Here is a 54,656-nt window from a genome sequence, read left to right on the forward strand (position 1 = left end):
TGGCGCTTGACCACATGCTCGGTCTGGCCGGCTTCGCGTTCGGCCAGGGTCTCGCCCACGCACACGATGGGCGTGATGCCGTGGGCCAGCGCCGCCTTGGCCTTGTCAGCCACCAGCTGGTCGCTTTCCTGGTGATAGGCGCGGCGCTCGGAGTGCCCGACGATGGCGTAGCGGCAGCCGATGTCCGCCAGCATGGCCGAGGACACCTCGCCCGTGTAGGCCCCCTGCTCATGCGCCGAGCAGTCCTGCGAACCGTAGGCGATCTGGGTGCCCGTCAGGGCCAGGGCCGTCTCGGTGATGTAGGGGAATGGCACGCACACGGCCACATCGGCCGTCCAGGGGCCGGCTTCCTTCAGACCGCTCAGCAACAGGGCGTTCGAGGCCCGGTTGCCATGCATCTTCCAGTTGCCAACGACCAGCTTCTTGCGCATGAATAACCTCGTGAAACTCACCAGACCAGGACGATCTTGCCCACATGCTCGCCCGATTCCATCAGGGCGTGGGCTTGCGCCGCCTGGTCGGCAGGCAGTTGTTGATAGATGACCGGCGCAATCGTGCGCGAGGCCAGCAGCGGCCACACCCGCTCCTTCAAGGCACGGGCGATGCCCGCCTTGAAGGCCAGGGAGCGCGGACGCAGGGTCGAGCCGCTGATCGTCAGGCGGCGGCGCAAGACCTGACCCGCATCGAACTCAGCCTTGACCCCGCCCTGCACCGCGATGATGACCATGCGGCCGTCATCGGCCAGGCACTGCACGCCGCGGGCCACGTAATCACCCGCGACCATGTCCAGAATGACATCCACCCCCCGCCCCTGCGTGGCCGCCTTCACCTCCGCGACGAAGTCCTGCTCGCGGTAGTTGATGGCGACGTCCGCGCCCAGCTGCAGGCAGGCCTGGGCCTTGGCCGCACTGCCCACGGTCACGAGGACGCGGGCTCCGAAGGCCTTGGCCAGCTGGATGGCGGTGACGCCGATGCCGCTGCTGCCGCCATGGACGAGGATGCTTTCGCCGGCCTTCAGCGAGGCCCGCCCGAAGACATTGCTCCACACGGTGAAGAAGGTCTCCGGCAGGCTGGCCGCCTCGGCCATGCTCCAGCCCTCTGGCACCGGCAGGCATTGCTCGACGGGCGCCACACAGCGCTCGGCATAGCCGCCACCGGCCACCAGCGCACAGACGGCATCGCCCACGCGCAGGCCCGCAGCGGCCAGCGCCGCCTCGTCACCCGAGACGATGCGGCCCGCCACCTCCAGCCCCGGCAAGGGGCTGGCACCCGCCGGGGGCGGATAAGCGCCCTTGCGCTGCAGCACGTCAGGGCGGTTGATGCCATAGGCTTCGACCGCAATGAGGCACTCCCCTGCCCCGGCCTGAGGCTCGGGCAGGGTCTGCAGCTGCAGGACCTCGGGTCCGCCGGGCTGGCTGATGGCGATGGCGCGCATGCCGCTGGGCTCGATCAATGCAGGAGGACGTCGTCCGGCTGGCAATTACTCGCCAGCGGGCTCGGCGGCCGGAGCGGCGTCACGGTCGATCAGGGCCTTCATCGACAGCTTGATGCGGCCCTTTTCGTCGGTTTCCAGGACCTTGACCTTGACCACTTGGCCTTCCTTCAGGAAGTCCGTGACCTTCTCGACGCGCTGGTGGGCGATCTGGCTGATGTGCAGCAGACCGTCCTTGCCGGGCAGCAGGTTCACCAGGGCACCGAAGTCCAGGATCTTGGTGATGGGGCCTTCGTAGACCTTGCCCACTTCCACTTCGGCGGTGATTTCCTCGATGCGCTTCTTGGCAGCGGCAGCGCGGTCGGCGTCGGTGGAGGCGATGGTGATGGTGCCGTCTTCGCCGATGTCGATCTGGGTGCCGGTCTCTTCGGTCAGCGCACGGATGGTGGCACCGCCCTTGCCGATCACATCACGGATCTTCTCGGGGTTGATCTTCATGGTGTACAGGCGCGGAGCGAACTGCGACACCTCGGTCTTGGCGCCACCAACGGCGTCGACCATGGCACCCAGGATGTGCAGGCGGGCTTCCTTGGCCTGGGCCAGCGCAACCTGCATGATTTCCTTGGTGATGCCCTGGATCTTGATGTCCATCTGCAGGGCGGTGATGCCACCGGTCGTGCCGGCCACCTTGAAGTCCATGTCGCCCAGGTGATCTTCGTCACCCAGGATGTCGGTCAGCACGGCGAAGCGGTTGCCGTCCTTGATCAGGCCCATGGCGATGCCGGCCACGTGGGCCTTCAGGGGCACGCCGGCGTCCATCAGCGACAGGCAGCCGCCGCAGACCGAAGCCATGGAGGACGAGCCGTTGGACTCGGTGATCTCGGAGACCACGCGGATGGAGTACGGGAACTCTTCCTTGGTCGGCAGCACGGCCACCAGGGCGCGCTTGGCCAGACGGCCGTGGCCGATTTCGCGGCGCTTGGGGCTGCCCACGCGGCCGGTCTCGCCGGTGGCGAACGGGGGCATGTTGTAGTGCAGCATGAAGCGCTCGCTGTACTCGCCGGCCAGCGCGTCGATGGTCTGGGAATCACGCTCGGTGCCCAGGGTGGCGGCGACCAGGGCCTGCGTCTCACCACGGGTGAAAAGCGAGGAGCCGTGAGCGCGCGGCAGCACGCCGGAGCGGATCTCGATGGGGCGCACGGTGCGGGTGTCGCGACCGTCGATGCGGGGCTCGCCGGCCAGGATCTGGCTGCGCACGATGCGGGCTTCGATCTCGAACAGCAGGCCGTCCACTTCGACGCTGTCGAAGGCCACGCCTTCAGCGGTCAGGGCTTCCTTGACCTTGGCATAGGCCTCGCGGCAGGCCTGGGTGCGAGCCTGCTTGGAACGGATCTGGTAGGCGGCGCGCAGGGCCTCTTCAGCCAGGCCGGTGACCTTGGCGATGAAGGGCTCGTCCTTGGCGGGCGGGGTCCAGTTCCACACGGGCTTGCCGGCTTCCTTCACCAGCTCGTGGATCGCGTTGATGGCGATCTGGCCTTGCTGGTGGCCATAGACCACGGCGCCCAGCATGATGTCTTCGCTGAGCTGGTCAGCTTCGGACTCGACCATCAGCACGGCGGCTTCGGTGCCAGCCACGACCAGGTCCATCTTGGACTCGGTCAGTTGGGTCTTGCCCGGGTTCAGCACGTACTCGCCGTTGATGTAGCCCACGCGGGCGGCACCGATGGGGCCGTTGAAGGGGATGCCGGAGACGGCCAGCGCAGCGCTGGTGGCGATCATGGCGGCGATGTCGGCCTGGACTTCGGGGTTCAGGGACACCACGTGCACCACGACCTGCACTTCATTGAAGAAGCCTTCGGGGAACAGCGGGCGGATGGGGCGGTCGATCAGGCGGCTGGTCAGGGTCTCCAGCTCGCTGGGGCGGCCTTCACGCTTGAAGAAGCTGCCGGGAATCTTGCCGGCGGCGTAGGTCTTCTCGATGTAGTCGACGGTCAGGGGGAAGAAGTCCTGGCCGGGCTTGGGTTCGTTCTTGGCGACGACAGTGGCCAGCACCACGGTGTCATCGATGTTCACCAGCACGGCACCGGTGGATTGGCGGGCGATCTCGCCGGTCTCCATGGTGACGGTGTGGGGACCCCATTGGAAGGTCTTGGTGACCTTGTTGAACATGCTCATGTGCATCTCCTGGATTACAGAACAGTGCTTGCGGCGCACTGCGAAACCGGGAGTGGGGCTGAGTCTGGCGCGATGCCATTCCAGGGCGATTTGCTCAGGGCTTCAGCCCTGCAAACCGCCTTGGAATGACACATCCGCCACGTCAGCTCGACTCCAACAGCGAACAACAAAAAACAAAGAGCCTGTGCTGGCTTGAAAGTCCAGACAGGCTCTTTGGTGTCATGGGCGAATTACTTGCGCAGGCCCAGCTTCTGGATCAGGGCGGTGTAGCGAGCCGCGTCCTTGTTCTTCAGGTAGGCCAGCAGGCTCTTGCGCTGGTTGACCATCTTCAGCAGACCGCGGCGGCCGTGGTGGTCCTTGGCGTGGGTCTTGAAGTGGGGGGTCAGCTCGTTGATGCGAGCGGTCAGCAGGGCCACTTGGACTTCGGGGGAGCCCGTGTCGTTGGCGCTGCGTGCGTTGGCCTTGACGATTTCGGCCTTGTTCAGATCGGCGACTGCCATGATGCGTTCCTTCAAAGGGGAAGCCGCTGGCAGGACAGACCCACGCAGACGGTTTCCGGTACTGGACTTGCGGACACAGGTGAAACCTACCCATGCCGTGCTGAGATTCCGCCCCTCCTCTTCCGCAAAAAGGCAAAGGGAAGACGCGAAACCGCCGGAGTATAGCGCACTTGAGCAACGGCAAGCCAGCCGCCCGCCAGCGGACAGGACCGTGCCGCGCGGAGTCCACCAACCCTGCCCACTGTGGCACCCTGCCGTAGCAGTCAGCGCCCCGCGCGAAGAGCGCGCGAAGGGCGAGCCCCAGAGGGCTTTCTAAAGCGCCGGTGAAACGGGCCGGCGCTGCGGGCCTGCAGGCGCCCTGCCCTGGTCCCGTGAGGCGACGCTCGTGGCGGCACTGCGGGCCTGCTCCAGCTCGCTCAGAACCGCCGCACAGGCGGCCGCAGTCGCATAGCCCTGGATCCGGACCCTCGACGAGCCGCATTCGAGGCGCAGGCCGCGCGCATCCACCTGCATCCGCAAGCAGGCCAGCGGCAGGTTGACGACGCTCAGCCGCGACCCGCGTCTCTTGGCCACCTCCAGCCAGCCATGCCGCAGCGTCAGCACGGCACGATCCGCCCCATGGCGCGCATGCAGCGCAAAGGCCAGGGCCATCGCTAGCGTCTGCAGCAGGGCAAAGACCAGGGGCCAAGGGCTGCCGTAGGCCGCGAAGCCGAGGCCGGCCACCAGACCGAGGGCGCAAGGCAGCGCACAGCCCGCGAGCAGCTGGAGGGGCCGCAGGGAGCCGTTGCGCCCCAGTTCCCAGCGCCGTAGCGGCTCAGGCGCCGCGCGCGAAGTCGGCCAGGCCGGGGCGGGCGCGCTCGGCATCATTGCTCCGATCGGACGGGAAGCCCGCCTCAGGAAACTCGATCGCCTGCAGCGCCTCGACGGCATCCAGGTCGATGACGTGCTGTTCGAGCGAGAGGTCCGCGGCTTCAAAGCGCCGGGGCTTTGTCATGAAGCGCAAGAGTGCCTTTGGCGCATGCAATCGCAGACTGGAAAGAAGCCGCAGGCCGCCAAGTGCGGGGCTGCGGCCTGTGCGGGATCAGCGCTGGCGATTGGCATCGTCGCGCGTCACGCCCTTGTCACGGCTGGGGCTTTCCTGGCGACGGCTGCTCTCCTCGTCACGGCTGGCTTGCTGGTCGCGCTGGCCTTCCTGCTTGCGCTGCGGGTCCTGGCCTCGCGAAGAGCCCGCTTCCTTGCGCTGGCTCGAGGGGTTCGTGGCTTGCGTGGGCATGGTCGTACTCCTGTGAAGTTGAGGGAATCGGCGACTGCCGACACCCTCCTCGGGCAATGCCTATGCCTGCGTCCCCACGCAGCTCGAAGCGCCGTGCGTGTCTCTTGTTGCCGCAAGCACTGCTCCATCTGGCAAGGCTTGCAGCTTCAAGAAATCAGAAGTCGCCGCGAGGCCACGAACGCGTGTCCATGCACCCTGGCGGGCATTGGCGGCCCTTGAATGCTGCCGCTTTCATCATGAGCAAGCCTGCGCATGTGAGCGCCATTCCTGACTTTTCAAGGGCTTCGCCAGCCTTTGCTGCCGCAACTCAAAAAATCGTTGCGCGCAACGTGCCAGGCCCTTGAAAGCACGGCCGGGACTCATAAGTTGGCTGCATGGGGACAGCCCCCGAACCTTGAACCCAGCCATCAGGAGGCCCTATGTTTCTCGTGCCCACTTCCCGCCAAGCCCATGACCTGTCCCGCAGCCTGGAACGCCTGTTCGACGACAGCTTCGGCAATGTCTTCGGCCCGGACGCTCGTGAACTGAGCCAGGCGCTGCGCAGCCCCGCGCTGGACGTCAGTGAAACCGACAGCGCCTACACCGTGAAGCTCGAGATGCCCGGTGTGCCCAAGGAAGCGGTGAAGATCACCGTGGATGGTCGTCGCATCAGTGTCGAGGCCGAGCAGAACAAGGACGAGGAGAAGAAGGACGGCGAGCGCGTGCTGTACCGTGAGCGTTCGGTGTCCCGCTTCTCGCGCAGCTTCAGCCTGCCGCAGGAGATCAGCGAGTCCGACTCCAGCGCCCGCATGGAGCATGGCGTGCTGACGCTGACCCTGGCCAAGCGCCAGGCCAAGGGCGGTGCCCGCCTGACGGTCAGCTGATGCGGGGATGAGCGCGGCTGCCGAGCGACAGGCTCAGGCAGCCGACAAGTCCCAGCGTGGCCGCACGCCGAAGCCGCCGTCCTCGCGCAAGCGGGCCATACCGCGCTGCAGACGCATGGCGGCGGCCATGGCGATCATGGCGCCGTTGTCGGTGCACAGGCTCAGCTCCGGGTAGTGCACCCGCACGCCACGCTTCATGCAGGCCGCGTTCAGCTCGGCCCGCAACAAGGCGTTGGCACCCACGCCGCCCGCCACCACCAGGCGCTTGAGGCCGGTGCTCTTGAGCGCCAGCAGCGACTTCTTCACCAGCACCTCGACGATGGCGGCCTGCGTGCTGGCCGCCAGGTCGGCGCGCTGCTGCTCGCTGGGGGCGTCGCCCAGCTTCTTCACCTGTGTCAGCACGGCGGTCTTGAGGCCGGCGAAGCTGAAGTCCGGCTTGCCGCTGTGCAGCAGGGGGCGCGGCAGCTCAAAGGCATCCGCCCTGCCTTGCTCCGCCAGCTTCGAGAGATGCGGACCGCCGGGATAGGGCAGCCCGAGCAGCTTCGCGCTCTTGTCGAAGGCTTCCCCCGCGGCGTCGTCGATCGTCTCGCCCAGGATCTCGTACTGGCCGACTTCGTCCACCCGCATCAGCTGGGTATGCCCGCCCGAGACCAGCAGCGCGACGAAAGGGAACTCCGGTGGATCGGCCGAGAGAAAGGGCGACAGCAGGTGGCCCTCCAGGTGATGCACGCCCACGGCCGGCTTGCCCAGCGCCGCGGCCAGCGACACGGCCACGCCCGCCCCCACCAACAGAGCCCCGGCAAGACCTGGCCCCTCGGTGTACGCGATCACGTCCACGTCGTGCAGGCCCAGCTGAGCCTGCGCCAGCACCTCGCGGCTCAGCGGCAGCACGCGGCGGATGTGGTCCCGCGAGGCCAGCTCAGGCACCACGCCACCATAGGCCTGATGCATGGCGATCTGGCTGTGCAGGGCCTGGGCCAGCAGCTTCGGCATGCCAGGCTGCCCAGCCGGAGGGAGCTCGACCAGGGCCACCCCGGTCTCGTCGCAGGAGGATTCGAAGCCCAGGACCCGCATGCTCAGTGCTTTTCCTTGGCGTGGTTGATGGAGTACTTGGGAATCTCGACCGACACATCCTTCTGGCCCAGGATGGCCTGGCAGGACAGGCGCGAATTGGGTTCCAGACCCCAGGCGCGGTCCAGCATGTCCTCCTCGCCCTCCTCCATCTCGGACAGCGAGGCAAAGCCCTCACGCACGATCACATGGCAGGTGGTGCAGGCGCAGACCTGGTCGCAGGCATGTTCGATCTCGATGCCGTTGTCCAGCAGGGCCTCGCAGATGGACGTGCCCGCAGGCGCGCTCAGCTCGGCGCCCTCGGGGCAGTACTCGGCATGGGGCAGGATCTTGATGATGGGCATGACGGTCTCTCGATGTTCTGTTCAGTGGACAGGCGCAGCACTCACATCTGCTCGATGCTGCGGCCGGCCAGGGCCTGCTGGATGCCACGGTTCATGCGGGCGGCCGCAAAGGCCTCGGTGCCCTTGGCGAGGCGCTCCACGCCCTCGGTGATGGCCGCGGCATCGTCACCGGCGGCCAGGGTCTGGAGGGCCGCGAGCAAGGCCTCGATCTCGGCACGCTCGCCCGCGTGGAGCAGGTCACCGTCAGCTGCCAGCGCGGACAGCGTCGCCAGGTGCATGCGTTCGGCCTCCACCTGGGCCTCGCGCAGGCTGCGGGCCTGCATGTCGGCCTCGGCGCTGGCGAAGCCGTCCTTGAGCATCTGGGCAATCTGCTCGTCTGCCAGGCCGTAGCTGGGCTTGACCTGCACGGCCGCCTCCACGCCCGAGCCCAGCTCCTTGGCCGAGACGCTCAGCAGGCCATCGGCATCCACCTGGAAGCTGACGCGGATGCGCGCCGCACCGGCCGCCATCGGCGGGATGCCGCGCAGCTCGAAGCGCGCCAGCGAGCGGCACTCGCTCACCAGCTCGCGCTCACCCTGCAGCACATGGATGGCCATGGCGGTCTGGCCGTCCTTGAAGGTCGTGAAGTCCTGGGCCTTGGCGATGGGGATGGTCGCGTTGCGCTCGATCACGCGCTCCACCAGACCGCCCATGGTCTCGAGACCCAGGGAGAGGGGAATCACGTCCAGCAGCAGAATCTCGCCATCGGCAGAGTTGCCGGCCAGCTGGTTGGCCTGCACAGCCGCGCCGAGCGCCACGACCTCGTCCGGGTTCAGGTTGGTCAGCACCTCGCGGCCGAAGAGCTGGCTCACCGCGGCACGCACCGCCGGCATGCGGGTGGAACCACCCACCATCACCGTGCCCTGCACTTCATCCGGCTTGACGCGGGCGTCGCGCAGCACGCGGCGCACGGAGGCCAGGGTGCGATCAACCAGAGGCTTGGTGAGGGACTGGAACTGCTCGCGGCTCACCGCCACGTCCAGTTGGCCCGCGTCCAGGGTGGCCTGCAGCTGCACCTGGGTCTCGGCAGAAAGCTGTTCCTTGGCCGCCCGCGCGGCCACCAGCACGGCACGCTTGTCATGGGCGGTGCTGAGCTTGAAGCCGGCCTGGGCCAGGGCCCAGTCAGCCAGGGCATGGTCGAAGTCGTCGCCGCCCAGGGCTGCATCGCCGCCCGTGGCCACCACCTCGAAGACACCACGGGTCAGGCGCAGCAGGGAAATGTCGAAGGTGCCGCCGCCCAGGTCGTAGACCGCATAGAGACCCTCGGCGCCGTTGTCCAGGCCGTAGGCGATGGCGGCCGCGGTGGGCTCGTTGATCAGGCGCAGCACCTTGAGGCCGGCCAGCTGTGCGGCGTCCTTGGTGGCCTGACGCTGGGCGTCGTCGAAATAGGCGGGGACGGTGATCACGGCGCCGAAGAGGTCGTCCGCAAAGGTGTCCTCGGCCCGGTAGCGCAAGGTGGCCAGGATCTCGGCGGACACCTCCACCGGCGTCTTGGGACCTTCGAGGGTGAGCAGGCTCAGCATGCCCGGCGTGTCCTCGAACTGGTAGGGCAGCTTCTCGCGGCCCTGGACGTCCTGGACGCCGCGGCCCATGAAACGCTTCACCGAGACGATGGTGTTGAGCGGATCCTCCGCCTGTGCCGCCAGGGCCGCTGCACCGATCTGGCGGCGGCCGCCTTCGAGGTAGCGCACGGCCGAGGGCAGGATCACGCGCCCTTCGTCGTCGGGCAGGCATTCGGCCACGCCGTGGCGCACGGCGGCCACCAGGGAATGCGTGGTACCGAGGTCGATGCCCACGGCGATGCGACGCTCGTGCGGATTGGGCGAGGCGCCGGGTTCGGAGATCTGCAGCAGGGCCATGGAGGTCAGGGAATCAGGTTTGTTCTTGTTGTGGACAGCAATGCACGTGAGGCGCGGGGCGAGGGCCGACTCAGTATTGTTCCAGGGCTTCGAGCCGGCGGTCGATATCGGAGCGGAAGCGGGCGACGAACATCAGGGCACGCACGCAGTGGGCGGCGGCCTCGGCATCGCCCTGCTCATCCAGCAGGCGGCCCGCCTCGCGCAGCAGCTCGGTCTCGCGATCGGCCACCTCGGCATCCAGGGCCTGCACGGCCTCCAGCGTCTGGGCTTCATCGAGAGCCTCGCGCCAGGCCATCTGCTCCATCAGGAAGCTGGCCGGCATGCGGGTGTTCTCATGTTCCTTCAGGGCGGCGCCGCGCAGCTCGCAGAGGTAGGCGGCACGCTTGAGAGGATCACGCAGGCGCTGATGGGCCTCGTTGACCCTCAACGCCCACTGCATGGCGCGGCGCTGGGCGGCCGCGCCTTCGCTGGCATAGCGGTCCGGGTGGACCTGGGCGGCCAAGGCCTTCCAGCGCGACTCGATCTCATCGCGGGACTGCGCAAAGCGCGGCACAAGGCCGAACAGCGCGAAGTCGTCGTCAGCGAGATTCATGCATCCATTCCTTCCATCAGCCCTGCCAGCAGCCCGCGCTGTACCTGGCACCTGAAGCACAAAAGGCGCGAGATCGCCCGCGCCCTTGCCAGCCCGCCCGGGTGCTCAGACCCGGAAGGATTCACCGCATCCGCAGCGATCCTTCTCGCGCGGGTTGCGGAACTTGAAGCCTTCGTTGAGGCCCTCGCGCACGAAGTCCAGCTCCGTGCCGTCAAGGTAGGGCAGGCTCTTGGGATCGATCAGCACCTTCACGCCGTGGCCCTCGAAGATCACGTCTTCAGGGGCGATCTCGTCGGCATATTCCAGCTTGTAGGCCAGGCCCGAGCAGCCCGTGGTCTTGACGCCCAGTCGCACGCCCACGCCTTTGCCACGCTTGGAGATGTAGCGCGTCACATGGCGTGCGGCGGCTTCGGTCAGGGTGACTGCCATCGTCGCTCGTCCTTGCTCAGTTGCCGTGCTTGGCGCGGTAGTCGTCCACGGCCGCCTTGATGGCGTCCTCGGCCAGGATGGAGCAGTGGATCTTCACTGGCGGCAGGGCCAGCTCCTCGGCAATCTGGGTGTTCTTGATGGACAGCGCCTGGTCCAGGCTCTTGCCCTTGACCCACTCGGTCACCAGGGAGCTGGAGGCAATGGCGGAGCCGCAGCCGTAGGTCTTGAACTTGGCGTCCTCGATCAGGCCCGTGGCCGGGTTGACCTTGATCTGCAGCTTCATCACGTCGCCGCAGGCGGGTGCGCCCACCATGCCGGTGCCCACGGTGTCATCGCCCTTCTCGAAGGAGCCGACGTTGCGGGGGTTTTCGTAGTGGTCAACGACCTTTTCGCTGTATGCCATGGTATCTCTCCAACGATCTGTATGTCTGTGACTGCCTCGGTGCAGCGCTCAGTGGGCAGCCCACTGGATGGTGCTGAGGTCCACGCCGTCCTGGTACATCTCCCACAGCGGCGAGAGTTCGCGCAGCTTGGCCACGTTCTGGCGGATGGTGTCGATGGCGTAGTCGATGTCCGCCTCGGTCGTGAAGCGGCCGAAGGTCATGCGCAGGGAGGAATGCGCCAGCTCGTCGCTGCGACCCAGGGCGCGCAGCACATAGCTGGGCTCGAGGCTGGCCGACGTGCAGGCAGAGCCCGAGGACACGGCGATGCCCTTGATGCCCATGATCAGGGACTCACCCTCCACGAAATTGAAGGACATGTTCAGGTTGTGCGGCACTCGGCGCTCGAGATCGCCGTTGACGAACACTTGTTCGACGTCCGACAGGCCGCGTAGCAGGCGTTGCTGCAAACCGCGAATGCGTTCGCGCTCGGCGCCCATCTCTTCCTTGGCGATGCGGAAGGCCTCGCCCATGCCCACGATCTGGTGCGTGGGCAGGGTGCCGGAGCGCATACCGCGCTCATGCCCGCCACCGTGCATCTGCGCCTCGATGCGGATGCGCGGCTTGCGGCGCACATAAAGGGCGCCGATGCCCTTGGGACCGTAGGTCTTGTGCGAAGCCAGGCTCATCAGGTCCACGGGCAGCGTGGCCAGGTCGATGTCCACCTTGCCGGTGGCCTGCGCGGCGTCGACGTGGAAGATCACGCCCCGCTCACGGCACAGGGCGCCGAGCGTGGGGATGTCCTGGATCACGCCGATCTCGTTGTTGACGAACATGACCGAGGCCAGGATGGTGTCCGGGCGCAGGGCGGCCTTGAAGGCCTCCAGGTCGACCAGGCCATTCTCCTGGACATCGAGGTACGTCACCTCGAAGCCCTGGCGCTCCAGCTCGCGGCACACATCCAGCACGGCCTTGTGCTCGGTCTTCACGGTGATGATGTGCTTGCCGCGGGACTGGTAGAAGTGGGCGGCGCCCTTGAGCGCGAGGTTGTTGGACTCGGTCGCGCCGGAGGTCCAGACGATCTCGCGAGGGTCGGCGCCGATCAGGGCCGCGACCTGCTCGCGGGCCTTCTCGTTGGCGGCCTCGGCTTCCCAACCCCAGGCATGACTGCGCGAGGCGGCATTGCCGAAATGCTCGCGCAACCAGGGGATCATGGCGTCCACGACGCGCGGATCGACCGGGGTGGTCGCGCCATAGTCCAGATAGATGGGGAAATGAGGGGTCATGTCCATGGTGAGGGGCTGGCGACGGGGGCTGGCTAGCAGGAAATTTCGGGAAATGGCTTACTTCGTCAGGGCGCTGTTGCCCAGGGCGAAGACGGAATTCGGGGCGGTGATGCGGATGGGCTTCACCACGGGCGCCGAGGAGATGGCACGCTTGATCGGCGCTTCCTCGATGGTCACGCCCTTGGCGAGCTGGTCGTCCACCAGCTTGCGAAGCGAAACGGAATCCAGGTACTCGATCATCTTGGCGTTGAGGCTGGTCCAGAGCTCGTGCGTGATGCAGCGGCCGGTGTCCTCGCCCATGCAGTTTTCCTTGCCACCGCAGCCGGTGGCATCGATGGGTTCGTCCACGGCGACGATGATGTCCGCCACGGTGATCTCGTCGGACTTGCGACCGAGGGAATAGCCGCCGCCGGGGCCGCGGGTGCTCTCGACCAGCTCATGCCGGCGCAGCTTCCCGAACAGCTGCTCCAGGTAGGAGAGGGAAATCTGCTGCCGCTGACTGATGGCCGCCAAGGCGACCGGGCCGCTGTTTTCACGCAGAGCCAAGTCAATCATCGCGGTGACGGCGAAACGACCTTTGGTGGTAAGACGCATGCAACTCTCCTTCGGCCTTTCGACCATGAGCCTGCTCGGACACCAGGCAGACCCCAAAGAAATTCTGGGTTAACCCTGGCCTATTTCCGAGCATTTTACTCAATTATCGGGAGCTTCATCCGCCGGTCGCTGCACTGCAGCAGAAAAGCCCTGGCACTGAAGGGTTTTCAGAGCCCTGGCCCTGTGCTCAGCCGCCTTGTGTCAGCCGTTCAGCCAGCACCCTGGCCAGCGGCTCGCAGGCTGCCTCGACCAGGTCCAGCACCGCCTCGAAGCCCTCGGCGCCCCCATAGTACGGGTCCGGCACGTCCTGCCCGACAAGACCCGGTGCATGGTCCAGCAGCAGCCCCAGCTTGTGCCGCAGGCCCGTCGGGCAACGCTGTTGCAGCGCCCGGAGGTGGCCGCGGTCCATGGCCAGGATGAGGTCGGCTTGCTCGAAATCAAGCGTCTGCAAGGCCCGAGCGCGCTGAGCTGACAGATCGTAGCCGCGCCGGCTGGCGTGAGCCTGACTGCGCGGATCGGGGGCCTCGCCAGCGTGCCAGCCCTGGATGCCGGCCGAATCCACCTTCACCCTGTGCGCCAGGCCCAGCGCCTGCAGATGGTGCTGCAGCACGCCCTCGGCCGTCGGCGAGCGGCAGATGTTGCCCGTGCAGACCATCAGCACCGACAGGCTTCGCTGCTGGCCTCCCTGCCCCGCCTTCATTTGCGCCCGGTGTCGATGGGCACGACGTTGTCGTGGTGGGCCCCGCCAAAGACCTGTTCGCGCAGCTGCGCCAGCTGGTCGCGCACGCGGGCGGCCTTCTCGAATTCGAGGTTGCGGGCGTGCTCCAGCATCTGTTTCTCCAGCTGGGTGATGCGCTTGCTGAGATCCTTCTCGCTCAGTTCCTCCAGCTCCTCCACCATGCCCAGCTTCTGGTCGTCCTTGCCGCCCTTGTCGGAGTAGACGCCGTCGATCAGGTCGCGGATGCGCTTGCGCACGCCTCGCGGCACAATGCCGTGCTCGGTGTTGAAGGCCACCTGCTTGGCGCGGCGGCGCTCGGTCTCGTCGATGGCCCGGCGCATGGAGTCGGTGATCCTGTCTGCATACAGGATGGCCTTGCCGTTGAGGTTGCGCGCTGCGCGGCCGATGGTCTGGATCAGGCTGCGCTCGGAGCGCAGAAAGCCTTCCTTGTCGGCATCCAGGATGGCCACGAGAGACACCTCGGGGATGTCCAGGCCTTCCCGCAGCAGGTTGATGCCCACCAGCACGTCGAAGGCGCCCAGGCGCAGGTCGCGCAGGATCTCCACGCGCTCCACGGTGTCCACGTCCGAGTGCATGTAGCGGACCTTGACGCCGTTGTCGCTGAGGTAGTCGGTGAGCTGCTCCGCCATGCGCTTGGTCAGGGTGGTGATCAGCACCCGCTCGCCCACGTCGACGCGGTCACGGATCTCCTGCAGCACGTCATCCACCTGATGGGTGGCGGGGCGCACCTCGACGATGGGGTCCACCAGGCCCGTGGGGCGCACCACCTGCTCGACCACCTGGCCGGCATGCTGCTTCTCGTAGTCCGCCGGCGTGGCGGACACAAAGATGGCCTGGCGCATCTTGCGCTCGAACTCCTGGAACTTCAGCGGGCGGTTGTCCAGGGCCGAGGGCAGGCGGAAGCCGAACTCCACCAGCGTGGTCTTGCGCGCACGGTCGCCGTTGTACATGCCACCGAACTGGCCCAGGGTCACGTGGCTTTCGTCGACGAACATGATGGCGTCGGGCGGCAGGTAGTCGACCAGCGTGGGCGGCGGCTCCCCCGGCGCGGCCTGGGACAGGTGCCGCGTGTAGTTCTCGATGCCCTTGCAATGGCCCACCTCGGTGAGCATCTCCAGGTCGAAGCGGGTGCGCTGCTCGATGCGCTGGGCCTCCACCAGCTTCCCGTCGGCAATGAACTGCCCCACCCGCTCGCGCAGCTCCTCCTTGATGGTCTCCACCGCAGCCAGCACCCGCTCGCGGGGCGTCACGTAATGGCTGGAGGGGTAGACGGTGAAACGCGGGATCTTCTGCCGGATCTGGCCGGTGAGCGGATCGAAGAGCTGCAGGGTCTCGACCTCGTCATCGAAGAGCTCGATGCGCAGGGCCAGCTCGGAATGCTCGGCCGGAAAGACGTCGATGGTGTCGCCGCGCACACGGAAATGCCCGCGCTGGAACTCCATCTCGTTGCGCTGATACTGCATGCGGATCAGCTGGGCGATGACGTCCCGCTGGCCCATGGTGTCCCCCACGCGCAGCGTCATGACCATCTGGTGGTAGTCGCTGGGGTTGCCGATGCCGTAGATCGCCGAGACCGAGGCCACGATCACCACGTCCCGCCGCTCAAGCAGGCTCTTGGTGCAGGACAGGCGCAGCTGCTCGATCTGCTCGTTGATCGCGCTGTCCTTTTCGATGAAAAGGTCGCGCTGGGGCACGTAGGCCTCGGGCTGGTAGTAGTCGTAGTAGCTGACGAAGTACTCGACGGCGTTCCTGGGGAAGAACTCCCGCATCTCGCTGTAGAGCTGGGCCGCCAGGGTCTTGTTGTGGGCGAAGACGATGGCCGGCCGCCCCAGGCGGGCGATCACATTGGCCATGGTGAAGGTCTTGCCCGACCCTGTCACCCCGAGCAGGGTCTGGAAACTGAGGCCATCGTGTATGCCTTCGACCAATTGCGCGATCGCCGTGGGCTGGTCCCCGCCTGGCGGGAAAGGCTGGAAGAGCTGGAACGGTGAGCCTTCGAATGTGACGAACTCACCCTTGGGTGCGTCGTCGTTTTCCTCGGTGGCGTCGGGGGCAGTGGCGGTGCTGGACATCGGGGATTCCCTGAGATTGGACGCCCGCGGCCCCTAGAATTCCAGGGTCTGGCAGCGCCTCGAACCCGACAGCGTAGCGCAGACCGCTTCCGCTCGCAGCGAAGCACCCGCGAGCCTCATGCCACCGTCCTGTCAGGAAAGCCCCATGTCCCTGTTCGCCGCCGTCGAAATGGCCCCCCGCGACCCCATCCTGGGTCTCAACGAGCAATTCAATGCCGACACCAACCCGAAGAAGGTGAATCTCGGCGTCGGCGTCTACTACGACGAGAACGGCAAGCTGCCCCTGCTGCGCTGCGTGGCTGAAGCCGAGCGCCAGATGCTGGAGGCGCCCAAGGCGCGCGGCTATCTGCCCATCGACGGCATCGCCGCCTACGACCTCGCCGTGCAGGGCCTGGTCTTCGGTGCGGATTCCGAGGTGGTGAAGGGCAAGCGCGTCGCCACGGTGCAGGCCCTGGGCGGCACCGGCGGTCTGAAGATCGGCGCCGACTTCCTGAAGCGCCTGACCCCCTCGGCCCGCGTGCTGATCTCCGACCCCAGCTGGGAGAACCACCGCGCCCTGTTCACCAATGCGGGCTTCCAGGTCGGCACCTACGCCTACTACGACGCCGAGAACCGCGGCATCAAGGCCGAGGCCATGCTGGCCGACCTGCAGGCCGCCGAGGCGGGTACCGTGGTCGTGCTGCACGCCTGCTGCCACAACCCCACGGGCTATGACCTGACGCCGGCCCAGTGGGCGAAGGTGGTCGAGGTGGTCAAGGCCCGCGGCCTCGTGCCCTTCCTGGACATGGCCTACCAGGGCTTTGGCGAAGGCATCGCCGAGGACGGCGCCGTGATCCAGCAGTTCCTGGCCGCCGGCCTGGACTTCTTCGTCTCCACCAGCTTCTCCAAGAGCTTCTCGCTGTACGGCGAGCGTGTGGGCGCCCTGAGCGTGGTCTGCGCCAGCAGCGAAGAAGCCGCCCGCGTGCTGAGCCAGCTGAAGATCGTCATCCGCACCAATTACAGCAATCCGCCCACTCATGGCGCCCAGGTCGTGGCCACCGTGCTGTCCACCCCTGCCCTGCGCAGCCTGTGGGAGGAAGAGCTGGCGGGCATGCGCACCCGCATCCGCGCCATGCGGGAGGCCCTGGTGACCGAGCTGAAGGCGGCCGGCGTCGAGCAGGACCTCAGCTTCGTGACCCGCCAGAAGGGCATGTTCAGCTACTCCGGCCTCAATGCCAGCCAGATGCAGCGCCTGCGCGGCGAATTCGGCATCTACGGCGTGGACTCTGGCCGCATCTGCGTGGCCGCCCTGAACCCGGGCAACCTGAAGGCCGTGGCGGCAGCAATGGCCGCCGTGATCAAGGGCTGATCCCCATCACCAGCCTGCGCCAAGGCGCCGTCCGGGTCACCGGCGGCGCCTTTTTGTCGCCCCTGTGACGGCCGCCATGGCCCAAAGTCCGGGTTTGTGCGGGGTATTTCACCAAGCTGCCTGTCAGCATTGCGTCCCTACAATGCTGCAACGCACAAAACAAGGCAAGATGCTCCACAGGCATCCAAGCTACCACGCCGAGCCCACGCATCCCGCGGTGCCGGCCAGCCATGGAAGGGGTCCCACATGCTGTACCAGCTTTACGAAACCCAACGCGCCCTGATGAGCCCGTTCTCGGAGTTCGCCAGCGCCGCCGCCAAGCTCTACAGCCATCCGCTGTCGCCCTTCGCACATTCGCCCATGGCCGCCCGCTTCTCGGCCGGCCTGGACCTGATGCACCGCCTGGCCAAGGACTACGAGAAGCCCGAGTTCGACATCCGCGGCGTGGACGTCGACGGCGTCGAGGTCGCCGTGCAGGAGCTGGTCCCGCTGGAGAAGCCCTTCTGCCGTCTGCTGCGCTTCAAGCGCTACACCGACAACCCGGCCGTGCTGGCCAAGATGAAGGCGCAGCCCACCGTGCTCGTCGTCGCCCCGCTGTCGGGCCACCACAGCACGCTGCTGCGGGACACGGTGAAGTCCCTGCTGCGCGACCACAAGGTCTACATCACCGACTGGACCGACGCCCGCATGGTGTCCCTGGACGAAGGCCCCTTCCACCTGGACGACTACGTGAACTACGTGCAGGAATTCATCCGTCACGTGGGCGCCGACCAGGCCCATGTGATCTCGGTGTGCCAGCCCACCGTGCCCGTGCTGGCCGCCATCTCGCTGATGGCCTCGCGCGGGGAGCCCACGCCCCGGTCGATGACCATGATGGGCGGCCCCATCGACGCCCGCAAGAGCCCGACCGCCGTCAACAACCTGGCCATGAACAAGAGCCACAGCTGGTTCGAGAACAACGTCATCTACCGCGTGCCGCCGAATTTCCCCGGCGCCGGCCGTGCGGTCTACCCGGGCTTCCTGCAGCACACCGGCTTCGTGGCCATGAACCCGGACCGCCACCTGAGCTCGCACTACGACTACTTCCTCGATCTGGTCCGCGGAGATGACGACAGCGCCGAGGCCCATCGCAAGTTCTACGACGAGTACAACGCCGTGCTGGACATGCCGGCCGAGTACTACCTGGACACCATCAAGACCGTGTTCCAGGACTTCGCGCTGGTCAATGGCACCTGGAAGGTCGGCGATGATCTGGTGCGCCCGCAGGACATCAGCGGCACCGCGCTGCTGACCGTGGAAGGCGAGCTGGACGACATCTCCGGCGCCGGCCAGACCCGCGCGGCCCACGAGCTGTGCAGCGGCATTCCCGCCAGCCACCAGTACCACTACGACGCCATCGGCGCCGGCCACTACGGCATCTTCTCGGGTCGCCGCTGGCGTGAGATGGTCTATCCGGAAGTGCGCAGCTTCATTGCAAAGTACGATGCAGCCCCGCTGACGGCCTCCGCCGCGACGAGCAGCAAGCGCCCCGCCGCCCGTTCGCGCAGCAAGGCCACGACCTGACGCTGCACCGCATCCGACCTTGACCACCACCCTCGCCACGACCGCCGCACTGATCGAGCAACTCGACCAAGCCCTGCCCCAGACGCAATGCACGCGCTGCGGCTACCCGGACTGCCGCGCCTATGCCGAGGCCATCGCCGCTGGCGAGGCCGGCATCAACCAATGCCCGCCCGGCGGCGCAGAGGGCATCGCCCGCCTGGCCCACATCACCGGCCGGCCCGCCCTGCCCCTGAGTGCCGAGCATGGCGTGGAAGGGCCGCGCAAGCTGGCCGTGATCGACGAAGCCTGGTGCATCGGCTGCACCCTGTGCATCAAGGCCTGCCCGGCGGACTGCATCGCCGGCGCGCCCAAGCTGATGCACACCATCGTGGCCGAGCAATGCACGGGTTGCGAGCTGTGCGTGCCGGCCTGCCCGGTGGACTGCATCTCGCTGGTCGAGGTGACGCCCGGCCTCAGCGGCTGGGCGGCCTGGGGTGAAACGCAGGCCCGGGAAGCGCGCGAACGCTACCGCTTCAAGCAGTTCCGCGAGCAGCGTGAGGCGGACGAGAACGCCCAGCGCCTGGCGGAGAAGGCCCAGCACAAGCTGGCCCACCTGGCCGAGCTCACCAAGCCGGCCGACGACGCGGAACTGCAGCGCAAGCGCTCGGTGATCGAGGCCGCACTGGCGCGAGCCCGGGCCAAGCGCGGCGACTGAACGCTTCGCGGCCCGCTGAGGCCGTCAATCGGCGCGGGCGACGTCCCAGTCCCGGCAGCGCCCCGGCTGGATGCCCAGGGCCTGCAGCAGCGCCCTGCCCTGGCCGCCTGCGAGCACGGCGTGCTCCTTCACCCGGGCGCCGCGGATGCCATCCGCCCGCGTTTCCGTCGCCCCCGCACGGCCGGGATGGCACATCATCAAGCCGCCATCCGGCAGGGAGTCCAGCCACCACTTCAGCAGTGCCGCGAAATCGGCCGCGGGCTGGAATTCGTAGACGCCTGCGAAGTCCCGGTTGACCCGCAAGCCTTCGGCCCGTGCGCCGGCTGCCAGCGCATGGGCGCCCAGCGCACCAATGATGGCCGCCTTGGCGCCCCGCCACTGCCGCGAGCGCGTGATGCGCAGTGCGCAGGCATGGCCGTAGCGCGCGCACAGGACCTGCAGCAGCGCGTCCCGGATGCCGGGCAGCTGGTGCAGGTGCTGGTGCCCGTCGACATAGTCCGGCGCCCGGCCCAGGCGCTTCTCGAAGGCGTCCAGCTGCGCCTCGATCCACGGCCGCGCCAGGGAGGCGGGCACGGCGCCTCGGTAGGCGGCGATGATCCAGCCATTGAGGCTGCGCGCCGCGTAGTGGGCGAACTCGTTGAGATCCAGGTGCAGGCCCAGGTCGGCCAGGCCCTCTCGCTCTTTCAGCGCCGGGGCCCAATGCGGCCAGGCCGGCGAGAGCACCATGCAGCTGGTGGCACTGACCACGCCCGCATCGATGGTGTCCAGGATGCCCTGGCTGATGGCCCGGTCAAAGCCAAAGTCATCTGCGCAGATCTGGATGCGGCGCAGGCTCATGACGACGCTCCGTCACGTTGCCTGAACGCCCAATGCCGGCCCAGCCACCAGGTCATGGCCGCCACGGCCAGCAGCACGATGAACAGCGCCAGCCGGTACTCCACGCCCGCCTGCAGCAGCAGGGCATAGAGCAGCTCATTGCAGGCAAAGCCCAGCAGCGCCACGCCGAAGAAGCGCGGCAGCGCGTCGCGCCCCCTGGCCTGCTGTGCGGCAAAGGTCAGGCGGTGGTGACCGACGAAGCTGACGCCGAAGGCCAGCAGGAAGCCCAGCACATTGGCCCCCAGCGCCGGCCACTGCCAGGCCCCGACCAGCAGCCAGACCACGCAGAAATGCACGGCCGCCGCACTGGCGCCCACGGCGCCGAACCACAGCAGGGACTTCACGCGCGGGGCTCCGTACCGGCATCCGGCGCCCGCTTCAGCGAGGGGGTCAGGTCTTGCGTCACGTACAGCGGGCGGCGCTTGACCTCGTCGAAGACCCGGCCCAGGTACTCCGCGATGATGCCCAGGCACAGCAGCTGCACACCGGCAAGAAAGGTGATGGAAGCTGCCAGCGTGGCGAAGCCGGAGATCTCGTTGCCGAGGAAGACCTTCTCGAACACGATCCAGAAGCCGAACACCACCGAGATCAGGGACACCATGATGCCCAGGGCGGACACCACCCGCAGCGGCACCTTGGAAAACGCCGTGATGCCCGTCACCGCCAGCTGGAGCAGGCGCATGAAGTTGAAGCTGGTCTCGCCATGGGCGCGGGCGTCGGGCACGAACTCGATGCCCGTCGCGGGGAAGCCCACCCAGGCAAACAGGCCCTTCATGTAGCGCGCCCGCTCGGGCAACTGCCGCAGGGCCAGCACGACGGCGCGGTCCAGCAGGCGGAAGTCGCCGGCGTCGGCGGGCAGCTCGAAGCGCGAGCCCTTCTGCATCAGCCAGTAGAAGGTGCGGGTGTAGAGGCGCCGTGCGGCCGACTGCGACTCGCGCCGTCCCCGTTGCACGCCATAGACCACGTCATAGCCCTCGCGCCAGCGGTCCAGCATCTGGAGTGCGCAGCTGATGGGGTGCTGGCCGTCTGAATCCATGCTGATCACCACCTCGCCCTCGACGGCATCCAGGCCGGCCGTCAGCGCCGCCTCCTTGCCGAAATTGCGGGACAGGCGCAGCAGACGCACCGGCAGGCCCTGGCGGATCAGGCCCTGCACGACCATCACCGTGTCGTCACGACTGCCGTCATCGATGACCATCAGCTCCAGCGCATCGGCATGGGGCGCCAGCTCCTCGACCAGCTTGGGCAACAGCCACGACAGATTGCGCGCCTCGTTGAAAGCCGGCATCACCACCGACAGCAGCCGCGGCCGGCCGCGGGCCGGCAGCTGCGCGAGGGAATGAGGCGGGGTGGAGTTCTCAGGGAGCGACATAAAGGCACAGATGCTTGTTGCAGGCCAGCGCTTCGCCATGCGGGCGCTGGGTGTCCCGGTCCAGGACCTGGTAGCGCACGACCGCATGCGCCGGCGGCGCGTAGAGACGGCCCGCACTGTAGAAGAAGGCCGAGTGATCCGGCTTGCTGCCGTACTGGAGCCCGCAGGCGGCCGTCCAGGCCTGCGCGCCGCAGGCCTTCTCGTAGGCATGGATCAGCTCACGGTCCGAAGCGCGCAGCGACTCCTTGGGGCCGAGCCACAGAAAACCCACGGCCGTCAGGAGCAGGACCACGACGCCCGTGCCCCAGTGGCGCGCCGTGCCGAGCTTCGCGGCATCGAACTGGGCGAGCCACAGCAGCACCACGCCGGGCAAGGCCGTGACCGCATAGGTGGGGATGATGTTGCGGGCCGCGCTGAACAGCAGCAGCGGTGCGGCCGTGATGCACAGCGCGTAGGCCCACAGCTCGCGGCCGAGGCGTTCGGGTGCCGGCGTCGCCCGTGCCCGACGGCCGCCCAGCCAGGCGGCCAGGCCGTGCAGCACCCAGGGCAGGGCCGAGACCAGCACGAACAGCCAGATCATGCCGATGGGCTGGGCATGGGCGAAGCCGTAGCGGTCTCCCTTCCAGCCGGGCTGCAGGAATCGCATCACGTGCTCGCCCAGCAGGAAGTACTGCAGGAAGCCGGGCGTCCGCTGCTCGGCCCAGACATACCAGGGCACGGCCAGGCCCAGCCAGACCAGCCAGGCCCACGGGTCCCTGACGATGCGGCCGACAGCGCCCCAGTGCCGGCGCCACAGCGCATGCAGCACCGGCGGCAGCAGGGCCAGCACCCCCGCGGCCGGGCCCTTGGTCAGCAGGGCCAGGCCCAGGCCGAGGGCCAGCACCCGGCCGGCACGGCGGGCGGAGGCGGCGTCTGGTGCCGTGAGCGAGCGCCACCAGGCGGCCTGCACCAGCAGCACGGTGGCCATCAGCGTGGCATCCGTCATCACGGCGCCGGCGCAGATGAAATACATGGGGCACAGCATCAGCGCTGCCAGGGCAGCCGCCCGCTGCACCGGCGCCAGGCTGGGTCGCAGCATCCAGTCCAGGCTCCAGAGGCCCAGCAGCGCCCAGCCCAGCGCCGCCAGCCGGCCCGACCACTCATTGACGCCGAAAAGCTCCATCAGCAGGGCCTGGCTCCAGGTGGACAGCGGCGGCTTGGCCCAGAAGACTTCGGTGGGCGTCACATGCGGGCTGACCCAGTCGCCCAGCTGCACCATGAGCCTTGCGATCTCGGCATAGCGAGCCTCGGTATGGTCGGTGAGGGCCATCAGGGGCAGGCTCAGCAGGCGCAGCAGCACGGCTGCCAGCAGCAGGTAGAGCCAGGGGCGTGCGCTGGCGGCGCTTCGCAGCGGGCTGGCGGAGGGGGTCTGGGCAGCGTTGATCGAGGCGGAACTCATGCAGCGTTGGAGTGGCGTGGCGTCACGGGGCGGCGTGTGGCGAAGGCGTGGCGCATTCTCGCCGAGCCGGCCGGGTTCGGGCCCCCGTTTGAACCACAATCACGCCATGAATGACGCCCAAGTCCTGCACTTCTTCCAGACCCTGCGCACGGCCAACCCTTCGCCCCAGACCGAGCTGGAGTACAGCAGCGTCTTCGAGTGCCTGGCGGCCGTGCTGCTGTCGGCCCAGGCCACCGACGTGGGCGTCAACAAGGCCACCCGCAAGCTGTTCGCCCGGGCCAATACGCCAGCCAAGATCCTGGCCCTGGGCGAGGTAGGCCTGGCCGATGCCATCAAGACCATCGGCCTGTACCGCAACAAGGCACGGAACCTCCTCAGCACCTGCCGCATCCTCGTGGAGCAGCACGGCGGCCAGGTGCCCCGCAGCCGGGAAGCCCTGGAGGCCCTGCCGGGCGTGGGCCGCAAGACGGCCAATGTGGTGCTCAACGTGGCCTTCGGCGAGCCGACGATGGCGGTGGACACGCATATCTTCCGCGTCAGCAACCGCACCGGCCTGGCGCCGGGCAAGACGCCGCTGGCGGTGGAGCAGGGCCTGCTGAGACGGGTGCCGGCGGAGTTCATGGTCGACGCCCACCACTGGCTGATCCTGCACGGCCGCTACGTCTGCCAGGCGCGGCGCCCGATGTGTGAGCGCTGCAGCGTGCGCGTGGATTGCGACCTGGGCCGCAGCCTGCCCTGACCACCGCCCGCCCCTACAATGCCGCATCACCAGTAGGCGAGATTCGTCACAGCCAGCCATGCCAAGCATCACCGACCTAGTCGACCGGGTGGAGAGGCTCCTCCTGCGTCACGACGAGCTGACCCGCACCAACGCCCTGCTCGAGGAGCAGGTCCGCGCCCTGACCCAGGAGCGCGACGGCATGCGTTCCCGCCTCAACGCCGCCAGGGCCCGCATCGACGCCCTGCTGGATCGCCTGCCGCTGGAATCGGAGAAGAACGCGCCATGAAGCAGATGGAAGTGACCATCATGGGCCAGAGCTATCTGCTGGGGTGCCCGGAAGGCGGCGAAGCCGCGCTGAGCAAGGCCGTGGCGCAGGTCGACCGCGAGATGTGTGGCATCCGTGACGCCGGCCGGATCAAGGCCCGCGAGCGCATCGCCGTGCTGGCCGCGCTGAACCTGGCCTACCAGCTCGCCGAGCAGCCCTCGGCCCGCGCCGGCGCGTCGTCGGCCCCGGCCAGCCCGGAAGGCGCCCTACCTGATCTCGACGGGCTCATCAAACGCCTCGACGAAGCCCTTGCCCAGGATGGGCAACTGCTCTGAACAAGGCCGGCGAGGCCCTAGAATGGGCTCGTCCGTTGCGTTCGCGTGAGTCTTATATTTCCTTGAACCGATGCTCTTTGAGCATGGGCTTGGAACATCGCCTGGCTGGTGTGATCGTCTCGCGTCAGATGAACCCGAAGCCTTGCTGACCTCGCCCACCTGAATCCCCTGGGTTCAGGAATGCGGCTCACGGCTCGCGGCGGACACCCTCTTCCCGCCTGTTGCGCCCCTGCCCGGGGTCGCGGCAGCATCCGCCCGGCCCGCGCCTCGGCTGGCACGGGCCCCCAGGCGCCTCTTGCGCTGAGCCCCTGCCCATGAATTACTGGCTGATGAAGTCGGAGCCGGACGAGTGCTCCATCGACGACCTGGCCGCTGCGCCGGGCCAGACCGTGCCCTGGATCGGCGTGCGCAACTACCAGGCCCGCAACTTCATGCGCGATGCCATGCGGCTGGGCGACGGCGTGCTGTTCTATCACTCCTCCTGCCCGCAACCCGGCATCGCCGGCATCGGCAAGGTGAGCAGCGCGGCCTACACGGACGCCAGCCAGTTCGACCCCGACAGCCCCTATTTCGACCCCAAGTCCAAGCCGGAGGCGCCGCGCTGGCTGCATGTCGACGTGGGCTTCGTGCGCAAGACCCGGCTGCTGGGCCTGACGGAGATGCGCCAGCATGCCAGCCTGGCCAGCATGCGGGTGCTGCAGGCCGGCAACCGGCTGTCCATCACGCCGGTGAGCCCCGAGGAATGGCAGTCCGTGATGGACCTGCTGGGCTAGATGTGAAGCGTCAAGAGGTTGTTTCTTGACGAACTGAGTCTTGAGATGGGCGGCAAGCCACCGATGCCGCTGTGCGGACGGTGGCAGTTGTAGTGATGCTGCCAGCGAGCCAAAGCCTCAGTGCGCTGCGCCGAGTTCTGGTACGTCCAGCCATAGGCCCATTCGCGCAGCGCCGACTGGATGAAGCGCTCGGCCTTGCCATTGGTCTGAGGCCGGTAGGGCTTGGTGAACGAGTGCTTGATGCCCAGATCGAGACAGGCCTGGCGGAACTCGCGTGAGCGGAAGGCCGAGCCGTTGTCGGTGAGCAAGCGCAGCACGACGACTCCCATCCTGGCGTAGTACGCCACGGCGTTTCGCAGGAACAGCACCGCCTGCGCCTTCTTCTCGTCCGGATGCATGGCCGTGAAGGCCAGGCGGGCGTGATCGTCGATGGCGACGAACAGCGTCTCCCAGCCCGCGCCGTCGACCGAGTCGCGCCGGTTGCCCGTGACGCGATGGCTCGGGCGCACGATGCGGCCGAGCTTCTTGGTGTCGATGTGCAGCAGCTCTCCCGGCGCCTCGCGCTCGTAGCGCACCACAGGCGGGGCGGGTTCCAGCTCGCTGAGCTTGGACAGTCCGGCGCGCGCCAGCACGCGGCTGACCGTCGAGGCCGACACGCCCACGCTGCGTGCGATGTGGGACTGCAGCATGCGCCGGCGTCGCAGCTCGACGATGAGCAGCGCCTTGGCCGGATCGACGCTGCGCGGCGAGTGCATGGGGCGCGACGAGGCATCGGCCAGCGCAGCCTCACCCCCGGCCAGATAGCGCCCCAGCCACTTCCGGGCGGTGGGCGCCGTCACGCCGTGCGCAGCGGCGGCTTCAGGGGCACTGAGACCGCCGGTGATCATCTGTTTGACCATCTCGATGCGGCGGGCGTACGTAAGTCGGGCATGCTTATGGCTGTTCATCCGGTGTTGGCTCTGGAGTGGATTGGGTGTTTGGCGACTTCCAGTCTCTCAAACCCAATCCGGATGAACACCGGATACAACCTATTGAAGCTTCACAGCTAGACCGGCGATTTGGCCAGCGAATAGGCCAAGGAATAGGTCAGCGAATATGCCGCGAACAGACCGCGAATAGACCGGCCACGGGCCCTGGCAAGCAGAGCTCTCCCACGCCGGCCATCATGCCCTCCGGGCTCAGATGGTTCGCTCCCGGAGAACTGCTCAGGGCTGGCTGCCGAAGGGAATGGGCGCCAGCACGACCTGGTTGCCCCCGCGACGCTGCGCCTCCTGGATGGCCGACTGAGCGGCTTCCAGCAGTTCCTCCTGGCGCGAGGCGGTGTGCGGGAAGCTGGCCACGCCCATGGACAGCGAGAGATGCAGGTCCAGGCCCTGCACCACGATGATCTGGGTCACGCACTGCCTGCGCAGCTGCTCCATGCGGGCATGGGCGGTGGCCAAGCCCACGCCGGACAGCAGCACCGCAAACAGCTGCTCGCCCACGCGGCAGGCCGCGTCCATGGCACGCGTATTGGCACGCAACATGCGGCCCAGACCTTCCAGCATGCGCTGCTGGGCTTCGGCCCGCAGGTGCTGGACCTCGGCCGGCAAGGGATCCAGGGAGATCAGCACGAGGGCGAATTCGCGGTGTTCGCGGGTGGAGAGATCGATCTCGCGGAGCAGCTGGTCGTCGAACTGGGCGCGGAGGTAGAGGCCCGAGGTGTCGTCCCGACCGCTGCCCTTCTCGGACTCGCGGCGCAGCAGTTCCATGGACTTCTGCTGCTGCTCGATCTGCTGCAGCGCCCGCTGCAGGTGCGACTCGCGGTGCTTCTCCTCGGTGCGTTCGGACCACATCGACAGGATGTGATCGGCGCCCAGGGGCACACGGGTGACCATGAAATCGCGGCGGCGCCCCCCCAGCTCCAGGCGGTGCTCGCTGACCACCACATTGCGCTGTGCCATGACGGCCTGCTCGACGCGACGCATGGCCTGGACTTCATCGCCCCGCATGAGGTCTACGTCGCTGCTGCCGACCAGGGACGATTCCGTCCGCTCGAAGAGCCGGTCCAGGCCCGCGCTGGCATACACATAGCGGCCGGTGGCCAGGGACTTGACCGCCAGAAAGGCACCCAGCGGCTCGGCCAGGCTCAACAGGGCTCCGGCTGCACCGCTGTCGGACAGGCCCTGCGACTGCAGCCAGTCCTGCAAGCTGCCCGGGCGTCCTGCCATGCCCTGTGCGATCGCCGATTGAATGTCCATGCCTTGAAAGCCTTCTTGCTTCTTTCCAATGCTCCCTCGCGCCGGCCCGTGGGCGCGCCCTCGCCGGCGCGCACCGGGCGTCCAGTCCATCCCTTGCATGGATGTTCGCTGGCGGCCTTTGAATGCTCCGCGCATGGTAGCCAAATCCGGAGCGCTTGGCGGTCACGCCTGCCCCCTATTTGGGTCATCCTTCTCGTCCGGGAAGCTCCCAGGTTCATTGTGCGGATGGCGCGCGCCGCATCCTTTGGCAGGTTATGGCGCCCATGCAGCGAAAATACCCGATTTCCGCCCGGCCTTGCCCTCGCAGGCTTGCCTGCGGATTCGATCCCTGCTCAGCGCCCTTTCCTGCGCCACTTCAGCCTTCATGCCTGCCACTCCTGACTTCGACCTTCTCATCATCGGCGCCGGAGCTGCCGGCCTCTTCTGTGCCGCCCAGGCCGGCCAGCTGGGATTGCGAGCCCTGCTGATCGACCATTCGCCCCGGCTGGCGGAAAAGATCCGCATTTCCGGCGGCGGGCGCTGCAACTTCACCAACCGCGAAGCCGGCCCCGGCAATTACCTCTCCGAGAACCCGCATTTCTGCCGCTCTGCCCTGGCACGCTACACGCCCCAGGACTTCATCGCCCTGCTGCAGAAACATGGGATCGGCTTCCATGAGAAGCACCGCGGCCAATTGTTCTGTGACGAAGGCAGCGAGCGCATCATCCAGATGTTGAGAGATGAGTGCGATGCCGTGGGCGTGCAGCGCTGGCAGCCTTGCACCGTGGCGGCCGTCCATGCCCTGGACCAGGGCTTTGAGCTGGAGACCAGCCAGGGCCCCGTGCGCGCCCCGTCGCTCGTGGTGGCCTGTGGCGGCCTGCCCGTGCCCAAGATCGGTGCCAGCGACTTCGGCCTGCGACTGGCCCAGCAGTTTGGCCACGACCTGGTCACACCGCGCCCGGCGCTCGTGCCCCTGACCTTCTCCGAGCAAAGCTGGGCGCCCTTTGCCGAGCTGGCCGGCCTGTCGCTGGAAGTCGTCGTCAGCGCGGGCCAGGGCAAGCAGCGCACCCGCTTTCTGGAGGACCTGCTGTTCACCCACCGAGGCCTCAGCGGTCCCGCCATCCTGCAGATCTCCAGCTACTGGCAGCCGGGTCAGGCCATCGAGATCGACCTCCTGCCCACCCTGGACCTGGCGGCAGCCCTGCGCGAAGCCAAGTCGGGCAGCCGCAAGCAGCTGGGCAATGTGCTGGGTGAGTGGATGCCCGCCCGCCTGGCCCAGACCTGGTTGGCCCAGCAAGGGCTGGACGGAAGCCGCCCCATGGCCGATTGCAGGGACAAGGACCTCGAAGCCCTCGCCCGCAGCCTCAAGCAATGGCAACTCACGCCCGCCGGCGATGAGGGATGGAAGAAGGCCGAGGTGATGCGAGGCGGCGTCAGCACGCGTGAACTCAGCTCCCAGACCCTGGAGAGCCGACGCCAGCCGGGCCTGTACTTCATCGGCGAGGTCGTGGACGTCACCGGCTGGCTGGGCGGCTACAACTTCCAGTGGGCCTGGGCGAGCGCCCATGCCTGCGCCCAGGGCGTCCTGGCCCGCCAGCAGCAGCTGAGCGCTGATGCGGCAACGGCCTGAACCCCGCCTTGACGGCATCTTGGCGAAGTGTCAAATCTGTGGCTATAATCCCGGTCTTTGCTAGCAAACCAGCGCGTCGATTCGGAAGCGGACTCCGGATACTTCCGCTTCAGAGCTGCCGGACCAATCCTGGTCTGAACAGTTCAGGCGAACACCGAGCGCACATTGAAGGAACCATTGCTTCATGACCACCATTCGCGTCAAAGAAAACGAGCCGTTCGACGTGGCCCTGCGTCGCTTCAAGCGCACCATCGAAAAGCTGGGCCTGCTCACCGAGCTGCGTGCTCGTGAGTTCTACGAGAAGCCCACCGCCGAGCGCAAGCGCAAGAAGGCTGCCGCCGTCAAGCGTCATTACAAGCGCGTGCGCAGCATGCAGCTGCCCAAGAAGCTGTACTGAGCTTCTTGCTGAGCTTGTCGTTTTCTGGCGCCGTCAGGCGTCCACGCTGCTGAAGAGGCTTGCCTCTTCAACAAAGCCCGCGCAGGACGCTGTCGCGGGCTTTTTCCATTTCAGCGCTTGATTCAGGTCCTGAACCAGGCCGACCGTCCGCCTCTTTTTACCGATTGATCCCCATGACGCTCAAAGAACGCATCACCGAAGACATGAAGGCCGCCATGCGCGCCAAGGAAGCCGACAAGCTCTCCACCATCCGCATGCTGCTGGCCGCCGTCAAGCAGAAGGAGGTCGACGAGCGCATGGAGGTGGACGACGTCATGCTGGTCGGCATCGTGGACAAGCTCATCAAGCAGCGCAAGGACGCCATCGCCCAGTACACCGCCGCTGCACGCCAGGACCTGGCTGACAAGGAAGCCGCGGAAGTCGTGGTCCTGGAAGCCTACCTGCCGGCCCGCCTGAGCGAAGCCGAGATCCAGTCCGCCGTGGCCGCCATCGTGGCCGAGCTGGGCGCCAAGGGCCCGGGCGACATGGGCAAGGTGATGGGCGCCGTCAAGACCCAGCTGGCCGGCAAGGCCGACATGGGACTGGTGTCTGCCGCGGTCAAGAAGGCCCTGGCGCCCTGATCCCGCTAGCATCACCCGCCTGCACCACACGGAGCCTCGCACCATGACCCTGCCGCTCAATCGCCTGACGCCCGACTTCGCCGTCGCCCCTCAGCTGGAGCCCGCGGCCATGGCCGAGGCCGCCGCTGCGGGCTTTCGCAGCGTGATCAACAACCGCCCCGATGGCGAGGGCGGCCCCGAGCAGCCCAGCAGCGCCAGCGTGGCCGCCGCCGCGGCCGAGGCGGGCCTGCAGTACGCGCATCTGCCGGTGGCGGGCGGCTATCAGTCGCCAGAGGAGATTGCCGCCTTCCGCGAACTGCTGGCCACCCTGCCGGGCCCCGTGCTGGCCTTCTGCCGCTCGGGCGCACGCTGCACCAAGCTCTACGTGGCAGCCACCCAGGGCTGACCACGGCCGGCGGCCCCACGACGAAGGCGCCGCGCCCCGCCTGCTCGGGGCTTACCCTCATCCGGCGTCGAATTCAGGCAGCGTTCAGCGGGCAATCGATACAGTCCGGAGCAAGCTGACAGGGCCCACCGCCCTGCCCTTTGCTCCAGGAACTGCCCATGAATGCCTTGATTGCCTTTGCGGAGGCCATCGACAGACTCAACGACCGGTTCGGCGTGCTCGCCGAATGGGCCGTGCTGCTGTCCTGCCTCATCAGCGCGGCCAATGCCGTCGTCCGCTACACCTTCGACTACAGCTCGAACTCCTTCCTCGAGATCCAGTGGTACCTGTTCGCCGCCTGCGTGATGCTGGGCGCGGCGCAGGTGCTGCGCATCAACGAGCATGTGCGGGTGGACCTGGTCTACAGCCGCCTGTCCGGCAAGGGCAAGGTGATGGTCGACCTCTTCGGCATCACCGTCTTCCTGCTGCCCGTGATCGGCTACATGGCCTGGCTGTCCTGGGGGCTGTTCATGGGCAAGCTGACCACCGGGATGCGGCCGGACGACAGCATCGCCAGCCTGGGCTTCCTGGCCTATGTGCACAAGCTGCTGGTGAGCGGTGAGGTCTCCAGCAATGCAGGCGGCCTGATCCGCTGGCCCGCCGTGCTGATGCTGCCCCTGGGCTTTGCCCTGGTCTGGCTGCAGGGCGTGGCCGAGATCATCAAGCGCATCGGCTGGCTGAGCCACCGCTACAACATGGACACGCATTACGAGAGGCCCCTGCAATGATCAGCATGGAGCAATTCCCGCCCCTGATGTTCGCGGGGCTGATCATCATCATGCTGATCGGCTTCCCCGTGGCCTTCTCGCTGGCGGCCCTGGGCCTGGGCTGTGGCCTGTTCGCCATCAGCCAGGGCTGGTTCCCGCCCGAGTTCATGGCGGCACTGCCGCAGAACGTGTTCGGCATCCTCAGCAACGACCTGCTGCTGGCCATCCCCTTCTTCACGCTGATGGGCTCGCTGCTGGAGAAATGCGGCCTGGCCGAGGACATGCTCGACTCCATGGGCCAGCTCTTCGGCCCCATCCGCGGCGGCCTGGGCTACTCGGTGATCATCGTGGGCTTCATCCTCGGCGCCATCACCGGCACCGTGGCCGGCCAGGTGATCGCGATGGCGATGATCTCGCTGCCGGTGATGATGCGCTACGGCTACAACATGCGCTACGCCACTGGCGTGCTGGCCGCCTCGGGCACCATCACCCAGCTGGTGCCGCCATCCCTGGTGCTGGTGGTGCTGGCCGACCAGCTCGGCAAGTCCGTGGGTGACATGTACAAGGGCGCCTGGGGTCCGTCCATCCTGCAGGTGCTGATCTTCGCGCTCTACACCTTCATCCTCTCGCGCATCAAGCCGCACCATGTGCCCGGCGTGCCCAAGGAGGCGCGCACCCTGCAGGGCTGGGCCCTGTGGAAGAAGTGCCTGCGCGGCATCATCCCCTCGGCCGTGCTGATCTTCGCCGTGCTGGGGTCCATGGGCGGCCTGCCGGGCATCGATTCCGCCGTCTGCACCCCGACCGAAGCTGGCGCCATGGGCGCGGTGGGCGCCTTCGTGCTGGCCGCCATGCATGGCCGCCTGAACTGGCCGCTGGTCAAGGGCACCATGATGGGCACCATGCGCATCACGGCCATGGTGGTCTTCATCCTGATCGGCTCGCGCACCTTCTCGCTGGTGTTCCAGGGGGTGGAAGGCGGCCAGTGGATCGAGCACATGCTGTCCAACCTGCCGGGCGGCCAGATCGGCTTCCTGGTGGTGGTCAACATCTTCATCTTCTTCCTGGCCTTCTTCCTGGACTTCTTCGAGATCGCCTTCATCATCCTGCCCATGCTGGGTCCGGTGGCGGACAAGATGGGCATCGACCTCGTCTGGTTCGGCGTGATGCTGTGCGTGAACATGCAGACCAGCTTCATGCACCCGCCCTTCGGCTTCGCGCTGTTCTACCTGCGCGGCATCTCGGACACCCTCTTCAAGCAGGGCTCCCTGCCCCGCAAGGTGGAGTCCAGCGACATCTACATGGGCTCCATTCCCTGGGTGTTCATGCAGCTGATCCTGGTGGCCATCGTGATCTTCTTCCCCGTCACCGTGACCGCCTTCCTGGACAAGGAGAAGGCCGTCGACATGGACCAGGCCACCCAGTTGCTGCAGGGCATGGACACCGGCAAGGATCAGGACAAGGGCAAGGACGAGCTCAGCTCGGACGACGCCAGCAAGCTCTTCGCGCCGGAGGCGGCCAGTGCGCCGGCCTCGTCGGCCAGCGGGGCGGCTGAGGATCCGAACGAGGCGGTGCTGAGGGCGATGCAGCAGGACGGCAAGAAGTAGCATTGCCCCTGGCAAGGCGGAGCCGGCTGGCATCAAGGTCAGCCGGCTTTTTCATGGCCCGCCTTTGTATAGTGCCGCCATGGCCGCCCTTCACGAAAGCACGGACTTCCCTGGCAAAGCGGCGCTGCCCAAACGCTGGCAGGACGACGTCTACCGCTATTGCACTTTTGCCGATCTGGATCTGGAAGGTCAGGCGTTCGAGGGCCTGCTGGACGCCTGCGTCCTGAGCCACTGCACCTGGTACTGGGGCCTGTTCAACGGCACCCGCTTCATCGAGGTGGAATTCCGCAACTGCGTGTTCCGCGGCGCGGCCTTCGCTGCCTGCGTGTTCGTGAAGTGCAGGTTCGTGAACTGCCGCTTCCTCAAGGACCGCATGGAATCGCCCTGCAGATTCGACGACTGCGCCTGGTTCTCCTGCGAGCAGCTGGGCTGCGAGGGTCTGCCGCTCGCGGATGCGGCAGCACTGGCCGCGCCGCATTGACCACCCGGCAGCTTGCCGACCGACCAGGCGCCGCCGCTTGACCTGGAGTGCCTCACAGCCCGCCGATGAAATAGCGCTTCAAGCCGGCCAGCACCATTTCCACGGCGATGGCCGTCAGCACCAGGCCCATCAGCTTCTCGATGGCCGAGACCACCGAGTCGCCCAGCAACTTGCGGATGCGGTCCGCCAGGACCAGGGTCAGGCCGGAGATCAGCATGGCGGCGGTCAGGGCGCCCACCCATTCCATGATGCGATCCGGCTGGCGTGAGGCCAGCAGCAGCACGGTGGCCATCGCGGAGGGGCCGGCCAGCAGGGGCACGGCCAGCGGGAAGATCAGGGGTTCGCGGCCTGGCTCCACGCCATAGGCCGATTCGCCGGAGCTGCCGAAGATCATGCGCATCGCGATGATCAGCAGGATCACGCCGCCGGCCACCTCCAGCGAGCGCTCGGACAGATGCATGACGCGCAAAAAGCCGTCGCCCAGGAACATGAAGGCGAAGAGCACCAGGAAGGCGATGCTGACCTCGCGCACGGCCACCTTGACGCGACGCTCCTTGGGCACGGCACGCATGATGGGGATGAAGATGGGGAGGCTGCCCAGGGGATCCAGCACCAGCAGGAGCAGGATCAGGGCGGAGAGAAAGCTGTGGTCCATGGGGCGCTATTGTCGGCGAGTTCGGCCAGCAGACCGCGGGTTAACCATTAGCACGCGTGCCATCCTCACGCGAAGCGGCCTGCGATCATGCAGGCCAGCCGTCGCCTTCGCCCTTGCATGCCCCTTTCGTCCGCCATGCCCCACGCCCCACTCGACACCCTGGACAGCCGCATCGTCGAAATCCTTCAGCGCGAGGGTCGCATCGCCAATGTGGACCTGGCCGCGCGGGTGCAGCTCTCGGCACCGCAGTGCTTCCGCCGGGTCCGGGCGCTGGAGGAGCGCGGCGTGCTGCGCGGCTACCGGGCCGAGGTGGACCCGCAGTCCCTGGGCCTGGGCGTGACGGCCTATGTGAGCCTCAATATCGAGGCGCAGGCCTTTGTGCGGGTCCGGGACATCGAGACGCTGCTGAAGGCCTTCCCCGAGATCCTGGAATGCCACACCGTCTCGGGAGACTGCGACTATCTGCTCAAGGTGGTGGCGGCGGACCTCAAGTCACTCTCTCAGTTCCTGACCGACAAGCTCATGCAGCTGCCCGGCGTGGCTGATGTTCGCTCGATGATCTGCCTGGAAGAGATCAAGCCCCCCTCCCCTCTGCCGGTGCGCTGAGCGGCGTTCAGAGCGGCGTTCAGGCAGCAGGCATGCCGCAGGCAAGACCTGACCCCCTCTCCTGCCCGCGCTCCTGAGCCCTTCAACCACGCGGATGATGCTGGGCGTGCAGGGCCTTGAGGCGCTCGCGAGCCACGTGGGTGTAGATCTGCGTGGTCGACAGGTCGGCATGCCCCAGCAGCAGCTGAACCGCGCGCAGGTCGGCACCATGGTTCAGCAGATGGGTGGCAAAGGCATGGCGCAGGGTGTGCGGCGAGATGCTCTGCCGGATCCCGGCCTGCAGCGCGTACTTCTTGACCAGACGCCAGAACATCTGCCGGCTCAGGGCCTCGCCGTAGCGGTTCAGGAACAGCGCTTCGGGCTGCGCGCCGGCGGCCAGTTGGGGGCGCGCCTCGTGCAGATAGCGCAGCAGCCAATCGCGCGCCACTTCGCCAAAGGGCAGGAGGCGTTCCTTGCTGCCCTTGCCCATCACCCGCATGGCCGCTTCCTTGAGACCCACATGCAGCGTCTTCAGTTCCACCAGTTCGCTGACCCGCAGGCCGCTGGCATACATCAGCTCCAGCATGGCGCGATCGCGCAGGCCCAGGGGCTGGTCCACGTCCGGCGCGTTCAGCAGGGACTCGACCTGCGCCTGCGTGAGGGTCTTGATGCTGCGCTGCAGGCGGTGTGAGGGCAGCAGCTGCAGGGTCGGGTCTTGCCTCAGCCGCCCTTCGCGAAGGGCCCAGCGAAAGTAGCGCTTGAAGCAGCTCAGACGCCGATTGGCGCTGCTGGGCTTGCTGCCCTCATGGCGGGCGCTGATGTAGGCCTGGAGATCGGCCTGGCTGGCCTCGTCCAGGCTGCGCCCCAGTTCGGCATCCAGCCAGTCCGCAAGAAGGGCCAGGTCGCGGCCATAGGCCTGGCGGGTGGCCGCGGACAGGCCATCCTCCAGCCACAGCGTCTCCAGGAAGAGCTCGGCGGACTGTGCGCTGGTCCGGCGGGCCGCACTGGAAGGCACGCCAGGCGGAGCCACGACGGCTGTCTTGCGGGCACGCGGCACGGAAGGGGCTCAGTCCAGCTTCAGCTTCTGGGTCTCCACGACCTTCTTGTAGACCTCGTACTCGGCCTTGATCTGGGCCGCGAACTGCTCGGGCGTGTTGGCCACGATCAGGGAGCCGGTGTCTTCGATGCGCTTGCGCACGTCAGGCATCTCCAGCGTCTTCTTGACGGCGCTGCTGACCTTGTCCACCACCTCCTTGGACAAGCCCTTGGGGCCGTAGATGCCGTAGTAGGCCATGCGATTCACCGGCTCCAGCCCCACTTCCTTGAAGGTGGGCACCTGGGGCAGCTGGACCAGACGCTGGGGCGCGGCCAACACGATGGGAATCAGGCGGCCGTCCTTGATGAAGGGCAGCGCTGACGGCAGGTTGTCAAAGATGATCGGGACCTGGCCCGCCACCACGTCATTCAAGGCAGGACCGCCGCCGCGGTAGGGAATATGCAGCACGAAGACACCCGCCAGCGACTTGTACAGCTCCATCTGCAGATGCCCGATGCCGCCGGTGCCCGAGGTGGCATAGCTGTACTTGCCCGGGTTCTTCTTGATCTCGGCCACGAAGCCCTTGTAGTCGCGGGCCGGGAAGCTGGGGTGCACGGCGATCACATTGGGCGTGGCCGCCACGTTGATGATGGGCGTGAAGTCCGTCAGCGGGTTGTAGGGGATCTTGGGATCGATGGCCGGATTGGCCGCCGTGGTCGACACCGTGGCCATGCCGAGGGAATAGCCGTCCGGCGCAGACTTGGCTGTTTCGTTGGCACCCACCTTGCCGCCACCGCCGGCCTTGTTCTCCACCACCATGGTCTGGCCCAGCGGGCCGTTGATCTTCTCAGCCACCACACGGGCCACGATGTCCGTGGTGCCACCCGGCGCGAAGGGCACCACCAGCTTGACCGGCTTGTTCGGATAGGCCTGGGCCAGGACCACGCCCGGTGCGGCCATGGCCGCCAGGGCCAGGGGAATGTGCTTGAGAATCGTGCGACGGTTCATGGGGCTCCTCTCGTGTACTCGCTGAAGGAATGCGTCAGTCTATGCCAGCTCGCGCGTCCCGGGCCGGAACGCGGCCGGGGCCGTTAGCTGGGCGCTCAGTCGCAGGCCAGCTGGGCCTCGAGCCAGCCCCGCGCCGCCGGCTCCTCACGGAAGGATGCGAAGGGGATGCCCGCCGCGTCGAAGCAGCGCGCCATGGCCTCGTCCATCAGCCCGGCGCCTTCGACCTCCAGCGCCGTCACATGCGCGACGGCTCTCGGCGCCATGCCGGAGGCCGACAGGGCCTGGAGCATGCGGGCGAAGGTGTCCAGGGCTTCGTCGGTGGCCAGGGTGCTGTAGCCGATGATGGCCAGCAGCACCCAGGGCCCCTGCGCCTGCAAGGGCGGGATCTGCGTGGCCAGCAGCTGCCCAAGGGCCAGGACCAGCTCCTTGTTGAACGGCCCTTCGGCATGGTTCAGCAGGAAGGGCCACTCGCCCACGATCTGCACCCGGCCGTGCAGGGGGAAGCGCGTCTGGGCGTAGGCGTCGGTGCTGTCGTTGATGGGGCTCATGAGGCAGGCGCAGGCAGGGCAGGCCAAATGAGAACCGATGATACGGCGGCAAGGCAGCGGTGAAAGCCCCATGTCATGGGCATCCTGGCACACTTTGCAGCATGCCCGACCTGCTGCTCCTGCTCCCCGACTTCCTCTTGATCGCCGTCGGATTTGCCCTGTGCCGCTACACCACGCTGGACCGGCCGGTGTGGAGCAGCGTGGAGCGCCTGGTCTACTACCTGCTGTTCCCGGTCCTGCTGTTCAACTCCATCTCGCGCAGTCAGCTGCGGCCCGGCGAGACCCTGGCCCTGGCGGGCGCCGGCGTGGCCGTGCTGCTCAGTGGCGTGCTGCTGGCCTATGCCCTGCGCCTGTGGCCGGGCATGCATGCGCAGAACCATGCCTCGGGCGCCCAGGTCGCCTTCCGCTTCAACTCCTTCGTGGCCCTGGCCCTGGCCGAGCGGCTGCAGGGCGCGCAGGGCGTGGCCTGGATCGCCCTGCTGATCGCGCTGTGCGTGCCGCTGGCCAATGTGGCGGCCGTCTGGCCGCTGGCCCGGCACGGCGGCCACGGCTACCTGAGGGAGCTGGTGCGCAACCCGCTGATCGTCTCCACGGTGCTGGGCCTCGCCGCCAATCTCAGCGGCCTGCGCCTGCCCGAGCCGGCCGCCGTGAGCCTGCAGAAGATCGGCGTGGCGGCCCTGCCCCTGGGCCTCATGGCCGTGGGCGCCGGCCTGCGCTTCGGTGCCCTGCGTGACGCGCCGGGGCTGGCGGGCGCCCTGCTCTTCATCCGCCATGCGGCGCTGCCGCTGGTGGCGCTGGGGCTGATTCAGGTCCTGGCCCTGCCCCCTGCGCAAGCCTCCATGCTGATGGCCTTCGCGGCCCTGCCAACGGCGTCGAGCGCCTACGTGCTGGCCGTGCGCATGGGAGGCAACGGGCCCTTCGTGGCGGGGCTGATCACGCTGTCGACGCTGCTGGGGATGGTCAGCTTGCCGGTGTGGTTGGTGGTACAGGGGTGGGTGGGGCGCTAGGGCTTCAGCATCAGGGTCTTGCGGCCGCGCACAGCTGACGGCCCCCGGGGCGGGTCAGAAGCCAAAGGTCTGGCCGCACTCGCTGCGGATGCTGCCGTGGAGGTCGGCGCTGTAGCTGCTTGTGTCGTCCGTGCAGTTCAGCGACACCCTGAGGCTGGCGCTGCATGCCCGCCGGCAGGACCAGCTCGCTGTCGCCTCAGTGCGCGTGGCGCGTCGTAACGCAGCCGTGGCCCTGGACCACGTCGGGCCGCGCAAGGTACGGGGCCCCATGCTGATGGTGGCCACCGCGGGGGCCGTGCTGTTTGCCCAGGCACAGTCCCTGGGCGAGCTGGTGCTCGCCCGCGGCATGATCGGCCTCGGGGTGGCCGGGTCCCTGATGTCGGCGATCAAGGCCAGCTCGCTCTGGGTTCCCGCGGCCCGCCTGCCGCTGACGACCGCTGTGCTGCGCTCGGTCGTCGGCCTGGGGGCCATGGCATCGACCACGCCCATGCACTGGGCGCTGTCACTGACGAGCTGGCGTGGCGCCTTCCTCGTGCTGGCCGTCGGCACCCTGCTGGTGGCCGCGCTGATCCTGCTGGCGGTGCCGGAGCACCCGAGCCAGAAGGCTCAGACGCGCCTCGCCGACATGGTCAAGGCCGTGCTGGAGCTCTACGGCGCCTGGTCCTTCTGGCGCCTGGCCCTGTACACCCTGATGGCCCATGCCACCTGCATGGCCGTCCAGGGCTTGTGGATGGCCCCCTGGCAGTGCGACGTCGGCCAGCTGTCGCGCGAGGCCGCGGCCCAGGTCCTGGGCCCGCAGACCCTGCCCCTGCCACCGCTGCTGGTCGCGGTCGGCTTCAGCTTCTTCGGCACGGCCACGACCATGAACTACGCGATCGTGGCCCAGAGCGTACCCAGCCATCTCACGGAGCGCGCAACCACCTCGTTCAACCTGCTGGTGTTCCTGCTGGCCATCGTCGTTCAATGGGGGCCGGGCGGGGTCCTCAACAGCTGGTCGCCCACACAGGGGCACTATCCGCAGAAGGCCTACCGCGTGGCCCTGGCAGCGACCTCGGCCTGTGGCCGCCTGAGTACGGTCGGGCCGGCTCAGTGGCTGTCCGGCTCGAGCGCCCAGCGAAGATGCTCGGCCAGCAGCTCGTCGGCCTCGGGCAGCGCCATCTCCAGCGCCGCCACCAGGGCCTGCCGGTGCTCCGGGGCCAGGTCTTGCCTCAGCGCATTGCCCATGGCCACTGCCAGGTTGCGGCGCCAGCGCCAGTGGCCGATGCGGCGAATGGCCGAGCCCTCGGTGCGGCGCAGGAACTCGGCCTCCGTCCAGGACCACAGCTGCAGCAGGCCCGGTGCGCTGAAATGCTCGCGGGTGTCGAAGTCCGGCACCGGGCTGCGGCGCGCGAACTTGTTCCAGGGGCAGACCAGCTGGCAGTCGTCGCAGCCGTAGATGCGGTTGCCCATCAGGCTGCGCAGCTCGACGGGAATCGCGCCATCGTGCTCGATGGTGAGGTAGGAGATGCAGCGCCTCGCGTCGACCCGGTAGGGCTCGACGATGGCCTGGGTCGGGCAGACCTCCAGGCAGGCCTGGCACTGGCCGCAGTGCCCGCTGTTGGCCGCGCTCAGAGGCAGCGGCAGGTCCACATAGATTTCGCCCAGGAAGAACATGGAGCCCGCATCACGCGCGAGCGTCAGCGTGTGCTTGCCGCGCCAGCCCAGGCCCGAGCGCGAGGCCAGCTCCACCTCCAGCACCGGCGCCGAATCCGTGAAGACGCGGTGCCCGAAAGGCCCCAGCAGCTGCCCCAGGCGGTCGGCCAGCTGCTGCAGGCGCTGGCGCAGGACCTTGTGATAGTCCCGGCCCCGCGCATAGAGCGAGACCTGCGCGCGCAGCGGGTCGCCCAGGCCCTGCCACTCGAGCCGGCGCCAGTCCGGGCCGAGGCTGCCGGGCAGGTAATCCATCCGCGCGGTCAGCACGCGCAGGGTGCCCGGCACCAGCTCCGCGGGCCGTGCCCGCTTGAGGCCGTGGCTGGCCATATAGTGCATGCTGCCGTGGAATCCGGCCTGCAGCCAGGCCAGCAAGCCGGCCTCGGCGCTGCTGAGGTCGATATCGGCCACGCCAATCTGTGAGAATCCCAGCTCATGCGCCCAGGCCTGCAGTTGCTGCATGACGGTCTGGGGGTCGAGAGTCTTCTGGGGAGTTTGCTGCATTTGGCCATTCTAGAAACCCGCGAGCTGCGCTGGCCCGACGAGGCCGCCTGCGAACGTTTCGCGCAGGACCTGGCACGGGCCCCCGGGCTCATGAACGCCTCCATTGAACTGCACGGCAGCCTGGGCGCCGGCAAGACCACCCTGGTGCGGCACCTGCTGCGCGCCCTGGGCGTTCAGGGCCGCATCAAGAGCCCCAGCTATGCCGTGATGGAAAGCTACGAGCTGGCGGAGCACGGCGGCAGCGGCGTGGTCAGCCATTTCGATTTCTACCGCTTCGGCGACCCGCGCGAGTGGGAGGACGCCGGCTTCCGCGAGATCTTCACCAGCCCCGGCCTGAAGCTGTCCGAATGGCCTGAGAAGGCGGCCGGCATGCTGCCCGTCCCTGATCTGGCCCTGCACCTGACGATCGCGGACGACGACAGCCGCCAGCTGCGCCTCGAAGCCCGCACGCCGCTGGGCCAGTCACTGATGGCCGCGCTGTCTGGCGGAGCCGCCGCATGAGCGTGCCCGCCCACCCCTCCTCCCGCCGCTCGGCCCTGCGCCGCATGGGCGGCCTGGCCCTGCTGCTGCAGGCGCCGACGCAGCTGCTGGCGGGGCCAGGTCTTGCCTCCATCGTGGCGGTGCGCATCTGGCCGGCCCAGGACTACACCCGCATCACGATCGAGTCTGACCGCCCCCTGGTCGCTCGCCACAGCCTGGTCACCGGGCCGGACCGCCTGGTGATCGACGTCGACGACCTGGACCTCAGCCCGGGCCTGCGCGAGCTGCTGGGCAAGGTGCGACCGGACGATCCCTTCATCGAGGGCCTGCGCGTGGGCCAGAACCAGCCGCGCGTGGTGCGCATCGTGCTGGATCTCAAGCAGGCCGTGGCGCCCCAGGTCTTCACTCTGCAGCCGGTGGCGGCCTACAAGCACCGCCTGGTACTGGACCTCTACCCCGTGCAGGAGCGCGACCCGCTGCTGGTGCTGATCCGCGAGAAGGAAGCGGCCGAGCGGGCTGCCGCGCAGTCGGTGCAGGACGCCCTGGGCGAGCTGATCGCCAAGCTGGACAAGCCCGAATCCACCGCGCCCACGCGCCCCCTGCCGGCCGCCTCGGCGCCCGAGCGCCTCCCCGCGGCCAGCGCACCGCCTGTCGTGGCCCAGACCCCGGCCCCGGCCCCGCTGCCGCCGCCGTCCATGACCAAGCAGCAGCTGGACCGCCTCATCGTCATCGCGCTGGACCCCGGCCATGGTGGCGAGGACCCCGGCGCCGTGGGCCCCAGCGGGCTCAAGGAGAAGGACGTGGTGCTGGCCATCGGCCTGAAGCTGCGCGACCGGCTGGACAAGCACCCCAACATCCGCGTCATGATGACCCGCGACGCCGACTTCTTCGTGCCCCTGCACGAGCGCGTGCGCAAGGCCCGGCGCGTGCAGGCTGACCTGTTCGTCTCCCTGCATGCCGACGCTTTCTTCACGCCCCAGGCCCGCGGCGCCAGCGTGTTCGCGCTGAGCGACGGCGCGGCCAGCAGCGCGGCGGCGCGCTGGATGGCGGACAAGGAAAACGCGGCCGACATGATCGGCGGCGTGAACACCAAGGTCCGTGACGCCTCGGTGCTGCGCACCCTGCTGGACCTCAGCACCACCGCCCAGATCAAGGACAGCCTCAAGCTCGGCGGTGAGGTCCTGGGCCAGATCAGCCGCGTGGGCAAGCTGCACAAGCCGCGCGTCGAGCAGGCCGGCTTCGCGGTGCTGAAGGCGCCGGACATCCCCAGCATCCTCGTGGAGACGGCCTTCATCTCCAACCCCGAGGAAGAGGCCAAGCTCAGCAGCGAGGCCTACCAGGCGCAGCTGGTGGACGCCATCGCCACGGGCATCTCGCGCTACTTCGCGAAGAACCCGCCGCTGGCGCGCAACCGCAACCTGACCTGAAGGCCGGGACCCGGCCCTCAGGTCGTCCGGCCCTCAGGGCTTTTGCAGCGGCATGCCCAGCTGGTCCATCAGGAAGCTGTAGCTGTCGGTGCGCTCGGCGATCACCTCGCTGGTCGAGGAGCCCATGCCGTGACCGGCGTTGGCGCTGGTGCGCAGCAGGATGGGACGCTCGGCCATGGAAGCGGACTGCGCCGCCTGCAGGCGGGCCACCATCTTGCGGGACTGCATGGGGTTCACGCGGCCGTCGTGGTCGCCGGTGGTGAAGAGCACGGCCGGGTAGCGCGTGCCGTCCTTGACCTTGTGCAGGGGCGAATAGCCCAGCAAGGCGCGGAACTGCGCCTCATCCTTGACGGTGCCGAATTCGGTGATGTTGAAGGCGCCGTTGGCGTCCAGCTCCACCCGCAGCATGTCGTAGATGCCCACCGAGGCATGCACGGCGCGGAACAGCTCCGGACGCTGGGTGAGCGCCGCGCCCATCAGCAGGCCGCCGTTGCTGCCGCCCTGGATGGCCAGGCGCTCGGGCTTGGTGTAGCCGCGGGCGATCAGGTGCTCGGCCGCGCCGATGAAGTCATCGAAGACGTTCTGCTTGCGGGTCAGGTTGCCCGCCAGGTGCCAGGCCTCGCCGAACTCGCCGCCGCCGCGCAGATTGGCGATCACCATCACGCCGCCGCGCTCCAGCCAGACCTTGCGCAGGGCGTTGAAGCCCGGCGTCTGGCTGACGCTGTAGCCGCCGTAGCCGTAGAGCAGCACGGGGTGGCTGCCGTCCAGCTTGAGACCCTTGGGACGCAGGATGTTGAGCGGCACGCGCGTGCCGTCCTTGGAGGTGGCGAACTCGCGCAGCACTTCGACGTCGCTGAAGTCCACATTGGACTTCTGGGCCAGCGCGGTGACGGCCAGGTGCCCGTCCTTGTGCACGCGGTACCAGGCCTGCGGCTGGGTGTAGCTCTGCACCGAGGCCAGCAGCTCGTTCCTCTCCCCCTTGACCAGCGCATCCACGCTGGCGATGGCCGGCAGGGGCAGGACCTGGCTCTTGCGGGTCTTGAGGTCGACGCGGCGCAGCTCCGAGGGGCCGCCCAGCAGGTAGCTCAGGTACAGCTGGCCGTCCAAGAGCTTGAACTGGGTCAGCGTGCCTTCGGACTCGGGCACCAGCACCTCGGCCTTGGCCAGGGGCTGGCCCAGCTTCAGGCGCAAGACCTGACCCTTGGGCGCGCCCTTGGTGGAGAGGAGGTAGAGCCAGCCATCCGCGGCGGCCTGCAGGCCCTTCACGCCGTCCTGGAAGCCCGAGAGCTGCTGCCAGCGCCCGCCTTGCGGCTGCAGCCAGAAGGCCTCCTCGCCGCCGTCGCCATTGAGCACCTGGGCAATCTGCAGGCCCTTGGGTCCGCTGGCCAGGAAGGTCTCGGCAATGCGCGGCAGGCCCTCACCCAGCACCATGCGGTCCTTGGACAGGGGCTCGCCCAGGCGGTGGCTCCAGACCTGCTGGAAGAACATGGCGTCGCCCTCGGCGCGCTCGCCGGGGGCCGGGTAGCGGGTGTAGAGCAGGCCCTTGCCGTCGGCCTGCCAGCTGACGGAGCCGCCGCCGGTGGGGAACTGCACGCGCGGGATCACCACATCGACCGGCTTGCCGCTGGCCACGTCATAGAGGTGCAGGCTGCCGCGCTCGCTGCCCTTCTCGCTCAGCGAGACGGCGATGCGCTTGCCGTCCGGCGAGGGCATGAACCAGTCGATGGCCAGGCTGCCGTCGGCGGCCAGCTGGACGGGGTCCAGCACCACGCGCTCGGTCTCGGGCTTGTCGGGGCTGTCCATCACCACGATGCGCGGCTGCTGGCGGCCGGGCTCGTACTTCATCGCGAACCAGTGCTTGCCGTAGTGCCCCAGGCTGCCGTAGCCGGTCGGGCGGGTCATGACCAGCTCCTTGATCCGCGCAGCCAGGGCCTCGCGACCCGGGATGGCATCCAGGCGGGCGCGGGTCAGCGCGTTCTGGGCGGCGACCCACTGCTTCACCTCGGGACTCTCGAAGTCCTCCAGCCAGCGGTAGTCCTCGCTGACGGTCGTGCCATGGAACTGGTCCTGCACCGGGCGCTGCTGCGTCGCCGGATAGGCGGGATCAGCGGCCCGTGCGCCGCCCGCGGCGGCCAGGGACAGGGTGGACAGGGCGATCAGCTGCACCAGGCGGCGGCGCGGCGTGGACAGAGTGCTCGAAGTTGTGCGCATGAAGGGCTTCCCGTGGGTTCGTCCGCGGCAGCCAGGAGCGCCGCGGCGTGTGCAATCGTGTCGGTGCGGATGCGAAAGTGCCGCAGCCTGCATGGGCAGAACTGCGGCACGTGGCGGTCAGTATATTTTCAACATACCCGATCGGAATCAGGGTTTGACTTGGGAGAGCGGCTCCGCCTCACTTGCCCAGCTCGGTGGGCAGGGCCGGCGCCTTCTTGAGGTCCACCGGCTTGTAGCTGGCCAGGCGCTTCATGACCTCGGCAATGCCGGCGTCCAGCTGGCTGTCCTGCCCGCGGTTGACGCCGATGGGATCGAGGTCGACGTCCATGTCCGGCACCGTCCCTTCGTTCTCGATGCGCCATTCGCCGTCCGGCGTGAAGAAGCGGAAGAAGGGCACGGTCAGGAAGCCGTTGTCGATCAGCGGCGGATTGGCAGAGATGCCGATCAGCCCGCCCCAGGTGCGGGTGCCGATCAGCGGGCCCAGGCCCAGGCGGCGGAAGGCCCAGGGGAGGTAGTCGCCGCCGGAGCCGGCGTCCTGGTCGATCAGCATGACCTTGGGGCCGTAGACGGCGCTGCCCGGGGTGTTGAAGACCATGGCGTCGCGGTCCTTCCAGCCGGAAAGGTAGGGCCTCTTGAGCACGTCCAGGATGTAGTTGGCCGCATGGCCGCCGCCATTGCGGCGGTCGTCGATGATCAGCGCCTCCTTGTCCGACTGGGCAAAGAACTGGCGGTTGAAGTACTCGAAGCCGTTGCGGCCCGTGTCCGGCAGGTAGATGTAGCCCACCTTGCCGCCGGTCTTGCTGGCCACGTAGGCGCGGTTGGACTCGATCCAGTCCCACTGCCGCAGCGCCGCGTCACGGCCCACGGGCTCCACCACCACCTGGCGGCTCTTCTCGCCGCGCGGGTTGTCGGCCAGGGTCAGCGTGGTCTGCTTGCCGGCGGTGTTCTCGAAGGCGCGGAAGAAGTTCTGGGCGGCCGTCACCGGCTGGCCATTGACGGCCAGCACGTAGTCACCCGTCTTGACATTGAGCCCCGGCATGGCCAGGGGCGCCTTCAGGAAGGGATTCCAGCGGTCGCCCGCATAGACCTTGCTCAGGCGCCAGCGGCCCTCATGCGGCTCGACATCCGCGCCCAGCAGGCCCACGCTGACGGGAGCGTCGGACTGGGTGTCGCCGCCGCCCACGTTGTTGTGGGCCACCTGCAGCTCGCCGATCATGTCGGAGAGGATCTCGTTGAGGTCCTCGCGGCGCTGCACGTGGGCCAGCAGGGGCTGGTAGCGCTTGTAGACGGCGTCCCAGTCCAGGCCATGCAGATTGGGCGCGTAGAAGTACTCCTTCTCCATCCACCAGACCTCGTTGAAGATCTGCTGCCATTCTTCGCGCGGCTGGATGCGGGCGCGCAGGCCGCTCTGGTCCAGGGCCTTGGGATCGGGCTTGTCGCCGGTGTCAGCCACCTCGAGCTTGCCCTTGGGCAGCTCCAGCAGCAGCTTCTTGCCGTCGGCGCTCAGGCTGGCACCGCTCAGACCGGTCTTGATGGACTTGGGCTTGCGCTCCTCCATGTCGAAGCGGAACAGCTCGGCATGTCCGCTGGACTCTGCGTCCGGTCCCTCGTTGGTGACGCCCTGCTGGCGGCGGTCCAGGTAGTAGAGGCTGCCATCGGCGGCCACCATGAGGCCGGCATAGAAGCGCTCCGGCACCGGCAGCGGCACGAAGCGCTGCTGCAGGCCGGCGATGTCGATGCGGGTGGGTTTGGCGCTCGGCTTGGCCTTGTCCTCGGCCTTGGCATCCGGCTTTGCATCGGCCTTGGGGTCAGGTTTTGCCTCACCCTTGCCATCGCCCTTGCCCTCAGTCTTGCCCTCGGTCTTGCCTTCAGCCCTGGGGCCCTCCTCCTCGGCGGTCTTTGGCCACAGCGGCGAGCGGCCTTCGCTGGACAGCACGGCCGCGTAGAGGCCCAGGCGAAGGGGCTGGTCTTCCACGCTCATGTCCAGGCCGACCTGGCGCGGGCCGGCGTTCACCGAGGCCGCGAAGTACAGCAGGTCGCCCTTGGGGGAGAAGGCCGGCCACACGGCATGGGCCAGGCCGTCGCTGAGCATGTGCTCCTGGCCGGTCTGGAAATCATGCAGGTGGATCTGGCTGAGCTGGTTGGCGCCGACGATGGTGTAGGCCAGCCAGCGGCTGTCAGGCGAGAAGCTGACCTCGAACTGGCTGCGGCGCGGGGTCTTGGCGACGGGCTTGAGCGCCTTGGCCTCGGTCTCGTAGACGTAGAGCTGCAGATGGTTGTCCTGCAGGGCGATGCGCTTGCCGTCCGGTGACCAGTCCAGCAGGGTGAAGTAGCCGGCCGGCAGGGCATGGACCTCGCGCTTGCCACCGGCCGTGGGCTCGGCCAGCACCAGTTCGTGCTTGAAGCCGCCATCGCGCAGCCAGGCCAACTGCTTGCCGTCGGGGCGCCACAGGGCGTCCTTCTCGCGCACGCCGGAGGTGCCGGTGAGGTTCTGCGTCACGCCGTCCTTGACCGGCACGCTGAAGACTTCGCCCCGGGCCGTCACCAGCACGCGCTTGCCCGTGGGCGAGAGCTGCGCGCCCTGCATCTGGCGGCTGACATCCTTCCACTGCTCGCGCGTCTGGGCGCCAGCCACCGGCAGGGTGATGCGCAGGGTCAGGTCTTGCCCCGTCTTCAGGTCCAGCTGGTGCAGGCTGCCGCCCAACTCGTAGACCACGGTGCTGCCGTGCAGGCCGGCGCTGCGGACGTCCCAGCTCTTGCTGCGGGTGAGCTGGCGCAGCTGCTGGGTCCTGCCGTTCCAGCTGTAGAGATTGGCCGCGTCGTCATTGCGGTCCGAGACGAAGACCAGCTCGTCGCCGTGCCACATCGGCGTGTGGTCCGTCGCCCGCACATGGGGCACCTTCTCCAGCTGCTGGGTCTTGACGTTGAGCACCCAGATTGGCGGCGTGGCACCGCCGCGGCTCTGGCGCCAGCCAGCCGCGCCCTCGTGGGCCTTGCGGTTGGGGCGGTAGGCCAGGCGTTCGCCGTCGGCGTTCCAGGCGCCCTCGAAGGCCACGGCCTTCATCAGCTTGCGCTCCGGGCCGCCCTCCACGGGCACCTCGAAGAGCTGGTTGCTGCGGCTGTTCGCGATCTCGCGGGCCGAAGAGAAGAGGATGCGCTTGCCGTCCGGGCTCCAGCCGTTGACGACGTCAGCGCCCGGGTGCCAGGTCAGGCGGCGCGGCTCGCCGCCCTCGGCGGGCATCACGTAGACGTCCGGATTGCCGTCATAGTTGGCCGTGAAGGCGATCCAGCGGCCGTCCGGCGAGAACTTGGGCGCGTATTCGGCCGAGGCCTGGCTGGTCAGCTGGCGCGGCTCGCTGCCGTCGCGCCGGGCGCTCCAGATGTCGCCGCCATAGACGAAGGCGAGGCGCTCGGCGGACACGCTGGGCTGGCGCAGCAGCAGGGTCTCGGCCTGTGCTGCGCCTTGCGCGGACAGCAGCGCGGCCGCGATGGCCAGGGCCCAGTTCAGGGGCTTGAGGGCAAAGGTCTTCATCTTGTGTTGTCTCCGTCTTTGCATCACAGGCCGCGCAGGGATGCTGCGGCGACCACATCGCTCAAAGCCGAAACCCGGGGATTGCCCGGGTTCCGATCCGTCTGTCGGCCTCGCTCAGGCCGGCCTGCGCAGCTTGCTGCGGATGCCGCCCGCGATCACCAGCAGGCCAGGGATGACGATCATCGCCCAGATGATCTTCTCCAGGTTCTGCTTCACCCAGGGTACGTTGCCGAAGAAGTAGCCGACACAAGTCACCCCCACGACCCACAACAGCGCGCCGCCCACGTCATAGGCCGTGAACTTGCGGCGACTCATCTGCGCCACACCGGCGACGAAGGGCGCGAAGGTGCGCACAAAGGGCATGAAGCGGCCGATCACCAGGGCCACGCCGCCGTGGCGCTCGTAGAAGTCATGGGCCTTGTCGAAGGCCGCGCGATTGAAGAAGCGCGAGTTCTCCCACTGGAAGACCCGGGGGCCGAAGAAGCGTCCGATGGTGTAGTTGGTCTGGTTGCCCGCCACCGCGGCCACCACCATGATCCCCATGGAGGTCTTGAGGTCCAGCAGGCCGGCACCGCACATGGCCCCGACGATGAAGAGCAGCGAGTCCCCCGGCAGGAAGGGCATCACCACCAGGCCCGTCTCGACGAAGATGATCAGGAACAGCAGGGCGTAGATCCAGGTTCCGTAGGCCAGCACGAAGTCGTTCAGGTAGCGATCGACGTGCAGGATGAAGTCAATAAGCTGGGCAAGGATTTCCATGGCGGGCGATTATGGCGGCGCCGCGGAGCCGCGCGTGCCAGCCTCCGTAGAATCCGCCGCCATGTCAGAGATGTCGTCCTCCCCCCTGCCCGCCCCCGGTGCGCCACGCCGCGCCATCCGCGAACTGCCCGATGAGCTGATCAGCCAGATCGCCGCGGGCGAGGTCGTCGAGCGCCCTGCTTCCGTGGTGCGCGAGCTGGTGGACAACGCGCTGGACGCCGGCGCCACGCAGGTCAACGTCAAGCTGATGGCCGGCGGCGTGCGCGCCATCGTGGTGGAGGACGACGGCCTGGGCATTCCGCCCGAGGAGCTGCCCCTGGCACTCAAGCGCCACGCCACCAGCAAGATCCGCTCGCTGGAGGAGCTGGAGTCGGTGGCCACCATGGGCTTCCGTGGCGAGGCCCTGGCGGCCATCAGCTCGGTGGCCGAGATGGCCATCGCCACGCGCTGCGAGGGCGCGCCGCATGCGCACCGGCTGGAGGCGCGCTCGGGCGAGCTCAAGATCGCGGCCCGCTCGCGCGGCACCAGCGTCGAGGTGCGCGAGCTCTTCTTCAGCACCCCGGCCCGGCGCAAGTTCCTGAAGACCGATGCCACCGAGCTCGCCCACTGCCTGGAGTCCGTGCGCCGCCATGCGCTGGCCCGTCCCGACGTGGGCTTTGCCGTGTGGCACGAGGGCAAGCTGGTGGAGCAATGGCGTGCCGGCTCGTCCGAGCAGCGCCTGCTGGACGTGCTGGGCGAGGACTTCTTCGGCAGCAGCCGCGCGGTCTATGCCGAGGCCGGCCCCCTGCGAATCTACGGCCGCGCCGGCCTGCCCGAGGCGGCGCGCAGCCGCTCGGACATGCAGTACGTCTACGTCAACGGCCGCTATGTGCGGGACAAGCTCATCGCCCACGGCATCCGCTCGGCCTACGAGGACCAGCTGCATGGCAGCCGCCAGCCCAGCTACGTGCTCTTCATCGACATCGCCCCGGACCGCGTGGACGTGAACGTGCACCCCACCAAGATCGAGGTGCGTTTCCGCGACGGCCGCGAGATCCACCAGCAGGTGCGCTACGCCGTGCAGGACGCCCTGGCCCTGTCGCGCGCGCAGGCCGGAGAGGCGCCCGCCGAGGCCCTGGCCAGCCCGCATGCCGCCGCAGCCTTCGCCGCGGCCGTGCCCGGCGAGCGTCCGGCACCAGGGCAAGCGCCGGTCTGGTTCAAGGCTACAGCGCCTGCCGAAGCTCGCCCGGAAGCCCCGCGTCTCTACAGCGGCACGCCCAGCTGGCGCAGCAACACCCAGTCCAGCCTCGGCCTGGGCGAGGTCCAGGCCTTGTATGCACCGGAGCGGCCCATTCCCGCGGCGTCCTCCGCACCGGCCGCGACGCCGTTGCCGGCCCCCACCCCTCTGCCCGAGGGTGACTGGCCGCTGGGCCGCGCCATCGCCCAGATCCAGGGCGTCTACGTGCTGGCCGAGAACGCCCAGGGCCTGGTGATCGTGGACATGCATGCCGCCCACGAGCGCGTGGTCTACGAACGGCTCAAGACCGCGCTGGGCGAGGCCCGCATCGAGACCCAGCCCCTGCTGATCCCCGTCACCTTCGCCGCCACGCCCACCGAGATCGCCACGGCCGAGGCGCAGGCCGAGACGCTGCACAAGCTGGGGCTGGACCTCTCCCCGCTGTCCTCCCAGGTGCTGGCCCTGCGATCGCGCCCGGCGCTGCTTTCGGGCGGCGACGTGGTCGAGCTGGCCCGCGGCGTGCTGGCCGAGCTGGCCCAGTTCGACGCCAGCCATGCCATTGAGCGTGCCCAGCACGAGATCCTGGCCACCATGGCCTGCCACGGCGCCGTGCGTGCCAACCGCCAGCTGACCCTGGACGAGATGAACGCCCTGCTGCGCGACATGGAACGCACCGAGCGCGCCGACCAGTGCAACCACGGCCGGCCCACCTGGCGCCAGCTGAGCCTGCGCGAGCTGGACGCCCTGTTCCTGCGGGGTCGCTGAGGGTCCGGGCCCAAGGAAAACCCGGATCCGTGCCGTGTCCATGGTCCAATACGCACTTGCATAGAAAGTCGTTCATGGCCACCCTGACCCTGAAGAAGAAGCCCGCCGGTGACAGCACCAAGACGGGCAAGCCCGGCGAGCGCCGCCAGCCCCTGCGCGGCACCGGCGTCTCCCGCACCCGCCCCACCCTCGCCCAGGCTCAGACCGAGCGCGCCGAGCGCCAGGCCGCCTACGAGGGCCGCCGCGCGTCGGAACCCCAGGATCAACGCCATGACGGCGGCCGTGGCCCGGCCCGGCCGGACCGTCCGGGCAAGCCCGGTGGCAAGCCTGGTTTCGGCGCCAAGCCCGGTGGCAAGTTCGGCAGCAAGCCCTTCCGCAGCGAAGGCCCGGCCGGCGGCCGTGACCGTGCTGACCGTGGCGATCGCCCCGGCGGCTGGTCGCGCGGCGGCGACGACGAACGCCGTTTCGAAGGCCGTGGTGAGCATCGGGGCGGCCATCGCTTCGAAGGCCGCAATGAGGGTCGCTTTGAAGGCCGGGGCGAGGGCCGGGGTGAGTTCCGCGGCGAATTCCGTGGTGAAGGCCGCGGCCCTGGTCGCCCCGATTTCCAAGGCGGAGATCGCGGCCCGGGCCGGGGCGATCACCGGGGAGACCTCCGTGAAGGTTTCCGCGGCGAGGGCCGCGGCGACTTCCGTGGTGGCCCCCGCGGACCGGCGCGTGGCGAAGCGCGCGGTGGCTACGGCCCGGGTCGTCCCGACGATCGCCGGGCGCATGGCTCAGCGCATGAGCCAGCCCGAGGTCATGGCGGTCATGGCGGCCGTGATGAACGCGGCCCGCGTCGTCAGGCCGAGCAGGATTCGTCCTGGGGTCAGCAACGTCCCGCCCGCCGGCATGAGCCGCAAGGCCACGGTCCCGAGCACCGGGGCCCGGACCGCGGCCGTGACACCGCCGCCCGCCCCGACCAGCGCCGCCAGACCGCCCTGCGCTCGCATCCCGAGCAAGCACCTCGCGTGCCTCAGCCCGCGCCCGAACGCCGGAACAGCGCCGAGGGCGAGCGCCTCTCCAAGCGCATGAGCGAGCTGGGCCTGGCCTCGCGCCGCGAGGCCGATGAATGGATCGCCGCCGGCTGGGTCAAGGTGGACGGACACCTGGCCACCCTGGGTGAGCGCGTGGGCCCCGACGCCCGCATCGAGGTCGATCCCGCCGCCCGGCAGCAGCAGGCCCAGCGCGTCACCATCCTGCTGCACAAGCCCATCGGCTATGTGTCCGGCCAGGCCGAGGACGGCTACGAGCCCGCCTCCGTGCTGATCAAGAGCGACACCCACTGGAAGGACGACCCGGCCGGCATCAAGTACCACGTGGGCCACAGCCGCTTCCTGGCGCCTGCGGGCCGCCTGGACATCGACTCCACCGGCCTGCTGGTGCTGACCCAGGACGGCCGCATCGCCAAGCAGCTGATCGGCGATGACTCCTCGATCGAGAAGGAGTACCTGGTGCGGGTGGAATACGTCGGCATCAACGGCGTGAAGAACGAGTCCGGCCAGCTGGACGAGCAAGGCCTGGCCCTGCTCAACCATGGCCTGATGCTGGACGACGTCGAGCTCAAGCCGGCCAAGGTCAGCTGGGCCAACGAGGACCAGCTGCGCTTCGTGCTGCGCGAGGGCCGCAAGCGCCAGATCCGCCGCATGTGCGAGCTGGTGGGCCTCAAGGTGACGGCGCTCAAGCGCGTGCGCATCGGCCGCATCCCGCTGGGCCACCTGCCCGCCGGCCAGTGGCGCTTCCTGGCGCCCTGGGAAAAGTTCTGACGCGGGCGGCCATGCAGTTCAAGCCTGTGTGCCTGGCCGGCCCCACCGGCACTGGCAAGACCGCCTGTGCGCTGAAGGTGGCGGAGTACCTGCCCATCGAGATCATCAGCGTGGACTCGGCGCTGGTCTACCGCGGCATGGACATCGGCACGGCCAAGCCCTCGGCCGCGGAGATGGCAGCGGTGCCGCACCACCTGATCGACATCATCGACCCGCTGGAGGCCTACTCCGCCGCCGAGTTCGCCCGCAATGCGCAGCAGCTGGCCGCCGAGATCCTCGCGCGCGGCCGCCTGCCCCTGCTGGTGGGCGGCACCATGCTGTACTTCAAGGCCCTGTTCGACGGCCTTTCGCCCCTGCCCCAGGCCGACGAGGCCGTGCGCCGCGAGATTGACGCCCGCGCCGCCGAGCAGGGCTGGCCGGCCCTGCATGAGGAGCTGGCCCGCATCGACCCGCCCACTGCGGCGCGGCTCGCGCCCAACGACGCCCAGCGCATCCAGCGCGCCCTGGAGGTCTGGCAGCTCAGCGGGCAGACGATGTCCGAGCTCCATGCCCAGCAGGAACGCAGCCCCGGCGTGGACTGGCCGCTGATCTCCCTGGAAACCGAGGACCGCGCCTGGCTGCACAAGCGCCTGGGCCAGCGCTTTGCAAAGATGCTGGACCAGGGCCTGATGGACGAGGTGCGGGCCCTGCGCGCGCGTGGCGACCTGCACCTGGGCCTGCCCTCCATGCGCTGCGTGGGCTACCGCCAGACCTGGGAGGCGCTGGATGCCGACCGCTTCGGCGACCTTCAGGAGCGTGGCGCCGCGGCCACCCGCCAGCTGGCCAAGCGCCAGATCACCTGGCTGCGCTCCATGCCCCGGCGCATCGTGCTGGACTGCCAGTCACCACAGGCGCCGCTGCACCTCATGGCGCAGCTGCAGCGCGTGCTGGGGGCCTGAGAAGGCCCTGCGCAGCCGGGCTCAGTGGGCGTAGCTGGAATGACCGGGCTGCAGGCCCAGCTTGGCGCGCACGCAGTTGCGGCCCGCGGCCTTGGCGCTGTAGAGCGCTTCGTCGGCGTCGTGGATCAGGTGATCCAGGGTCAGGTGCTCATACTGCAGCGAGGCCACGCCGAGGCTGACGCTCACCGGCACGTCCCGCTCTTCCCAGCGGAAGTCCAGCTGCTCCACGCGCTCGCGGATGCGCTCGGCCACGTCCAGCGCGCCCAGCGGATCCGTGTGGGGCAGGAAGACGGCGAACTCCTCGCCGCCGAAGCGGGCCAGGACATCGGCCTGGCGCAGGGTCTCGCCGCTGACGCGGGCGATCTCGCGCAGCAGGCGGTCGCCGCAGAGATGGCCGTGGGTGTCATTGACGCGCTTGAAGTGGTCCACGTCCATCAGCAGCATGGCGCAGTCCATGTTGTAGCGCTTGGCGCGCGACCATTCGCGGTCGACCAGCTGCAGGAAATGCCGGCGGTTGAAGGCGCTGGTGAGCGGATCCAGCGTGGCATGGTGGCTCACCCGTTGCCGGGTCTGGTCCTGGAACTGCACCAGGCGCAGGAAGAGGTAGCCGAACACCCCTGTGATCAGCAGTGCGCAGGCCGAGGCGCACAGCGTGGCCACCAGGCGGTCGCCGCGCCCCATCAGCGTGATCAGCAGCTGGGACAGTCCCAGGGCCATCAGCCAGACCGTGCCGCACAGCAGGGTGAGGCCCGCCCACAGCCCGCGGCGGGTCACGAAATGCCCGAACCAGGGCAACCAGGCGGGGGCATCGTGTTCGAGGTCTGGCGACGGCGTGGACATGAACGAATCGGCGGGCGGAGCGCGGGAAGTGGCAGGGGACGACTGCAGCCGATATTGCAGCACACTCCGCGCCCCTCCAGACGGGAAGCACCACGATCAAGGGGCCTCGGCAATTCCCCCTTGCGCGATGCGGTCTCCGGCGTCATGACTTGCCAAATGTCAAGCCACACACCCGAGGCCGAGGTGACACTCAAGACAAACAGAGGAGCTCCGCCATGACGTCCACCCCACCCCTCCCCCACGCAGGCACGGCCGACCCCATCCAGGACCTGGAGCGGGCGGTCGACCTCATCCTCGCTCGGGTGCCCGGCGACCTCGTCATGGCCATCCCGCTGGGGCTGGGCAAGCCCAATCCCCTGGTCAACACGCTGTACCGCCGCGTGAGCCGCATGCCCGAGCGCCGGCTGAAGATCTTCACCGCCCTGTCCCTCGAGAAGCCCGTGGGCAAGAGCGAGCTGGAGCAGCAGTTCCTCGCGCCGCTGGTCGAGCGCGTCTTCGCCGACTACCCGGACCTGGACTACGTGAAGGACCACCGCGCC

General features: G+C 68.2%; 55 protein-coding genes, 1 other RNA gene and 1 pseudogene (2 of these 57 cut by a window edge). 25 read left to right on the forward strand and 32 right to left on the reverse strand.

All coding sequences use genetic code 11. The annotated features are described in order from the left end of the window. From tpiA to O9Y01_RS18240, 7 genes are all read right to left on the reverse strand, one after another. Positions 1–431: the 5' portion of a triose-phosphate isomerase gene (gene tpiA / locus O9Y01_RS18210; protein WP_269633027.1), read on the reverse strand. It extends 310 nt beyond the left edge of the window; 431 of the gene's 741 nt are visible here — the first part of the coding sequence; the start codon lies at positions 429–431; its stop codon lies off the left edge, out of view. A gap of 17 nt (positions 432–448) precedes the next feature. Beyond that, positions 449–1,435 carry an NAD(P)H-quinone oxidoreductase gene (locus O9Y01_RS18215; RefSeq protein WP_269633028.1) on the reverse strand — a complete coding sequence of 329 codons (987 nt, stop codon included), beginning with the start codon at positions 1,433–1,435 and terminating at the stop codon, positions 449–451. A 45-nt stretch (positions 1,436–1,480) separates the two neighbouring features. After that, positions 1,481–3,607 carry a polyribonucleotide nucleotidyltransferase gene (pnp, locus tag O9Y01_RS18220; RefSeq protein ID WP_269633029.1) on the reverse strand — a complete coding sequence of 709 codons (2,127 nt, stop codon included), beginning with the start codon at positions 3,605–3,607 and terminating at the stop codon, positions 1,481–1,483. 230 nt (positions 3,608–3,837) lie between these two features. Then, positions 3,838–4,107: a 30S ribosomal protein S15 gene (gene rpsO / locus O9Y01_RS18225; protein ID WP_183104596.1), complete on the reverse strand. Its 270-nt coding sequence runs from the start codon at positions 4,105–4,107 to the stop codon at positions 3,838–3,840. Positions 4,108–4,419: 312 nt separating this feature from the next. Further along, the gene (locus O9Y01_RS18230; protein ID WP_269633030.1) at positions 4,420–4,971 is read right to left on the reverse strand and encodes a DUF2244 domain-containing protein; all 552 of its coding nucleotides are present in this window, start codon (positions 4,969–4,971) and stop codon (positions 4,420–4,422) included. Next, positions 4,922–5,101, reverse strand: a complete 180-nt coding sequence (locus O9Y01_RS18235; protein WP_269633031.1) for a hypothetical protein — start codon at positions 5,099–5,101, stop codon at positions 4,922–4,924. The genes O9Y01_RS18230 and O9Y01_RS18235 overlap by 50 nt, the downstream gene beginning before the upstream one ends. Positions 5,102–5,188: 87 nt before the next feature. After that, positions 5,189–5,380, reverse strand: coding sequence for a hypothetical protein (locus O9Y01_RS18240; RefSeq protein WP_269633032.1), 192 nt, complete (start codon positions 5,378–5,380; stop codon positions 5,189–5,191). 419 nt (positions 5,381–5,799) lie between these two features. Between O9Y01_RS18240 and O9Y01_RS18245 the strand changes: the two genes are divergently transcribed. Next, complete coding sequence (locus O9Y01_RS18245; RefSeq protein WP_269633033.1) at positions 5,800–6,243, forward strand: Hsp20/alpha crystallin family protein; 444 nt, start codon at positions 5,800–5,802, stop codon at positions 6,241–6,243. A gap of 33 nt (positions 6,244–6,276) precedes the next feature. Here the strand turns inward: O9Y01_RS18245 and tsaD are convergent, their stop codons facing one another. The 10 genes from tsaD to uvrB all read right to left on the reverse strand — a co-directional run bounded on the left by tsaD (position 6,277) and on the right by uvrB (position 15,648). Further along, positions 6,277–7,317, reverse strand: a complete 1,041-nt coding sequence (gene tsaD / locus O9Y01_RS18250) for a tRNA (adenosine(37)-N6)-threonylcarbamoyltransferase complex transferase subunit TsaD (RefSeq protein ID WP_269633034.1) — start codon at positions 7,315–7,317, stop codon at positions 6,277–6,279. Positions 7,318–7,319: 2 nt separating this feature from the next. Then, positions 7,320–7,658: an ISC system 2Fe-2S type ferredoxin gene (gene fdx / locus O9Y01_RS18255; RefSeq protein ID WP_269633035.1), complete on the reverse strand. Its 339-nt coding sequence runs from the start codon at positions 7,656–7,658 to the stop codon at positions 7,320–7,322. A gap of 41 nt (positions 7,659–7,699) precedes the next feature. After that, positions 7,700–9,556, reverse strand: coding sequence for a Fe-S protein assembly chaperone HscA (gene hscA / locus O9Y01_RS18260; RefSeq protein ID WP_269633036.1), 1,857 nt, complete (start codon positions 9,554–9,556; stop codon positions 7,700–7,702). Positions 9,557–9,626: 70 nt separating this feature from the next. Then, the gene (gene hscB / locus O9Y01_RS18265; RefSeq protein WP_269633037.1) at positions 9,627–10,148 is read right to left on the reverse strand and encodes a Fe-S protein assembly co-chaperone HscB; all 522 of its coding nucleotides are present in this window, start codon (positions 10,146–10,148) and stop codon (positions 9,627–9,629) included. Between the two features lie 105 nt (positions 10,149–10,253). Next, on the reverse strand, positions 10,254–10,577 hold the full coding sequence (iscA, locus tag O9Y01_RS18270) for an iron-sulfur cluster assembly protein IscA (protein WP_269633038.1): 324 nt from the start codon (positions 10,575–10,577) through the stop codon (positions 10,254–10,256). Between the two features lie 16 nt (positions 10,578–10,593). Next, positions 10,594–10,980 (reverse strand): Fe-S cluster assembly scaffold IscU, encoded by a 387-nt coding sequence (gene iscU, locus O9Y01_RS18275; RefSeq protein WP_183104587.1) that lies wholly within the window; start codon positions 10,978–10,980, stop codon positions 10,594–10,596. Positions 10,981–11,028: 48 nt separating this feature from the next. Next, positions 11,029–12,249: an IscS subfamily cysteine desulfurase gene (locus O9Y01_RS18280; protein WP_269633039.1), complete on the reverse strand. Its 1,221-nt coding sequence runs from the start codon at positions 12,247–12,249 to the stop codon at positions 11,029–11,031. Between the two features lie 51 nt (positions 12,250–12,300). Continuing rightward, positions 12,301–12,837: a Fe-S cluster assembly transcriptional regulator IscR gene (gene iscR / locus O9Y01_RS18285; RefSeq protein ID WP_269633040.1), complete on the reverse strand. Its 537-nt coding sequence runs from the start codon at positions 12,835–12,837 to the stop codon at positions 12,301–12,303. Between the two features lie 187 nt (positions 12,838–13,024). Further along, the gene (locus tag O9Y01_RS18290) at positions 13,025–13,537 is read right to left on the reverse strand and encodes a low molecular weight protein-tyrosine-phosphatase (RefSeq protein ID WP_269633041.1); all 513 of its coding nucleotides are present in this window, start codon (positions 13,535–13,537) and stop codon (positions 13,025–13,027) included. Beyond that, entirely contained in the window at positions 13,534–15,648 is a 2,115-nt protein-coding gene (gene uvrB / locus O9Y01_RS18295) for an excinuclease ABC subunit UvrB (protein WP_269633042.1), read from the reverse strand. Before uvrB ends, O9Y01_RS18290 begins: the two co-directional genes overlap by 4 nt. Before the next feature lie 145 nt (positions 15,649–15,793). On the opposite strand from uvrB, the gene O9Y01_RS18300 reads away from it, so the two are divergent. From O9Y01_RS18300 to rsxB, 3 genes are all read left to right on the forward strand, one after another. After that, positions 15,794–16,996 carry an amino acid aminotransferase gene (locus O9Y01_RS18300; RefSeq protein WP_269633043.1) on the forward strand — a complete coding sequence of 401 codons (1,203 nt, stop codon included), beginning with the start codon at positions 15,794–15,796 and terminating at the stop codon, positions 16,994–16,996. Between the two features lie 246 nt (positions 16,997–17,242). Beyond that, positions 17,243–18,559, forward strand: a complete 1,317-nt coding sequence (locus O9Y01_RS18305; protein ID WP_269633044.1) for a polyhydroxyalkanoate depolymerase — start codon at positions 17,243–17,245, stop codon at positions 18,557–18,559. 19 nt (positions 18,560–18,578) lie between these two features. Beyond that, entirely contained in the window at positions 18,579–19,253 is a 675-nt protein-coding gene (rsxB, locus tag O9Y01_RS18310; protein ID WP_269633045.1) for an electron transport complex subunit RsxB, read from the forward strand. A gap of 24 nt (positions 19,254–19,277) precedes the next feature. On the opposite strand, the gene O9Y01_RS18315 is transcribed toward rsxB, so the two are convergent. Genes O9Y01_RS18315 through O9Y01_RS18330 form a run of 4 tightly spaced genes read right to left on the reverse strand, consistent with a single transcriptional unit; the run spans position 19,278 to position 22,939 of the window. Further along, on the reverse strand, positions 19,278–20,090 hold the full coding sequence (locus O9Y01_RS18315; protein ID WP_269633046.1) for a ChbG/HpnK family deacetylase: 813 nt from the start codon (positions 20,088–20,090) through the stop codon (positions 19,278–19,280). Next, positions 20,087–20,473, reverse strand: a complete 387-nt coding sequence (locus O9Y01_RS18320; RefSeq protein WP_269633047.1) for a GtrA family protein — start codon at positions 20,471–20,473, stop codon at positions 20,087–20,089. The genes O9Y01_RS18315 and O9Y01_RS18320 overlap by 4 nt, the downstream gene beginning before the upstream one ends. After that, complete coding sequence (locus O9Y01_RS18325) at positions 20,470–21,501, reverse strand: glycosyltransferase family 2 protein (RefSeq protein ID WP_269633048.1); 1,032 nt, start codon at positions 21,499–21,501, stop codon at positions 20,470–20,472. The genes O9Y01_RS18320 and O9Y01_RS18325 overlap by 4 nt, the downstream gene beginning before the upstream one ends. Further along, positions 21,488–22,939: an ArnT family glycosyltransferase gene (locus tag O9Y01_RS18330; protein WP_269633049.1), complete on the reverse strand. Its 1,452-nt coding sequence runs from the start codon at positions 22,937–22,939 to the stop codon at positions 21,488–21,490. The genes O9Y01_RS18325 and O9Y01_RS18330 overlap by 14 nt, the downstream gene beginning before the upstream one ends. 106 nt (positions 22,940–23,045) lie before the next feature. On the opposite strand from O9Y01_RS18330, the gene nth reads away from it, so the two are divergent. From nth to O9Y01_RS18355, 5 genes are all read left to right on the forward strand, one after another. After that, positions 23,046–23,678 carry an endonuclease III gene (nth, locus tag O9Y01_RS18335; RefSeq protein ID WP_269633050.1) on the forward strand — a complete coding sequence of 211 codons (633 nt, stop codon included), beginning with the start codon at positions 23,046–23,048 and terminating at the stop codon, positions 23,676–23,678. Positions 23,679–23,736: 58 nt separating this feature from the next. After that, entirely contained in the window at positions 23,737–23,946 is a 210-nt protein-coding gene (gene zapB, locus O9Y01_RS18340; RefSeq protein ID WP_183104576.1) for a cell division protein ZapB, read from the forward strand. Further along, positions 23,943–24,260, forward strand: a complete 318-nt coding sequence (locus tag O9Y01_RS18345) for a cell division protein ZapA (protein WP_269633051.1) — start codon at positions 23,943–23,945, stop codon at positions 24,258–24,260. Before zapB ends, O9Y01_RS18345 begins: the two co-directional genes overlap by 4 nt. Positions 24,261–24,288: 28 nt before the next feature. Beyond that, a non-coding RNA gene (gene ssrS, locus O9Y01_RS18350) (6S RNA) lies at positions 24,289–24,468 on the forward strand. Positions 24,469–24,574: 106 nt separating this feature from the next. Continuing rightward, positions 24,575–25,033, forward strand: a complete 459-nt coding sequence (locus tag O9Y01_RS18355) for an EVE domain-containing protein (RefSeq protein WP_269633052.1) — start codon at positions 24,575–24,577, stop codon at positions 25,031–25,033. Here the strand turns inward: O9Y01_RS18355 and O9Y01_RS18360 are convergent. Then, positions 25,030–25,980 (reverse strand): IS481 family transposase, encoded by a 951-nt coding sequence (locus O9Y01_RS18360; protein WP_269633053.1) that lies wholly within the window; start codon positions 25,978–25,980, stop codon positions 25,030–25,032. The two genes, O9Y01_RS18355 and O9Y01_RS18360, sit on opposite strands and share 4 nt — an antisense overlap. Positions 25,981–26,238: 258 nt before the next feature. Next, positions 26,239–27,273, reverse strand: coding sequence for a GGDEF domain-containing protein (locus O9Y01_RS18365; RefSeq protein WP_269633054.1), 1,035 nt, complete (start codon positions 27,271–27,273; stop codon positions 26,239–26,241). A gap of 364 nt (positions 27,274–27,637) precedes the next feature. Here O9Y01_RS18365 and O9Y01_RS18370 point away from each other — a divergent pair, with 364 nt between their 5' ends. The 7 genes from O9Y01_RS18370 (at position 27,638) to O9Y01_RS18400 (ending at position 33,115) form a co-directional block, all read left to right on the forward strand. Next, on the forward strand, positions 27,638–28,882 hold the full coding sequence (locus tag O9Y01_RS18370; protein WP_269633055.1) for an NAD(P)/FAD-dependent oxidoreductase: 1,245 nt from the start codon (positions 27,638–27,640) through the stop codon (positions 28,880–28,882). 184 nt (positions 28,883–29,066) lie between these two features. Continuing rightward, positions 29,067–29,279, forward strand: a complete 213-nt coding sequence (gene rpsU, locus O9Y01_RS18375) for a 30S ribosomal protein S21 (protein ID WP_012346814.1) — start codon at positions 29,067–29,069, stop codon at positions 29,277–29,279. A 173-nt stretch (positions 29,280–29,452) separates the two neighbouring features. After that, positions 29,453–29,899, forward strand: coding sequence for a GatB/YqeY domain-containing protein (locus tag O9Y01_RS18380; RefSeq protein ID WP_269633057.1), 447 nt, complete (start codon positions 29,453–29,455; stop codon positions 29,897–29,899). Between the two features lie 43 nt (positions 29,900–29,942). Then, positions 29,943–30,284 carry a TIGR01244 family sulfur transferase gene (locus tag O9Y01_RS18385; protein WP_269633058.1) on the forward strand — a complete coding sequence of 114 codons (342 nt, stop codon included), beginning with the start codon at positions 29,943–29,945 and terminating at the stop codon, positions 30,282–30,284. Between the two features lie 158 nt (positions 30,285–30,442). Continuing rightward, on the forward strand, positions 30,443–31,051 hold the full coding sequence (locus O9Y01_RS18390) for a TRAP transporter small permease subunit (RefSeq protein ID WP_269633059.1): 609 nt from the start codon (positions 30,443–30,445) through the stop codon (positions 31,049–31,051). Further along, a complete protein-coding gene (locus tag O9Y01_RS18395; RefSeq protein WP_269633236.1) occupies positions 31,051–32,634 on the forward strand; it encodes a TRAP transporter large permease in 1,584 nt (527 codons plus the stop codon). Before O9Y01_RS18390 ends, O9Y01_RS18395 begins: the two co-directional genes overlap by 1 nt. 79 nt (positions 32,635–32,713) lie before the next feature. Next, entirely contained in the window at positions 32,714–33,115 is a 402-nt protein-coding gene (locus tag O9Y01_RS18400) for a pentapeptide repeat-containing protein (RefSeq protein WP_269633060.1), read from the forward strand. A 52-nt stretch (positions 33,116–33,167) separates the two neighbouring features. Here O9Y01_RS18400 and O9Y01_RS18405 read toward each other — a convergent pair whose 3' ends face one another. Continuing rightward, a complete protein-coding gene (locus O9Y01_RS18405) occupies positions 33,168–33,770 on the reverse strand; it encodes a MarC family protein (protein ID WP_269633061.1) in 603 nt (200 codons plus the stop codon). Between the two features lie 135 nt (positions 33,771–33,905). Here O9Y01_RS18405 and O9Y01_RS18410 point away from each other — a divergent pair, with 135 nt between their 5' ends. Further along, complete coding sequence (locus tag O9Y01_RS18410; protein WP_269633062.1) at positions 33,906–34,376, forward strand: Lrp/AsnC family transcriptional regulator; 471 nt, start codon at positions 33,906–33,908, stop codon at positions 34,374–34,376. An 82-nt stretch (positions 34,377–34,458) separates the two neighbouring features. On the opposite strand, the gene xerD is transcribed toward O9Y01_RS18410, so the two are convergent. From xerD to O9Y01_RS18425, 3 genes are all read right to left on the reverse strand, one after another. Beyond that, positions 34,459–35,385, reverse strand: a complete 927-nt coding sequence (gene xerD, locus O9Y01_RS18415; RefSeq protein WP_269633063.1) for a site-specific tyrosine recombinase XerD — start codon at positions 35,383–35,385, stop codon at positions 34,459–34,461. 36 nt (positions 35,386–35,421) lie between these two features. Beyond that, positions 35,422–36,399: a tripartite tricarboxylate transporter substrate binding protein BugE gene (locus O9Y01_RS18420; protein WP_269633064.1), complete on the reverse strand. Its 978-nt coding sequence runs from the start codon at positions 36,397–36,399 to the stop codon at positions 35,422–35,424. A 95-nt stretch (positions 36,400–36,494) separates the two neighbouring features. After that, positions 36,495–36,947: a hypothetical protein gene (locus tag O9Y01_RS18425; RefSeq protein ID WP_269633065.1), complete on the reverse strand. Its 453-nt coding sequence runs from the start codon at positions 36,945–36,947 to the stop codon at positions 36,495–36,497. 101 nt (positions 36,948–37,048) lie between these two features. Here O9Y01_RS18425 and O9Y01_RS18430 point away from each other — a divergent pair, with 101 nt between their 5' ends. Then, complete coding sequence (locus O9Y01_RS18430; protein WP_269633066.1) at positions 37,049–37,954, forward strand: AEC family transporter; 906 nt, start codon at positions 37,049–37,051, stop codon at positions 37,952–37,954. A 226-nt stretch (positions 37,955–38,180) separates the two neighbouring features. After that, positions 38,181–38,696, forward strand: a pseudogene (locus tag O9Y01_RS18435) (MFS transporter); the annotation flags it as partial. Between the two features lie 344 nt (positions 38,697–39,040). Here O9Y01_RS18435 and queG read toward each other — a convergent pair. Beyond that, the gene (queG, locus tag O9Y01_RS18440) at positions 39,041–40,147 is read right to left on the reverse strand and encodes a tRNA epoxyqueuosine(34) reductase QueG (protein WP_269633067.1); all 1,107 of its coding nucleotides are present in this window, start codon (positions 40,145–40,147) and stop codon (positions 39,041–39,043) included. On the opposite strand from queG, the gene tsaE reads away from it, so the two are divergent. Further along, positions 40,142–40,648 (forward strand): tRNA (adenosine(37)-N6)-threonylcarbamoyltransferase complex ATPase subunit type 1 TsaE, encoded by a 507-nt coding sequence (gene tsaE / locus O9Y01_RS18445; RefSeq protein WP_269633237.1) that lies wholly within the window; start codon positions 40,142–40,144, stop codon positions 40,646–40,648. The two genes, queG and tsaE, sit on opposite strands and share 6 nt — an antisense overlap. Continuing rightward, positions 40,645–42,054 carry an N-acetylmuramoyl-L-alanine amidase gene (locus O9Y01_RS18450; protein ID WP_269633068.1) on the forward strand — a complete coding sequence of 470 codons (1,410 nt, stop codon included), beginning with the start codon at positions 40,645–40,647 and terminating at the stop codon, positions 42,052–42,054. The genes tsaE and O9Y01_RS18450 overlap by 4 nt, the downstream gene beginning before the upstream one ends. Before the next feature lie 33 nt (positions 42,055–42,087). Here O9Y01_RS18450 and O9Y01_RS18455 read toward each other — a convergent pair whose 3' ends face one another. The 3 genes from O9Y01_RS18455 to O9Y01_RS18465 all read right to left on the reverse strand — a co-directional run bounded on the left by O9Y01_RS18455 (position 42,088) and on the right by O9Y01_RS18465 (position 48,556). Next, positions 42,088–44,265 (reverse strand): prolyl oligopeptidase family serine peptidase, encoded by a 2,178-nt coding sequence (locus O9Y01_RS18455; protein WP_269633069.1) that lies wholly within the window; start codon positions 44,263–44,265, stop codon positions 42,088–42,090. 178 nt (positions 44,266–44,443) lie between these two features. Beyond that, positions 44,444–47,797 (reverse strand): S41 family peptidase, encoded by a 3,354-nt coding sequence (locus tag O9Y01_RS18460; protein WP_269633070.1) that lies wholly within the window; start codon positions 47,795–47,797, stop codon positions 44,444–44,446. 114 nt (positions 47,798–47,911) lie between these two features. Further along, complete coding sequence (locus O9Y01_RS18465) at positions 47,912–48,556, reverse strand: DedA family protein (RefSeq protein ID WP_269633071.1); 645 nt, start codon at positions 48,554–48,556, stop codon at positions 47,912–47,914. 70 nt (positions 48,557–48,626) lie between these two features. Between O9Y01_RS18465 and mutL the strand changes: the two genes are divergently transcribed. From mutL to miaA, 3 genes are all read left to right on the forward strand, one after another. Beyond that, positions 48,627–50,537, forward strand: coding sequence for a DNA mismatch repair endonuclease MutL (gene mutL / locus O9Y01_RS18470; RefSeq protein WP_442952776.1), 1,911 nt, complete (start codon positions 48,627–48,629; stop codon positions 50,535–50,537). 74 nt (positions 50,538–50,611) lie between these two features. Then, entirely contained in the window at positions 50,612–52,339 is a 1,728-nt protein-coding gene (locus tag O9Y01_RS18475) for a pseudouridine synthase (protein WP_269633073.1), read from the forward strand. A gap of 11 nt (positions 52,340–52,350) precedes the next feature. Beyond that, the gene (gene miaA, locus O9Y01_RS18480) at positions 52,351–53,277 is read left to right on the forward strand and encodes a tRNA (adenosine(37)-N6)-dimethylallyltransferase MiaA (protein ID WP_269633074.1); all 927 of its coding nucleotides are present in this window, start codon (positions 52,351–52,353) and stop codon (positions 53,275–53,277) included. Positions 53,278–53,298: 21 nt separating this feature from the next. Here the strand turns inward: miaA and O9Y01_RS18485 are convergent, their stop codons facing one another. After that, positions 53,299–54,117, reverse strand: coding sequence for a GGDEF domain-containing protein (locus tag O9Y01_RS18485; RefSeq protein WP_269633075.1), 819 nt, complete (start codon positions 54,115–54,117; stop codon positions 53,299–53,301). Positions 54,118–54,332: 215 nt separating this feature from the next. Here O9Y01_RS18485 and O9Y01_RS18490 point away from each other — a divergent pair, with 215 nt between their 5' ends. Then, positions 54,333–54,656: the start of an acetyl-CoA hydrolase/transferase C-terminal domain-containing protein gene (locus O9Y01_RS18490; protein WP_269633076.1), read on the forward strand. 1,812 nt of this gene lie beyond the right edge of the window; only the first 324 of its 2,136 coding nucleotides appear in the window; its start codon is at positions 54,333–54,335; its stop codon lies off the right edge, out of view.

The sequence above is a fragment of the Pelomonas sp. BJYL3 genome, assembly GCF_027257975.1.
Taxonomy (GTDB): domain Bacteria; phylum Pseudomonadota; class Gammaproteobacteria; order Burkholderiales; family Burkholderiaceae_C; genus Roseateles_B; species Roseateles_B flavus.

Excerpts from the sequence above, each read along its gene's own strand:
- O9Y01_RS18215 (WP_269633028.1), bottom strand. The coding sequence starts at position 1,435 with ATGCGCGCCATCGCCATCAGCCAGCCCGGCGGACCCGAGGTCCTGCAG.
- pnp (WP_269633029.1), bottom strand. The coding sequence starts at position 3,607 with ATGAGCATGTTCAACAAGGTCACCAAGACCTTCCAATGGGGTCCCCAC.
- rpsO (WP_183104596.1), bottom strand. The coding sequence starts at position 4,107 with ATGGCAGTCGCCGATCTGAACAAGGCCGAAATCGTCAAGGCCAACGCA.
- O9Y01_RS18230 (WP_269633030.1), bottom strand. The coding sequence starts at position 4,971 with ATGCCGAGCGCGCCCGCCCCGGCCTGGCCGACTTCGCGCGCGGCGCCT.
- O9Y01_RS18235 (WP_269633031.1), bottom strand. The coding sequence starts at position 5,101 with ATGACAAAGCCCCGGCGCTTTGAAGCCGCGGACCTCTCGCTCGAACAG.
- O9Y01_RS18240 (WP_269633032.1), bottom strand. The coding sequence starts at position 5,380 with ATGCCCACGCAAGCCACGAACCCCTCGAGCCAGCGCAAGGAAGCGGGC.
- O9Y01_RS18245 (WP_269633033.1), top strand. The coding sequence starts at position 5,800 with ATGTTTCTCGTGCCCACTTCCCGCCAAGCCCATGACCTGTCCCGCAGC.
- tsaD (WP_269633034.1), bottom strand. The coding sequence starts at position 7,317 with ATGCGGGTCCTGGGCTTCGAATCCTCCTGCGACGAGACCGGGGTGGCC.
- fdx (WP_269633035.1), bottom strand. The coding sequence starts at position 7,658 with ATGCCCATCATCAAGATCCTGCCCCATGCCGAGTACTGCCCCGAGGGC.
- hscA (WP_269633036.1), bottom strand. The coding sequence starts at position 9,556 with ATGGCCCTGCTGCAGATCTCCGAACCCGGCGCCTCGCCCAATCCGCAC.
- hscB (WP_269633037.1), bottom strand. The coding sequence starts at position 10,148 with ATGAATCTCGCTGACGACGACTTCGCGCTGTTCGGCCTTGTGCCGCGC.
- iscA (WP_269633038.1), bottom strand. The coding sequence starts at position 10,577 with ATGGCAGTCACCCTGACCGAAGCCGCCGCACGCCATGTGACGCGCTAC.
- iscU (WP_183104587.1), bottom strand. The coding sequence starts at position 10,980 with ATGGCATACAGCGAAAAGGTCGTTGACCACTACGAAAACCCCCGCAAC.
- O9Y01_RS18280 (WP_269633039.1), bottom strand. The coding sequence starts at position 12,249 with ATGGACATGACCCCTCATTTCCCCATCTATCTGGACTATGGCGCGACC.
- iscR (WP_269633040.1), bottom strand. The coding sequence starts at position 12,837 with ATGCGTCTTACCACCAAAGGTCGTTTCGCCGTCACCGCGATGATTGAC.
- O9Y01_RS18290 (WP_269633041.1), bottom strand. The coding sequence starts at position 13,537 with ATGAAGGCGGGGCAGGGAGGCCAGCAGCGAAGCCTGTCGGTGCTGATG.
- uvrB (WP_269633042.1), bottom strand. The coding sequence starts at position 15,648 with ATGTCCAGCACCGCCACTGCCCCCGACGCCACCGAGGAAAACGACGAC.
- O9Y01_RS18300 (WP_269633043.1), top strand. The coding sequence starts at position 15,794 with ATGTCCCTGTTCGCCGCCGTCGAAATGGCCCCCCGCGACCCCATCCTG.
- O9Y01_RS18305 (WP_269633044.1), top strand. The coding sequence starts at position 17,243 with ATGCTGTACCAGCTTTACGAAACCCAACGCGCCCTGATGAGCCCGTTC.
- O9Y01_RS18315 (WP_269633046.1), bottom strand. The coding sequence starts at position 20,090 with ATGAGCCTGCGCCGCATCCAGATCTGCGCAGATGACTTTGGCTTTGAC.
- O9Y01_RS18325 (WP_269633048.1), bottom strand. The coding sequence starts at position 21,501 with ATGTCGCTCCCTGAGAACTCCACCCCGCCTCATTCCCTCGCGCAGCTG.
- O9Y01_RS18330 (WP_269633049.1), bottom strand. The coding sequence starts at position 22,939 with ATGAGTTCCGCCTCGATCAACGCTGCCCAGACCCCCTCCGCCAGCCCG.
- nth (WP_269633050.1), top strand. The coding sequence starts at position 23,046 with ATGAATGACGCCCAAGTCCTGCACTTCTTCCAGACCCTGCGCACGGCC.
- zapB (WP_183104576.1), top strand. The coding sequence starts at position 23,737 with ATGCCAAGCATCACCGACCTAGTCGACCGGGTGGAGAGGCTCCTCCTG.
- O9Y01_RS18345 (WP_269633051.1), top strand. The coding sequence starts at position 23,943 with ATGAAGCAGATGGAAGTGACCATCATGGGCCAGAGCTATCTGCTGGGG.
- O9Y01_RS18355 (WP_269633052.1), top strand. The coding sequence starts at position 24,575 with ATGAATTACTGGCTGATGAAGTCGGAGCCGGACGAGTGCTCCATCGAC.
- O9Y01_RS18360 (WP_269633053.1), bottom strand. The coding sequence starts at position 25,980 with ATGAACAGCCATAAGCATGCCCGACTTACGTACGCCCGCCGCATCGAG.
- O9Y01_RS18365 (WP_269633054.1), bottom strand. The coding sequence starts at position 27,273 with ATGGACATTCAATCGGCGATCGCACAGGGCATGGCAGGACGCCCGGGC.
- O9Y01_RS18370 (WP_269633055.1), top strand. The coding sequence starts at position 27,638 with ATGCCTGCCACTCCTGACTTCGACCTTCTCATCATCGGCGCCGGAGCT.
- rpsU (WP_012346814.1), top strand. The coding sequence starts at position 29,067 with ATGACCACCATTCGCGTCAAAGAAAACGAGCCGTTCGACGTGGCCCTG.
- O9Y01_RS18380 (WP_269633057.1), top strand. The coding sequence starts at position 29,453 with ATGACGCTCAAAGAACGCATCACCGAAGACATGAAGGCCGCCATGCGC.
- O9Y01_RS18385 (WP_269633058.1), top strand. The coding sequence starts at position 29,943 with ATGACCCTGCCGCTCAATCGCCTGACGCCCGACTTCGCCGTCGCCCCT.
- O9Y01_RS18390 (WP_269633059.1), top strand. The coding sequence starts at position 30,443 with ATGAATGCCTTGATTGCCTTTGCGGAGGCCATCGACAGACTCAACGAC.
- O9Y01_RS18400 (WP_269633060.1), top strand. The coding sequence starts at position 32,714 with ATGGCCGCCCTTCACGAAAGCACGGACTTCCCTGGCAAAGCGGCGCTG.
- O9Y01_RS18405 (WP_269633061.1), bottom strand. The coding sequence starts at position 33,770 with ATGGACCACAGCTTTCTCTCCGCCCTGATCCTGCTCCTGCTGGTGCTG.
- O9Y01_RS18410 (WP_269633062.1), top strand. The coding sequence starts at position 33,906 with ATGCCCCACGCCCCACTCGACACCCTGGACAGCCGCATCGTCGAAATC.
- O9Y01_RS18420 (WP_269633064.1), bottom strand. The coding sequence starts at position 36,399 with ATGAACCGTCGCACGATTCTCAAGCACATTCCCCTGGCCCTGGCGGCC.
- O9Y01_RS18425 (WP_269633065.1), bottom strand. The coding sequence starts at position 36,947 with ATGAGCCCCATCAACGACAGCACCGACGCCTACGCCCAGACGCGCTTC.
- O9Y01_RS18430 (WP_269633066.1), top strand. The coding sequence starts at position 37,049 with ATGCCCGACCTGCTGCTCCTGCTCCCCGACTTCCTCTTGATCGCCGTC.
- queG (WP_269633067.1), bottom strand. The coding sequence starts at position 40,147 with ATGCAGCAAACTCCCCAGAAGACTCTCGACCCCCAGACCGTCATGCAG.
- O9Y01_RS18450 (WP_269633068.1), top strand. The coding sequence starts at position 40,645 with ATGAGCGTGCCCGCCCACCCCTCCTCCCGCCGCTCGGCCCTGCGCCGC.
- O9Y01_RS18455 (WP_269633069.1), bottom strand. The coding sequence starts at position 44,265 with ATGCGCACAACTTCGAGCACTCTGTCCACGCCGCGCCGCCGCCTGGTG.
- O9Y01_RS18460 (WP_269633070.1), bottom strand. The coding sequence starts at position 47,797 with ATGAAGACCTTTGCCCTCAAGCCCCTGAACTGGGCCCTGGCCATCGCG.
- O9Y01_RS18465 (WP_269633071.1), bottom strand. The coding sequence starts at position 48,556 with ATGGAAATCCTTGCCCAGCTTATTGACTTCATCCTGCACGTCGATCGC.
- mutL (WP_442952776.1), top strand. The coding sequence starts at position 48,627 with ATGTCGTCCTCCCCCCTGCCCGCCCCCGGTGCGCCACGCCGCGCCATC.
- O9Y01_RS18475 (WP_269633073.1), top strand. The coding sequence starts at position 50,612 with ATGGCCACCCTGACCCTGAAGAAGAAGCCCGCCGGTGACAGCACCAAG.
- miaA (WP_269633074.1), top strand. The coding sequence starts at position 52,351 with ATGCAGTTCAAGCCTGTGTGCCTGGCCGGCCCCACCGGCACTGGCAAG.
- O9Y01_RS18485 (WP_269633075.1), bottom strand. The coding sequence starts at position 54,117 with ATGTCCACGCCGTCGCCAGACCTCGAACACGATGCCCCCGCCTGGTTG.